Source organism: Candidatus Accumulibacter phosphatis (assembly GCF_012939955.1).
GTDB classification, from domain to species: domain Bacteria; phylum Pseudomonadota; class Gammaproteobacteria; order Burkholderiales; family Rhodocyclaceae; genus Accumulibacter; species Accumulibacter delftensis.
This window is the reverse complement of record NZ_SPMY01000020.1, coordinates 1-52,652: the sequence shown is the minus strand read 5'-3', so window position 1 is coordinate 52,652 and position 52,652 is coordinate 1. Positions and strand designations below refer to the sequence as shown.

Below are 52,652 nucleotides of genomic sequence, written 5' to 3'. Positions count from 1 at the left end.
ATTGAAGTGACGACGGCCGATTGGGGCGACAGCGAAGTGTTCCCCGGGTTGCTTGACCAGGTCGAAGGCGAAGTCTCTCAAGTGTCCGCCGATGGCGCCTACGACACCAAAGGCTGCCATGCCGCCATTGCCGACCGCGACGCCCGTGCCACCATTCCCCCGCGGGACGGTGCTGTTCCCTGGGGCGACGATCATCCCCGTGACGGTATTCTCAAAGAGATCGCCGCCAAGGGCAGCGCCGGCTGGAAGAACGATAGCGACTACCACCGCCGCAGCATCGCCGAGAACATGATGTACCGGCTGAAGCAGTTGGGTGACAGCCTGTACTCCCGAACCTTCGAGCGGCAAGTGACCGAAGCCCACGTCAGGGCCGCCATCATCAACACCTTTACCTATCTGGGCATGCCGCAATCCGTCGGGGTGGGGCAAATTGCGCCTGCCGCATGAAGTAGGACGGGGATAGGGGGAGTTCGCGCCCAAAATGGCGGGATTAGTCATATAGTATATTAGCAGTTACTAATAGTGCACCAACGCCCTTCGATATTACGCATCAGCGTTGAAACGCGTGCGCTGGACTGAGCGTAGCCAACCAGATGGATGCTCTGCCCGACCTGCTTCAGCGAGCGGATATACACTCCCTCAGGCATCTGCTTGGCGAGCTCGCTCAGCAAGCGCACCGCTTCGGCGCGATCGCGCTGCAAGGATTCGATGATTCGCTTGCGCGCCATCAAGGCATCACTTTGCGCTTTGAGCCGATTGATTTGATCGATTTGCTTGTTAAGGACGGCGATTTCCTTCTGCAGGAAGTCGTTCTTGGCATCCTGGGCGGCAATATAGCCGCCAATCACGGAGTAGACAAGAAAGACGATCAGGCCGGAAAGAACGGTGATCAAAGCGAGCACAGCATAGAACTGCTGTCGCCGCGCTCGTCGCTTCTCTTCCCGATGCGGCAGGAGATTGATGCGTATCATTCGTCGAACCTCCGCAGCGCAAGACCGCAGGCAACCATCAACGACGAGGCATCGGTGAGCAGGTTCTTGGCGCGCACGCGATCGGCAAGCAACATATTGGCAAAGGGATTGGCAATGACAGTGTTGATCTGCGTGCGCGAGGCGACGACTTCGTCGGCCCCGGCAATGACGGCGCAGCCGCCGGCCAGGACGATGTGGTTGATCTGATTGAACTGAGTCGAAGTAAAGAAGAACTGCAGGGCACGCGACAATTCCAGCGCCAAGGACTCAAGAAACGGCCGCAAGAGTTCGGCCTCGTACTCCACCGGCAAATTGTGGCGGCGCTTTTCTGCTTCTGCCTCCTCGAAACTCATTCCGAAAAGGCGGGCAATATCCTGCGTCAGCTGATTGCCGCCAAACGCCTGCTCGCGAACGTAGAGTTGCTGACCATCGCGCAGCACGGTCAGGTTCATCACGTTGGCACCGACGTCGACCAAGGCGATGATCCTGCCCGGGCCACCCTCGGGAAGCTGTTTTTCGATCAGCTGGAACGCTGAAAGCACCGCATAGGACTCGACATCGAGGACCACCGGTTTGAGTCCTGCCGCTTCCGCCACAGCGACACGGTCCTCCACCTTTTCCTTACGAGACGCAGCGATAAGAACTTCGATCTCGTCAGGAGACGATGACACCGGGCCGAGCACCTGAAAATCCAGATTGACCTCGTCGAGAGCAAAGGGGATGTACTGGTTGGCCTCGGATTCCACCAGCACTTCCAACTCGTCTTCCCTCTGCCCGGCGGCAACGATGATCTTCTTGGTGATCACATGCGACGCCGGCAGGGCAATGGCCACCTGCCGCGTAACGGTCGCCAGTTTCTTCCAGGCGCGCCGGACCGACTCCGCCGCAGCTTCCAGGTTGACAATGTTGCCATCCGAGACAGCGTCCCTGGGCAAGATCTCAATCGCGTAGCGCTCGACGCGGTAACCGCTTTTCGCATCGCTTGCCAGTTCCACCATCTTGACCGACGATGAACTGATATCAAGACCGATCAGGGAGCGCGCCTTGGGATTAAAGATCGAAAGATCAAGCTGCAAATCGCCACCCCCGGCCAAAAAACCCTTCAATAATTTGTAGTTAGCGTACTTATAGATATTCTACTTTAGATGCTAGCAACAAGCTCCCGACCTGTAAAGCAATTTCTCCGCTAGGGCCTTGGATATCTTGTTTTAGTCTAAGAGTGTAGCGTAAACCACTAAAATCATTGATTTTGCGTAGCCTGTTCTTAGCCAGGGAATTGACATGACCAAGAACGGCAGCGACGCCGTCCGGTTGTGCACAGGGCGCCATCCTCGGTACCTGCGGCAAGCCAAGCGATGCGAGAAGGAGGACAGGAGCGGCAAGCGCCACGCTGATCTTCGCGCCTTTTCATGGCCGCGCCAATATAATAGCGGGATCTGCCTTTCTTTCCGGACGCCGTGTTGCCTACTGCCCTCCGCTGGATCCTATACCCCATCGTAGTTGTTGTCGGCCTTGCCGCGATAGCCCTTGCCATGGTGGCCGTGGTCCTTAGCCTGGCCTACCCGAACCTGCCGTCGCTCGATATTCTTACGGACTACCGCCCCAAGGTACCGTTGCGGGTGTACACGGCGGACGGCTATCTGCTCGGCGAGTTCGGCGAGGAGCGTCGTGCCGTAGTCAGCATAGACGAGGTCCCGCCAATCATGAAACAGGCCATCCTGGCAGCTGAGGACGAGCGCTTCTATCAGCACAGCGGCGTGGACACGCTGGGCATCCTGCGCGCACTACAAGCCAACCTGGTTGGCGGTGGCAAGCGCCAGGGGGCATCGACAATCACCCAGCAAGTGGCCAAGAACTTCTTTCTGTCCTCTGAGAAAACCTACACCCGCAAGCTCTACGAAGCACTGCTGTCTTTCAAGATCGAACACAACCTCAGCAAGGACCAGATCCTCGAGCTCTACATCAACCAGATATTTCTCGGCCAACGCGCCTACGGCTTCGCCGCCGCAGCGCAGATCTATTTCGGCAAGTCGCTGGCCGACCTTACGGTCGCCGAAGTGGCCATGCTTGCCGGCTTGCCGAAAGCGCCCTCCTCCGACAACCCGGTGGCCAGGCCGAAGCGCGCCCGCATTCGCCAGCAGTACGTTCTCAGGCGCATGCTGCAACTCGAGTTCATCAGCGACGAGCAGTATGAGGAAGCTCTGGCGCAAGCCCTGGTGATCAAGCGCGACGTCAGCGAACGACCGATTCACGCCCAGTACGTCACGGAAATGGCCCGCCAGATCGCCGCCGAACGCTTTCCCGAGGATGTCTATACGCGCGGCCTGCGCGTCCACACAACGATTCTCAAGGCCGATCAGGAAGCGGCCTATGACAGCGTTCGCCGCGGGGTCCTGGACTACGACCGCCGCCACGGCTATCGAGGCGCCGAGGGCTACGTCGACATCAGCCGGATTAAATCGGAACAGGACGAGGCCCTCGAGGAACTGTTGCAGGACTTCACTGACGCCGAAGACATGCACCCGGCGATCGTCCTGGAAGTGAGCAAAAAGACCATTCGAGCCTACCGGCGGGGCGGCGAGATTGTCACTCTCAGCGGCGACGGCCTGAAGTTCGCAGCGAGCATGATCGACAACAAGGCGCCGGCCAACAAGCGCCTCAGCAGGGGCGCGATCATTCGCGTCCAGAGCGACGAAAAAGATAATTGGCGAATCGTTCAGATGCCCGAGGTGGAAGCTGCTTTCCTGGCCGCAGATCCGCGTGACGGCGCCATACGCGCCCTGATTGGTGGCTTTGATTTCAACCGCAGCAAATTCAATCACACCACCCAGGCCTGGCGGCAGCCGGGTTCGAGCTTCAAGCCCTTCATTTATTCGGCCGCCCTTGAAAGAGGCTTCACAGCGGCGTCGGTGGTCAACGACGAACGGATCAGCTTCCCGGCAACGGTCACCGGCAGTCAGGCCTGGGAACCGAAAAACTACGACGGCAAGTATGAAGGGCCGATGCGTATCCGGCGAGCGCTGGCCCGCTCGAAAAACATGGTCTCGATCCGTCTCCTGCAGGCGAGCGGCGTGCGTTTTGTGCAGGACTACGTGACGCGCTTTGGCTTTGACGCCAGCAAACACCCACCTTACCTGACCATGGCCCTGGGCGCCGGCTCGGCAACCCCCTGGCAAATGGTCGCCGGCTACGCGGTCTTCGCCAACGGCGGCTACCATATTCGGCCCTACATCGTCAGCCAGATCCTGGATGACAAGAATCAGCTGCTGGCGCAGGCAGCGCCAACGACTGCCGGCGACGAACGCCTACGCGCCATCGACCCGCGCAATGCTTTCCTGATGGACAGCATGTTACGCGACGTGACCATCTACGGAACCGGTGCGCGCGCTTCGGCGACGCTCAAGCGGCGCGATCTCGCCGGCAAGACGGGAACTACCAATGACCAGGTAGACGCCTGGTTCTGTGGCTACCAACAAACCGTCGTCGCCTGCTCCTGGATCGGCTTTGACCAACCGCAAAACCTTGGCCGGCGAGAAACGGGCGGCTCGGCAGCGCTGCCGATCTGGATTGGCTTCATGAGCAAGGCGCTGAAGGATGTCCCGGAGTCCTTTTTGCCAGCTCCCGATGGAATTGTCTCGGTGGCCATTCCGGATAACGGCAAAGGGCCAGGCCGGGAGCTGTTCTACAAGGAAAACGCACCGGCCGAAATAGCACCCATCTGGCCCGCCGACGATGGCAGCGAAGCCGAGGACTGAGCACTTTTGACAACCGCCGGCAAGACCGCCAAACCAGCCACTTCGTCGCTACGAATCTATTTTCGCCTGCTCGGCTATTTGCGGCCCTTTCTCGGCATGTTCGCGGTCAGCTTGCTGGGCTACATGATCTTCGCCTCGTCGCAACCGATGATGGCCGGAATTCTGAAGTACTTTGTCGATGAACTGAGTGAGCCCAGCAGCATAAGCCGGCAGACGACGGCGCTGACCGGTGATCTGGACCTGATCTACGGCATACCTCTGCTGCTGGTCCTCGTCGTCACCTGGCAGGGGATCGGCTCCTTTCTCGGCAACTATTATCTGGCGAGAGTTTCGCTGGGGCTGATCCACGATCTCAGGCGCGCCCTTTTCGACAGCCTGCTACGTCTGCCGAACGGCTATTTCGACCAGCACAACACCGGCCATCTGATCTCGCGAATCACCTACAACGTGACCATGGTCACCGGTGCCGCGACCGATGCCATCAAGGTCGTCATCCGTGAGGGGATGACGGTCATCTTCCTGTTCGGCTACCTGCTGTGGATGAACTGGCGACTGACGCTGGTAATGGTCGCCATCCTGCCGATCATTGGCGTCATGGTCAGCCGTGCCAGCCGGAAGTTCCGCCGCCAGAGCCTCAAGATACAGGCGACCATGGGCGACCTGACGCACGTCGCCTCGGAAACCATCCAGGGCTACCGCGTGGTCCGCAGTTTCGGTGGCGAGAACTACGAATCGAACCGCTTCCGGACAGCGAGCGAGGACAACACGGCCAAGCAGCTGCGCATGGTCAGAACGAGCGCAACCTACACCCCGGCGCTGCAGTTCGTCACCTTTTCCGCGATGGCGGTGCTGCTGGCTCTGGTCCTGGCGCTGCGCGGCGACGCCTCGGCAGGCGATCTGGTCGCTTATCTCACCGCCGCCGGAATGTTACCGAAGCCGATTCGCCAGCTGTCCGAAGTCAGCTCGACGATTCAGAAAGGACTGGCCGGTGCCGAAAGCATTTTTTCCCAGATCGACGAAGAGCCAGAGCCCGATCACGGGAGCATCGAGAAGGAGCGAGTCAGCGGCCGCCTGGAGGTGAAAGACCTGTCCTTCGCCTATCCGGGCAGCAACACGCGCGTTCTCGATCAGATCAGCTTCGCGGTTGAACCGGGCCAGATGATCGCCCTCGTCGGGCGCTCGGGCAGCGGCAAGTCAACACTGGCCAATCTCATCCCCCGCTTCTACCATCACGACTCTGGCCAGATTCTCATTGACGGGGTCGATGTCGAGGATTTCACCCTGCGCAACCTGCGCCAGCACCTCGCGCTGGTCACCCAGCAGGTAGTGCTGTTCAACGACAGCATCGCCAGCAACATCGCCTACGGCGACCTTTCCGAGGCCCCGCGCGAGGCCATCGAAAAGGCCGCCGAAGCCGCTTTTGCTCGCGAGTTCATCGACCGTCTGCCAGACGGCTTCGAAACCCTGGTCGGAGAAAACGGCGTCATGCTCTCGGGTGGCCAGCGGCAGCGACTGGCGATTGCCCGGGCGCTGCTCAAGGATGCACCGATCCTGATTCTTGACGAGGCGACCTCAGCGCTCGACACGGAGTCGGAACGTCATATTCAGAGCGCTCTCGACCAGGTGATGGCCGGCCGAACGACACTGGTCATCGCGCACCGCCTGTCGACTATCGAAAAAGCCGACCTCATTCTGGTCATGGACCAGGGACGCATTGTCGAACGCGGCAGCCACGCCGAGTTGCTGGCCAACGACGGCCACTACGCGCGCTTGTACGCAATGCAGTTCAGCGAGCCCGCCGACAGCTGATCGGCAGCCGCCAGCGAGCGCCCGAGCGGATCGCTGGGGCAACGCGAGGCTTCAAGCGGCGGGTAGCTGCTCGTCGAGCCAGCGCTGCAGTGCACAGCCTGACGGCCAGTTGCGTAACAGGCGGGCGCGGTCGCGCCGCCAGGCACGCGCATGCGCGATCGCCGAGCGATGTTGCACGACGCCATCGAGGTCGATGAGCAGCACGCGCTCGCCGTCCCAGAGCAGATTGGTGGCCTTGAGATCGCCATGGCTGATGCGATGTCGGCACAAAGCTGCAAATAACTCGCAGATGGCCTTGCCCTCGTCAGCCGGCGGCGCGCTATCGGCCGACAGATGGCTCAGCAGATTCGGGCCCGGGCAGTACTCGCAAATCAGCCAGGCGCGTCGGCGTAGCGGTCCGCAGCGCTCCTCGATCAGCGCCAGCGGCCTTGGCGTCGGGATGTCGAAGAACAGCAGCCGGTGCGCCTCGCGCCACGAATGCCAGGCGCGGCTCGGACGCCACAGACGACCGAGCGCGTGCCGCAGGTTCTTGAGGTTGTAGCGTTTGATCAGCAGCGCGCGGCCTATCACCACGATGCGCGCCACCGTCGTCGTGCCACCATCCTTGAACACCTCGCCGCTGCTGATGGCGCGGTCCGGCGCCGCCAGCAAGGGCGCCAGCACTTCCGCTTCCTCGCGGCGCACGGCGCAAAAGCGTACGCCTGTCTGCTCGACCGCGAACAGCGTGCACTCACGCACTGTCTTGGCCAGCAGGTCCCCCAGGCGCCAGGCTCTGACGCGCTCGATATTGCGTTGCAAGACCGCCTGCTCAGGCAAGCAGGCCTGCTCGGCAGTGTAAGCGGGCAGCAAAGCGCTGAGCTGGCGGTCCCACGCCGGCGGCAACTGCGCCAGGAGAACCGCCAGGTTGGCGCCAGCGTCGGCTGGCGCCAAGGCCTGTCCGCGGCAGATCACGCGCACCGCATCGCCGTCGACGACCAGCACCCTGCCGTCATGACGTAGAAAATTGCCGAGATGCAGGTCGTCCTGGACCAGGCCAGCGGCGTGCAGCCGTCCGAGCATGCCCAGCGCCGGCGCCAGTACGGCCAGCGCCTCGCCGTCCCCGGCGGCCCGTCGGGAAACCCGCGCCCAGGCTTCGGCAAGGCTCTCGGCTGTTTCGAGAAAAACAGTCAGCAGGGCGTAACCACCACCGGCCATGGCCATTGCGGCGAGCACTTCAGGGGTCGGCACGCCGGCATCACGCAGCGCTTCGAGCCCCCCGCGCTCGTACCGCCAATGTTTTTCGCAGCGCCGCCCGACGAAGAGCTTGGCCAGCACGCGCCGACCGTCGAGTTCTGCCTCACCAACCAGCCGCTTGCCGGGCAGGACACGCAGCAGGCGTCGCATGCTCAACTGGCGCCCATCGGCAAGGGCCACGCAAAACGGCAGTCGTGGCTGGCGACCGGCGGCGCGCAGCGTTCTCGCATCGCTCAACACGTGCACGCTCATGGCCAGCGCGATGGCGCTCGGCAGCGCCCGCCGCGCCTACTCTCGGCCATCGAAAAAGTGAACGATCTTGGCGATTCGCTGCCGATCACCATCGCCAACGCGCGCCTCGCCTGCGTAATCAAGGTAGAAGCTCAAGCGCTGACTGCGCGACAGTTTTTTTCTTGGCCAGCTTGTCGAGGCAGGCCAGATCCTTGACGATCCGATACTCGAGAACGGCACCACGATAATAGTTGCCAGTCGGGCAATCGATCAGATAGACCGTCGGCGACGCACCGCCATCGACCAGCAGGTTGCGCCACTTCAGATCGTTGTGCACGAAACGAGCGTCGTGCAGCGTCCTGGTCAGGCTGGCGACCTGCTGCGACACCTGCGTCAGCCAGGCATGATCGCCGAGTCGCGGATCGTCGCTGTGAGCGAGGTAGGCGAGATCCATCGTATCCGGAATTTCCTCGGTCACCAGCGCGCCGCGAACGAAGCCGCCAAAACGCCGCTCGATGCCATAGGCGACCAGGGTTGCGGTCGGAATACCCCAGGCTCGAAAAGCGAGCAGGTTCCGCCATTCGGCACGCACCCGCGGTGGACCCAGCCAGCGCCGCAGACCGAACCAGCGCCGGCGCATGGTCTTGCCGTTACCACTATAGCGCTTGACGTAGTAGCGCTTGTCGCCGACGCCGACGCGCAGCACGCAACTCAGTTGATCGTTGGCTATGCCCTCACCGGCAAGTAAAAAAACGCGCTCGATACTGCCAAACACGGCGCCCGCTTCGCTTGCTGCATACTGTGGATTCACCCACCAGTTTCTCATGTCATTTCCCCTGCCGCCACCTTACGAGCGAAACGTGCCTGCAAGCGAAGTGTTTCGCTCGCCAGATGCGAAAGCAGCGGCGCTTCATCGCGCAGAATACGCCGCAAGGGACAGGCAAAATAAGCCGCCAAAAAAACGCAACAGGTCACGCTTGCTCAAGCCGATGTCGACAGCCGAGAAGTATAAAGCCGCCAGATCCTTGTCGCGCCAGCGTCCCGGCAGTTGCCCTCTGAGTTGCGCGCGGTGCAGATCGATCAGAGACAGCCTGAACCGGTCGGCGGTCGGTGCCGGGTCAAGGTGCAGGAGAAAATGACAGAGGTAGAAATCGCGATGATTGATGCCCGCCCGATGCATTCTCCTCGCCATGCCAGCGACACGGGCGATCAGCGCGCGCTTCAAGCGTAGCTCCGGGGGATGCTCTTTCCAGTCCAGGCAGAAGTCCTCGAGACTGAGCGTCGGGGCCAGCTCCTCGGTGATGATGAACGAGTGTTGCCGCCCGGGGTCACGGCCACGCCGCCCGTAGGCGACGGCGTGCATGCTATCGACGCCGAGTTCGCTCAGGCACTGGATGGCCCGCCACTCATTCGCTGCCCCGAGCACCGGCAGGCGTAGCGAAAGAAGATTCTTGACGATCTCGGTCCAGCCGACACCACGATGAATCTTGACGAAGTAGCCACGCCCGCCGACTTCGGTTCGCAAGGTGCGGCGCGCCTCGAGTTCGCGAAAAATCTCGCCTTCGAGGGTCTCGACGGCGACGAAGGGATCCTGCCCCGCCCACAGCGAGCGAAAGGGCTCGTCAAGGAACAACACGTCGCCGCTCATGACCTTTCCTTGAGAATCAGCTCGGCGGCACGTTCAGCGTTGCTGTAGATGTCGGCCTGCTCGGCAAAGGCCAGGGCGCGAGACTGCCATTGCCGACGTGCTGGCTCGTCACTCAAGACCTGCGCCAGCAGGCGATTGAGACAGGCTTGTTCAAAAGGCTCGGGCACGACCCGCCCGGCATCGGCATCACTGACGAAATGCGCGTAGCCGCAAACAGCGGTGGTGAGCACCGGCAGGCCGGCGACCATTGCCTCGAGCAGCACCGTGCCGGTGTTTTCGTTGTAGGCCGGATGGATCAACAGGTCAGCGCCGAGCAAAAAGCGCGGAATGTCGCTGCGTCCGCGCAGAATGCGCACCCGATCAGCAACGCCGAGCGCTCGCGCCTGGGCATGGAACAGCTGCGCCTCGTCGTCGCCGATGGCGAACAGTCGGCAACGCTTGGCGAGCGCTGCCGGCAGCGTCGCCAACGCCTTCAGGCTGCGGTCCAGGCCCTTGGTCTTGAAGCCCGAACCAAGCTGCAGCAGAAGCAAATCGTCGGCGGCCAGCGCGAACTCGTGCCGAAAAGCGGCACGGATCGCCGCGGCATTTGCCGGCGCGCGGCGGTCGCGCGCAATTCCCGGCGGCAGCAGATGAAAACGCTCGTCCGGTGTGGCGTAGTACTTCTGGAACAACGGCTTTTGTAGTGGCGAGATCAGCAGGATCTCGGTGCGTGCCCCGGCCCCGAAAACAGCGCGCTCGTATGCGGAGAAATGGCGGTAGCGCCCCGACAGCCGATAGAGCGCACTGCGTAGCGTGCGCGCCTTGTCTTCGAAACAGGGGTCGGCGGCAAAATAGACATCAAGTCCAGGCATCTTGTTGAAGCCGACGACCCGGTCGGCGGATCGGGCCGCCAGATCCTGGCCGACCCAGTGACTGAACTTCGCGTAGCGGCGCGGATTGCTGAGCGCCCTGACCGGCACCAGGACCACCTCAAAGCCCGCCGGAACATCGCCACGCCATTCCAGTGTGTACGCCCTGATACTGTGGCCGCGCGCCTGGCAGGCCAGGGCAATGCGCAGAAAATCGCGCTGCAGGCCGCCGAACGGGAAGTATTTGTAAAGGCAGAAGGCGATCTGCATCAAGAAATCCCGGCGCTGGCGGCAAGGGTGCAGCGACAGTGCGCAGAGTCACTCACTGCTCGGCACCCTGCTGTACGTCCCGCTGAGCGCCGGCTTCCGCCAGCGGCGCTGCTGCACTGCTGCGCCGCCGCTTGTAGCGGTTGTAGCCCCAGAGATACTGCTGCGGACACTGGCGAACCAGCACTTCGATCTGCTGATTGATCTGTAGCGCCCGCTCTTCGATGCTGCCCCTGATTGGCTGTGTCGGCGCCTGCAGGTGAAAATGGTAACCGGCGCCGGCGGGCAGCCGTTCAGCCCAGACCATGATCACGCTCGCCCCGGTCTCGACCAGGCGCGCAGCCAGGGTCATGGTGTAGGCCGGTCTGCCGAAGAAGTCCAGCCAGCGGCCTTCGCCAGCCCGCGGCGCCTGGTCCGGCAGCATACCGACGGCTTCACCGCGTTTCAGCGCCTTCAGCAAGCCGCGCACCCCTGACAGATCAGCCGCCGCCAGGTGCAACTGCGCGCGCGCCCGCCCGGCTTCGATCATCGTCTGCAGCCAGGCCTGCTTGGGCGGCCGATAGAGAACCGTGATCGGGGCATGTGTGGACAGGTACTGCGCGGTGACCTCAAAACATCCCAGATGCGGCGTCAAATAGAGGATTCCCTTGCCTCGACGTGAAGCCGCTTCGACCAATTCCCACCCCGACACCTCGACAACCCGACTGGAGGTCTCGGCGAGCGGACGTAACCAGACCCGTGGCAGTTCGAGCATGCCCTTGCCGGCTTCAGCGATGGCTGCCGAACGTAGGCGTCCGGCCTCTGCTGCGCCAAGTGCGAGCACCATGTTCTCGTGCATGTGGCGGCGGTAGGTCGGCGACAGCAGCCAGGTCAGCCAGCCGACAACGAAGCCCAGGGAATGCAGCCAGGCAAGCGGCAAGCGGCTGAGGAAACGAAAAAGTGTGATCACGGTGCGATCCGGTAGCTGCTGAGGTTTGACCCGCCAGCCAGAGAAAAACTATAATTATCCCTCCGCCGAGTTAATCAGGACAACTTGCAGGGCGGGGACGCCGTAAGTGCGGCCAAAAAAATACTGCTAAAGCGTCGTCTGCTCGAACCCCGGAGCCGGCAACGCCGCCGTTTCGGGGTTTTTCCATTGGAGCAGATCAAAGCATGAGCACAGAGCACCTCTTTACTTCGGAATCGGTTTCCGAAGGCCATCCGGACAAGGTCGCCGACCAGATCTCCGACGCCATTCTCGACGCCATTCTTGCCGACGACCCGCCTGCGCGGGTCGCCTGTGAAACCCTGGTGTCGACCGGGCTGGTCGTCATCTCCGGCGAGATCACCACCAAGGCGCACATCAACTATCGCGAAATCGCGCAGGAAACCGTTCGCCGCATCGGCTACAACAACTCCGACATCGGCTTCGACTACAAAAGTTGCGCCATTTTAACGGCCATCAACCGCCAGTCTCCCGATATCGCGCAGGGCGTTGACGAGGGTCAGGGCATCGACCTCGACCAGGGAGCTGGCGACCAGGGACTGATGTTCGGCTACGCCTGCAACGAAACGCCGTCGCTGATGCCGCTGCCAATCCATTACGCGCACCGTCTCATGCAACGCCAGGGTGAAGTTCGCCACGACGGCCGCCTGCCGTGGCTTCGCCCGGATGCCAAGAGCCAACTCACGGTCCGCTATGTGGACGGCAAACCGGTCTCGATCGACACCATCGTCGTGTCCACGCAGCACGACCCGGACGTCTCGCACGCACAGATTTCGGAAGCCGTGATCGAAGAAATCATCAAACCGGTCCTGCCGCCGGAACTGCTCACCAGCGCAACCCGCTATCTGGTCAACCCGACCGGCCGCTTCGTCGTTGGCGGCCCGCACGGGGATTGCGGCCTGACCGGCCGCAAGATCATCGTCGACACCTACGGTGGCGCGGCCAGACATGGCGGTGGTGCGTTCTCGGGCAAGGATCCGTCAAAAGTCGATCGCTCGGCGGCCTACGCCGCGCGCCATGTTGCCAAGAATATCGTCGCCGCAGGCCTTGCCGACCGTTGTGAAGTGCAGGTGGCGTACGCCATCGGCGTCGCCCGGCCGGTGTCACTGATGGTCAACACCTTCGGCACCGGCAAGGTCAGCGACGAAGTCATCGCCGCACTGATCGGCGAGCACTTCGACCTGCGCCCCAAAGGCATCATCCAGGCGCTCCAGCTCTTGCGACCGATCTACCGCAAAACCGCGGCCTACGGCCACTTTGGCCGCGACGAGCCCGAGTTCACCTGGGAAGCCACCGACAAGGCAGCGGCACTTCGCGCAGCTGCCGGGCTCTAGAAATACGGCTCGCGAAGCAGGGAAAGGGGCAGCGAGGCCCCTTTCTTGCTGCGGCATACGGTGTAGACTAGCGCTGGCTCCAGCGTGGAGCAGCCACCGAGAACCCGCCATGCTCAAGCGAATCGGCGTTCAGCAGCTGACTGTCGGCATGTACCTCAAGGAGTTCTGCGGCCCCTGGCTGGAACACCCTTTCTGGCGCTCATCGTTTGTTCTCAGCGATGCCAAGGACATTGCCACTATCCGCGCCAGCAGCGTCAGGGAAGTGTGGATCGATTGTGCCAAAGGCCTCGACCTGCCGCCGGGCGAAGCTGTCGTTTCGGTCGCCGAGTCCGAGGCCCAGGTCGACGCCGAACTGGCAGTTGCGGCAAACAGCGTGCGCGACACGGCACGCGCTCCCAGCGCCGCAGAGTTCACGCGCGCAGCCAAAATTGTCGCCAACTCGCGGCAGGCGGTCACCTCAATGTTCGCGGAAGCGCGAATGGGCAGGACCGTCGACACCGGCGGCGCGCGGCGACTGGTCGACGAGATATCGGACTCGGTGAGCCGCAGCGCGGGCGCACTGATCAGCCTGGCACGCCTGAAGACTGCCGACGATTACACCTACATGCACTCGGTGGCCGTCTGCGCGCTGATGATCGCCCTCGCCCGGCAACTCGGTCTCGCCGAAGAAGAGGTGCGATCGGCCGGCATCGCCGGCCTGCTGCACGACCTTGGCAAAGCGGCCATACCGCTCGACATCCTCAACAAGCCTGGCAAGCTCACCGATGCCGAGTTTGCGATCGTCAAGACGCATCCGGAGAAAGGACACGAAATGCTTCTCCAGAGCAGCGACATCGACCCCGTCGCCCTGGATGTTGTCCTCCACCACCACGAAAAAGATGATGGCTCGGGCTATCCAAAGCGCCTGCGAGGTGCTGCGACAAGCGTCTACGCCAAAATGGCGGCCGTCTGCGACGTCTATGACGCGATCACCTCGAACCGCCCCTACAAGACCGGCTGGGACCCCGCTGAATCCTTGCGCAAGATGGCCGAGTGGAGCACTGGCCATTTCGATCCGTTGGTCTTCCAGGCCTTTGTCAAGAGCATCGGCATCTATCCGATCGGCTCCTTGGTGCTACTCAATTGCGGCCGCATCGGCGTGGTCATCGAGCAGAACGAGAAGTCGCTACTTCACCCACAGGTCAAGGTTTTTTTCTCGACGCGCCACGCGGCCCGCATGCTCCCGGAAGTCGTCAATCTCGCCCGTCCCGGCTGCCGGCAGACGATCATCAGCCGTGAAGACCCCGCCAAATGGAACTTTCCTGACCTCAACGAAATCTGGAGCGGACTGCCCGCAAGCTCGCGCTGACCGCTACGGCAGTCATTCTTCGGCAATCGCCCGGGCCCGCCAGCGCCGACTCCCGGCTCAAACGAACTTAGCGAGCAATTCCGCCTTCTTGGCGTCGAATTCGGCCTGCGAAAGGATCCCCTTGCCGACCAGCGCGTGCAGCTTCTCCAGCGTCGCCACCACCTCGTCGGCACTGAGCGCTGACGCTGCCGTCGGCGCCGCAACGCCCTGCGGCGAAGCACCGACCACTGCCACCTGCCCCGCCGGCACCCCCGCCGCCGGCATGGCCGACCCCATCGCAGTGGTCATTAACTGGCCAATGCCGAGCCCGGCCCCGAGACCGGCGCCTATGCCGGCGAGGCCGCCTTCGTTCTGTGCTGCCAGAGGAATACTGCTCGCCACCTGGTATTGCGTGTAGCGTCCGAGGTCGCCAATCATGTTCATGCCGATACGCGTGTCGAGAACCTTCTGCAGCTCTTCGGGCAGCGACACGCTCTGCACGACCAGGCGGTCCAGAAGCAGGCCATAGCGCTCGAAGACCGCCTCCAGCTTGCCTTTCAGCGCCCGACTCAACTCGTCCTGGTTGGCCGCCATATCGATGAAAGGCACGCCCGACTCGCCGAAGAGGTCGGTCATCGAGCTGATCACCAGGTTGCGCAACTGGCCGTCGAGATCTTCAACCGTGTATTCCGCGCGCGTCCCGGAAATCTCGCTGTAGAACTTCTTCGCGTCACTCAACTGGTACGAATAAATGCCGAAAGCACGCATCCGCACCATGCCGAAGTCCTGGTCACGGATGGTGATCGGGTTCGACGTTCCCCACTTGCGGTCGAGTTGCAAGCGGGTCGACAAGAAATAGACTTCCGACTTGAAAGGCGACTCGAAGAGCTTGTCCCAGTTCTTGAGGTAGGTCAGCACCGGCAGCGTCCGGGTCGTCAGCTGGTAGCGCCCGGGGCGGAAAACATCGGCCACCTGACCTTCATTGACGAAAACCGCGATCTGCGACTCGCGCACTGTCAGCTGCGCGCCATACTGAATCTCCATGTCCTGCAACGGATAGCGCATGGCGAGGATACCGTCGCCCTCTTCAGTCCAGTGAATGACATCGACGAACTGCTTCTTGATGAAGTCCATGAGGGCCATGGTGATCTCCTGAAATCAAGCGTTGGTGATCCGCCGCGGTCACGGGATGAGCGCTCCCGGCAGAGGGTCGGTCAGTAGGGCATGCAGGAAACGGCAATGCGAGCAACAACAGGCAGCGAGAGCGTTGCGCGCAACGCTGTTCAGCTCCCCTGCGAAGCAGCAAAGCGCAACAGCCCGTCGAGAATCAGATTGTCCATCAACTGGCAGGGAATCTTCAAGTGCGCGGCCAAACGCCGGGCGCCGCCGCCAGTCAGCAAACAGCGGGCGTCAGGCTCGTCGGCAATCTCGTCGAACATGCGCTCGACCGCGCCCAACTGCGCTTGCAGGCAACCGCTGACGATGGCATCCATGGTGTTGCGCGGTTGCGCGCAAAAAACGCCCTCGGCCAGTGGCAGTTGCGCCGTATTACTTGCCAGTGCCGCACGCATCAGGTCGAAACCAGGCAGAATCAGCCCACCCGCAAAAACCCCGGCAGCGTCAAGGCGGTCTACGGTGGTCGCCGTTCCGGCGCAGACCACCAGACAGGCACTGCCTCGAACGGCACGTGCGCCGATCAGCGCCGCCCAGCGGTCGGCACCGAGTTGCCGCGGATTCTCGTAGCGGCTACTTACGCCACAGGCCGCAGCACTGGCATGCAGGAAAGCGAGCTCGGCGTGGCGCCGGGCAAACAAGCGCGAAATGGTATCAGCGACCGTCGCCCCGGCGACGTTGCAGACCACCCCGCGGGCATCGGCCGGCCACTGCGCAGCGACTCCGGCCAGACTGGCAACGTCAGCAGTGGCCAGCGCGCCGCTGCTCAGCCAGCCGTCGCCATCATGAACGCCCCACTTGATGCGGCTGTTGCCGGCATCAATGGCGACGATCATACGGCCCGCAGCGACACGTCGCCGGACAGACAACGTTCGAGGCCAGCGTCCGTCTGCAGCAGCAAGGCGCCGTCGCTATCAGCCCCCATGCATAATCCCTGCCGGTCAACCAGCACGCCGTCGAGCAAGCGCACTGGCCGCCCCTGCCAGACGTGATACGCCTGCCAATCGCGGCGCAAAGCGGCGAAGCCGCCGTCCGCAAAGCGGTCCATGATCTCTGCCAGGTCGGTCAGCAGTTGTGCCAACAGCTGCTGACGATCTGGCAGCCGCGCCATCACCTGCGCCAGCGCTGCCGGCCGATGCAGAAATTCCTCGTCGCCGTCGGGCGGCAACTGCAGGTTCAGGCCGATGCCAATTACCGCCAGCGAGTGGTCTGCTGCCGCCTCGAGGTCCACCAGAATGCCGCCGACCTTGCCGCCCGCGAGCAGAATGTCGTTCGGCCACTTCAAGCCCACGCCGCCGACACCACTGTTCGCCAGGCCACGCGCCACCGCCAGACCTACCGCCAGTGACAGGCCGGCGAGTCGCGCAACACTGCCCTCGAAGCGCCAGAGCAAGGAGAACGTCAGGCTGGCCTCGGGCGTCGACAACCAGCTGCGCCCGCGTCGACCGCGCCCGGCGGTCTGTCGGTCCGCCACCAGCACGGAACCCGACGCGGCGCCCTGGCCGGCGCGTTCGAGCAGCACGCTGTTGGTCGACACGCACTCGGCCAGCGCCACAAGCGTGAAACGCGAGCTTAGCGTGCCGAGCAGGGAATGCACGCGGCGCGGATCAATTCGGCAACTGCTCGCCGCGACAGCGGCAAAATGCGTGTCAGACGTGGCAACGGGCTTGGTGGCGGATTCGTTCATGGCTTCGTCATCAGGAGCAAGGGCTCATTATCGCCGATTATCGCGGCAGGCAGTCCTCGCGATCTTCCCCGCTGCTGGCGTTAACGCCATCGAGTCCGAGCTCCTGAATCTTGCGGGTAATGGTGTTGCGGCCGATTCCGAGGGTCTGTGCCGCTTCGATTCGGCGCCCGCCGGTATGCGCCAGCGCGCGCTTGATCAACACCCGCTCGAAAGCCTGCGTCAGCTTCTCGTGAACCTGACCGGCATCGCTGACCAGCATTCGCTCGACTTCCTTGCCCAGCGCGCTCTGCCAGTCGCTGCTCGCCAGCGCTGGCGTCGCTTCGCGAAGTTCCGGCGGCAGATCGGTGATTTCCAGCAGTTGCCCCGGCGCCATGACCGTCAGCCAGTGACAGAGGTTCTCGAGTTGCCGAACGTTGCCCGAGAAATCCAGCCCACAAAGGTGCTTCAAGGCGGCGTCGGAAAAGCGCTTGCCCTCGACGCCAAGCTCACTGGCACTTTTCTGCAGAAAGTGGCGGGCCAGAATCGGAATATCCTCGCTGCGTTCGCGCAGGCAGGGCAAACGCAGGCGGATCACGTTCAAGCGGTGAAAAAGATCCTCGCGAAAGAGCCCCTGGCGAACCCTTTCCTCGAGATCCTGATGCGTCGCGGCAATGATCCGGACCTTGGTCTTCAGCGGAGAGTGTCCGCCAACGCGGTAGTAATGACCGTCGGAAAGCACCCGCAGCAAGCGCGTTTGCAACTCTGCCGGCATGTCGCCGATTTCGTCGAGGAACAGCGTCCCACCCTCGGCCTGTTCGAAACGACCTTGGCGCTGCGCCGCCGCACCGGTGAAGGCGCCGCGTTCATGGCCGAACAGTTCGGACTCGAGAAGATCGCGGGGAATGGCGGCGGTATTGATGGCGATGAAAGCTTGCTCGGCGCGCGGACTATGACGATGCACGGCGCGCGCCACCAGTTCCTTGCCGGAACCCGACTCGCCGGTAATCAGAACGGTGGCACTCGATTGACTGAGCCGGCCAATCGCCCGAAAGACTTCCTGCATCGCCGGAGCCTGGCCGAGGATCTCGGGCACCAGGCCGACCTCATCAGGCGCACCAGATTGGTGCATGCTTTCGCCGATCGCTCGCCGAATCAGTTCCAGCGCCTGGTCGACGTCGAAGGGTTTGGGCAGATACTCGAAAGCGCCGCCCTGAAACGCCGACACCGCACTCTCCAGGTCGGAGTAGGCGGTCATGATGATCACCGGCAAAGCCGGGAAGCGCTCCTTGAACAATTGCAGCAACTCGAGCCCGGACTGTCCCGGCATGCGGATATCCGAGACCAGCACCTGTGGTGGCTCGCTGCCCGCGTCGAGCTCGGACAAGGCTTCAGTGGCCGACGAAAAGCTCCGCATGGGGATCTTCTCGCGGGACAGGGTCTTTTCGAGGACCCAGCGAATTGATTTGTCGTCATCAACGATCCAGACTGCTTTCATCGCTTCCTCAGCTTGCTTGGCTAGTGTTACTGACGACCAAGCAAGAAACCTGCCAGACATCAGCCAAGCGGTAAGCGAATGGTGAAACAAGTGCGCCCCGGCCGACTTTCACAATCAATCGTTCCGTGGTGTTGCTGGACAAAACTCTGCGCCAAGGTCAACCCCAGGCCGCTGCCTCCTTCTCGCCCGGAAACCAGTGGATAGAACATGCGCTCGCGAATATCTTCGCCAATCCCCGGGCCGTCATCGATCACCTGCACTTCGAGAGCCAGACGATAGCGGCGCTTGAACAAAGTCGTCTGGCGAGCGACACGGGTGCGCAGAGTGATCTGGCCGAAGCCGCGCAGCTTGTCGTCGGGCTGACGCTGGATCGCCTGTGCGGCGTTTCTGGCAAGGTTCAGGAAAGTCTGAATCAACTGCTCGCGGTCGCCGATCAGCTCCGGCAAACTGGTATCGTAATCGCGTTGCACGGTGAGCAAGGTCGGAAACTCGGCAGTCAGCAAACTGCGCACCCTTTCCAGGATCTCGTGAATGTTCACCGGTCCCGGCTGCATCGGCCGGTGCGGTGACAACAGGCGCCGCATCAGGTCCTGCAGGCGATCGGCCTCCTTGATGATGACCTGCGTGTACTCGCGCAAACCGGCGTTGTTGAGTTCGTGCTCGAGCAACTGCGCAGCACCGCGGATGCCGCCCAAGGGGTTCTTGATTTCGTGCACCAGGTTTCTGATCAGTTCGCGATTCGCGTGCTGCTGCTCGACCAGTCGCTCTTCCCGGGTGGCCCTGAGCTGCTGATCGATCGGCCACAATTCGACCAGCAGGCGGGCTTGCGGAGTATCGACCGGGTTTACCGTGCAGTTCAGCCGCAGCAGCTCGCCAGCGGTAAGGCGCAGGTCGATATTCTGCCCAGTGTAGTCCCAGCCATGGTTCAGGGCGCTGTCGAGTGCTGCCAGGAAGCGCTCTGGGCACTCGATGACGCCCGCCATCGGGCAACCGACGAAGACCTTGCTGCTGATCGCCAGCAGATTCTCGGCGGCCGGATTCATGTACCGGATGGCCAGATTCTCGTCGAGCAGAATGACGGCCGACGATAGCAGGTCGAGCCCACCGAAAGGATTTGCGGAAGTTTCAGACATGGTTCATGGGGAAGACGGCAGGCCTAGCACCCGATGATCAGCGCAGATTGCCAATCTCTTTGCTGATGGCCTCGATATTGCGCTCGTGCAGCGCCACCTTATCCTTGTACGGCAGCAGCCGCTCCTCAAGCTTGCCGCCACTGATCGCGCCGCCTTGCATGCGCTCATTGGGCAGCACCACGGCCTCCTGCTCGGCAAGTGCTTTCTTCGCCTGTTCGGCGTTTTTCCGCTCGGCAGCAAGTTCGGTCTCGAGAATCCGGCGGCGGTCGCTATCGCGAGACTTCTGCGTGTCGTCGTCAACCTTCGGGAAGCTGCTGGGTGTTGGTGTCCGCGCCGCCTTGGTCGCCGGCGCCAGGTTGATTGGGTCGAGAACCAGCTTTCTGCATTTGGTGGTGGGAACATTCGAGTAGGTCGTTCGCCCATCGACATCGCACTTGTAGATATCCTGCGCGAGGGCAGGCCATGCCAGCAGCGAAAGCAGTGCGCTCGAAAAAAAACAGGTCTTGCGCTTTCATCGTCGTCCTATTCCTTGGTCGCCACCCGCCACCCGACGGTCTTGGGCTCGCCTCATGCCAAATCGCGAGTCAAACCCGAGTGTATTGGATGACCCGAACTAATACAAACGCAGCAGCCCGGCAATCGGCAGACGAAAAAAAAGGACGGGCAAGCCCGTCCTCTTCGCGACAGCGCCTGATCAGCAGCTGTAGTACAGATCAAACTCGACCGGGTGGGTGGTCATGCGCACCTTGTTGACTTCGTCCATCTTCAGTTCGATGAAGGCGTCGATCCACTCCTCCGAAAAAACACCGCCACGGGTCAGGAACTCGTGATCCGCGGCAAGCGCGGCGAGCGCTTCTTCCAGGCTGGCGCAAACGGTCGGAATCTTGGCATCTTCTTCCGGCGGCAGATCGTAGAGGTTCTTGTCAGCCGGCTCACCCGGGTGAATCTTGTTCTGGATACCATCGAGGCCGGCCATCAGCAGCGCCGCGAAGCACAGATAGGGGTTGGCGATCGGATCGGGGAAGCGCGTTTCGATACGCCGTGCCTTGTCGGAGGTGACGTGCGGCACGCGAATCGAAGCCGACCGGTTCTTGGCCGAGTAAGCGAGCTTGGTCGGTGCCTCGTAGTGCGGCACCAGGCGCTTGTACGAATTGGTGCCCGGGTTGGTAATCGCGTTCAGCGCCTTGGCGTGCTTGATGATGCCGCCGATATAGAACAGGGCCGTTTCCGACAGACCGGCGTAGCCGTTGCCGGCAAAGGTGTTCTTGCCATCTTTCCAGATCGACTGGTGAACGTGCATTCCGGAGCCGTTGTCGCCAACGATCGGCTTGGGCATGAAAGTTGCCGTCTTGCCGTACTGATGGGCGACGTTATGCACCACGTACTTCAACTGCTGCGTCCAGTCGGCGCGCTTGACCAGCGTGCTGAACACGGTTCCGATCTCGCACTGGCCGGCAGTGGCGACTTCATGGTGATGCACTTCGACCGGCACGCCGATCGACTCCAGGGTCAGCACCATTGCCGAGCGGATGTCGTGCAGGCTATCGACCGGCGGCACCGGGAAATAGCCGCCCTTGACGCCCGGACGGTGGCCAGAGCCGCCGCCACCCTCGGATTTCTCGCCGCTCGACCAAGCGGCTTCATCCGAGTAGATCTTCAGGGAGCAGCCCGACATGTCGACATTCCAGGCCACCGAGTCGAAGATGAAGAACTCGGGCTCCGGACCGAAATACGCCGTGTCACCAACACCGCTGGCTTTCAGATAGGCTTCGGCACGCTTGGCAATCGAGCGCGGATCGCGGTCGTAACCGCGGCCATCGGAGGGGTCGACGACGTCGCAGGTGATGACCACGGTCGTTTCGTCGAAGAAGGGGTCGATGTAGGCGGTACTCGGATCGGGCATCAACTGCATGTCCGAGGCCTGAATCCCCTTCCAGCCGGCGATCGACGAGCCATCGAAAGCGTGGCCATTTTCAAACTTGTCTTCGTCGAAAGCACTGACCGGCACGGTTACGTGCTGCTCCTTGCCGCGGGTGTCGGTGAAGCGGAAGTCGACGAACTTCGCCTCATTTTCCTTGACCATGTTGATCACATCTTGCGGGCTTGACATTGCAGAGTCTCCTGAACAGGTGCCGGCTCAACCGGCGGCAGTAGAAAATAGGTACGAGGGAGATGAGAGCAGAAAACGTGCCAGCCCATGCCCTACGGGGGTTTTATTGTGCCACAAGCCAATTCAGCGTTCTTGAGCTTTTTTTTTGCACCACACTGGTGCATTAACTAGAAGGAACGCCCTCCGCAGGTGCGCGCCAGCCGCGCGCGCAAGGGAACAGTCAAGGACCGCTTCTCGGTTTATACTGCGCCCCTCATGCAACGACACTCGGTGGGCACCATGGGAAGATTGACCGATCTGCTGCAACTGGCTCAGGAACGCGGACGCGAGCTGGGCCTCCCCTACGCGGGCGCCCTGACGCCGCAGGAAGCTAACGAGGTGTGGCAACTGGCACCGGGAGCCAAATTGGTCGACGTGCGCACGCGCGCCGAGTGGGATTGGGTCGGGCGGATTCCCGGCGCCGTCGAGATCGAATGGCAGAGCTATCCCGACAACAAGCCGAACCTCCATTTCCTGGCGCAACTCAAGCAACAGGTCGATCGCGAAGCCCTGTTGATGTTCATCTGCCGCAGCGGGGCACGTTCCCACAATGCGGCAGCACTGGCCAGCAAGGAAGCGCAGGCCGATTGCTACAACGTGCTCGAGGGCTTCGAGGGCGACAAGGACGCGCACGCCCAGCGCGGCAAGGTCGGAGGCTGGCGTCACGCCGGCCTGCCCTGGCGTAGCTGAACTTTTTCCCGCGAGCCCGGTCTGGGCTCTGTGCGATTGCCCCGCGTATCCGAGTGTCAGAACATGCCAACAGCCACCATCAGCTTCGACAAATTCAACCAGTTGCAGGACGACGCCTGTCATCAGCGCATTCGCGCTGCCCGCGAACGGCTCGGCAACAAGGCCGTACTGCTTTGCCACCACTACCAGCGCGCCGACGTCTATCAGTACGCCGACCTCACCGGTGACTCGCTGAAACTCGCACGCCTGGCCTCGCAAACCGACGCGCAATACATCATTTTCTGCGGCGTGCATTTCATGGCCGAAGTCGCCGACATCATGTCGAAACCAGAGCAGACGGCCATTCTCCCCGACCTCGCCGCTGGCTGCTCGATGGCCGATATGGCCAATCTCGCCAAGGTCGAACGTTGCTGGCGCGAACTCGGCGAAGTGCTCGACGTCGAGCAGCAGGTGACGCCGGTGACCTATATCAACTCGGCCGCCGATCTCAAGGCTTTCTGCGGCGCCCGCGGCGGCATCGTGTGCACCTCGTCGAACGCCGGGACGATTGCCACCTGGGCCTTTGGGCGTCGCGAAAAAATCCTCTTCTTCCCCGACCAGCACCTCGGGCGCTGGACCGGCCACAAGATGGGCATCGCGCTCGACGAGATGGAAGTCTGGGACCCCGACCTCGAAATGGGCGGTCTCAGCGCCGAGCAGATCCAGCGCGCCAAACTACTGCTCTGGAAAGGGCATTGCTCGGTGCACCAGATGTTCCAGCCGGCACACATCCTGCGTTTTCGCAACCAGTATCCCGACGGACTGGTGATTTCGCACCCCGAATGCAGCTTCGAGGTCTGCCGGCAGTCCGACTTCGTCGGCTCGACCGAGCACATCGTCCGCACCATCAAGGAAGCCAGCCCGAACACCCGCTGGCTGGTCGGCACCGAACTGAACCTGGTCAACCGACTGGCCGAAGAAGTTCGGCACGAGGGCAAGATCGTCCAGTTCATGGCACCGACGGTGTGCATGTGCTCGACCATGCAGCGCATCGACCCGCAACATCTGGGGTGGACGCTGGAGAATCTGGCCGACGGCAAGTTGGTCAACCCAATCCAGGTTCCCAAGCACGAGGCCGAATTGGCGCGCGTGGCCCTGGAGCGGATGCTCGCCGTATCCTGAGACTTTGGGCTCGCCAGCCCCGAAACAAATGACCGCCGACCAGCATTCGCCGCGCCGCCTACGCATCTTCGGCATCAGGAATTGCGACACCATGAAGAAAGCCTTTACCTGGCTGAACGATCATGGCCTCGCTTTCGAGTTCGTGGACTACCGCCAACAAGAGATCAGCGCAGACCAGCTCGCCGCGTGGAGCCAGCGTTGTGGCTGGAAGCTGCTGCTCAACACCCGCGGCACGACGTGGCGAAAGCTCGCCGAAGAACAACGCCGCAACATCGACGAAAGCCGGGCACTGCGGCTGATGGCGGCGCATCCGAGCCTGATCAAACGACCGGTGATCGATTGCGGCGACCAGTTGCTGGTCGGCTTCGATAGCCAACGCTATGCCAGCGAGTTGATGGACTTGATGGCGCTCCCGGAAACCACGCAAACAGAATGATTAACGACACCCTCAGCCGCTTTCTGCTCGAAGAGCTCGACATCGCCGGGGCCGTCGTCCGCCTGGGTCCGGCCTGGCGGCAGATGCTCGACCAGCGCGACTATCCGGCGCCGGTCGCCTGCCTGCTTGGCGAAATGACCGCCACCACCCTATTGCTCGGCGACAAGCTCAAACAACCGGGCCGGCTGACCATTCAAGTGCGCGGCAACGGCGCGCTCTCGCTGTTGGTCATCGACTGCAACGAACAGCTGCAGATCCGCGGCATGGCCAAATGCACAGCCGCCATCGACCACGGCTCGGCGGCCGAGCTGCTCGGCGACGGGCAGCTGCAACTGGTACTGGACATGCCGTCGATGCGCGAGCCCTACCAAAGCATCGTGCCGCTCGCCGGCGACAGCATTGCCGAAATCTTCGAGCACTACCTGGCGCAGTCCGAGCAGTTGCCTGCACGCCTGTTTCTCGCCGCTTCCGCGGACGGCGCAGCCGGGCTCGTCCTGCAGCGACTTCCGACCGCCGAGCAGCGCGACGCCGACGGCTGGACGCGCATCGAAGCGCTGGCCGCAACGGTCAAGTCGAGCGAGCTGCTCTCGCTGCCCGCCGAAGAACTGCTGCGGCGTCTCTTTGGCGAAGAAACGGTGCGCCTGTTCCCGGCCCGACCGGTTGTCCACAACTGTCCGGAGGACTGGGAAAAAGTACGTTCGCTGCTGCTTTCGCTCGGCCGCGAAGAGATCTATGCGGCGCTCCAGGAGCAGGGCGAAGTGCTCATCAAGGACGATATCTGCAATCGCGAATACCGCTTCGACGCGCAGGCCATCGACGAACTTTTCGCTGCCCACCCGTCCTCTGCCGATACGCCACCGACCGTCCACTGATTGCTGCAAGGCAAGGCTCAGAGCACCTTGCCGGGATTCATCAAGCCCTGTGGATCGAGCGTCCGCTTGATTGCGCGCATCATCTCCATCTCGACGGCGCTCTTGTAGCGCAGCAACTCTTCGCGCTTCAGTTGCCCGATGCCGTGTTCGGCGCTGATGCTGCCGCCGAGCTCGTGCACCAACTCATAAACGATGCGGTTGACGGCCGCCTGCGCGGCGATGAAGACGGCGTTCTCGCCGACTGCCGCTTGCGACTGGTTGTAGTGCAGGTTGCCGTCACCGAGGTGCCCGAAAGCGACGATGCGGATATCGGGAAACGCTTGTGCCAGCTCTCGTCCTGCGCGCTCAACGAACTCCGGAATGCGCGAAATCGGTACCGAGACGTCGTGCTTGATACTCAGTCCCTCGATCTTCTGCGCTTCGCCGATATGCTCGCGCAAGGCCCACAGACGCTGCGCCTGCTCGCCACTCTGCGCGACGACCGCGTCGCTGATCGTGCCACTTTCCAGGGCCTCGGCAAGAAAAGCCTCGAACGCTTGCCGTCGCGACGAATCGTCATCGCCACCGGAGAGTTCGACAAGCAGATACCAGGGACTTGCCGAGAAGCCGGCCTGGGCCGTTGGAAAATGCTTGCACACCAAACCGAGAGCGACGTCCGAGACCAGCTCGCAGGCAGTCAGCAGGGCGCCGAAGCGGGCCTGGAGGTCGCCGAGCAGACGCACCGCCAGCGCCGGCGAAGCAATCGCCAACCAGGCCGTCGCCCTGGCCCGTGGCAAGGGAAAGAGCTTCAGAACCGCGGCGGTGATGATTCCCAGCGTACCTTCGGCGCCGATGAACAAGTGCTTCAGATCGTAGCCGGTGTTGTCCTTGCGCAGAGCACGCAAGCCATCCCAGATCTCGCCGCTGGGCAGCACCACTTCCAGACCCAGGGTCAAGTCACGGGTATTGCCGTAGCGCAGGACCTGCACCCCGCCCGCGTTGGTCGACAGATTGCCGCCAATCTGACAGCTTCCTTCGGCGGCCAGCGACAGGGGAAACAGGCGTCCGGCCTGCGCCGCCGCCTCCTGCAAGGTCTGCAGCACACAGCCGGCCTCGACGGTCATGGTGTTATTTTCCGGATCGATCGCCCGCAGACGCCTGAGCCGACTCAGGCTGATCAGCACCGTGTCGCCTTCCGGTCCCGGCGTCGCCGCGCCACAGAGGCTGGTATTGCCGCCCTGCGGCAGCATCGCCACGCCGGCCTGCGCACAGGCGCGGACCACCGCCGACACCTCCGCAGTGGTAGCCGGACGCACAACACAAATGGCGGCGCCGCGATAGCGTCCACGCCAGTCGCCGAGATGGGCAGACATCGCCTCGTCGCTGCTCAAAACATGCTCGGCGCCGATGACTTCGGCAAACTGGCTGATCAGGGACGCATGACGGGCAGATTTCACTGCGGTTCCTCGGGCAGGTAAACAACACACAGGTAAACACTTTGCCGACGCCAGCGCAGCGGCGAATGCTTGGGCGATGGCTGCGCCGATCACCGGACAGCCTTGCTGATTGTACGGCTCCGCGAGCCGCTTGGCTGCAAACGGGGCCGGACTGCAGCGTGGCCGCTGCGCTTCGCGCTTGACAGAATGCGCGTCGAACCGACAGACTCCGGAAAGGCTTGCACTCGTTCGACGAGGATCGTCCGGCCTGGCAACATGGCTCTTTGATCGGCGCAGCAGCGGGGGCGAGAATTCACGCCCCGGCCCGCGCTTACCGCCCTCCGGGCATTTTCCTCGCGAAGCTGTAGCCGCCTTGCCAGCAAAGGGGCGAGCGTCAGCCGCAGCTCTCTCCGACGCCGCTCCATGGACTCCCTCTCCCCTTTCCCCTCCCTTTCCGCTTCCACCGCTTCCACCGCGCTGCTGGTCGCCGACATCGGTGGCACCCGCGCGCGCTTCGCCCTGCTCGACGAGAGTGGCACGCCGCAGCAGGTGCGCATTCTCGCCGTCGCCGACTTTGCCGGCCCGATCGAGGCCATCGAGGCCTATCTCGCCGAGGTCGCCTGCCCTGGCTTGCGTGCCGCGGCAATCGCCCTGGCGGCGCCGGTCCATGAACCCGTGATCCGCCTGACCAACGCCGCGTGGACCTTCTCGCGCGACGAGATACAGGCGCGCCTTGGGCTGCATCGCCTGCTCCTGCTCAACGACTTCACCGCCCTGGCCCTATCCCTGCCGCGGATTGCGGCGAGCGACCTGCGGCAGGTCGGCGGCGGGCGCAGCGTCGCGCTGGCAGCCAAGGCCGTACTCGGTCCCGGTACCGGCCTCGGCGTCTCCGGCCTGCTCTTCGATCGCGGCCACTGGCAGGCGTTGAGCGGCGAAGGCGGGCACTGCTCGCTGGCACCCGCCGACGGGCGCGAGGCGGCGATTCTCGGCCTCGCCTGGCGGGAACTGCAGCACGTGTCGGCCGAGCGCCTGCTTTCCGGAAGCGGCCTGCCGCTGCTCAATCACCTGGTCGCCGAAGTCGACGGCCGGGCCAGCGAAGCCCTGAGCACCGTCGAGATCGTCACCCGCGCGCTGGCCAACGAAGATGTCCAGTGCAGCGCGGTGCTCGACACCTTCTGCGCAATGCTCGGCTCGCTGGCCGGGAATCTGGCCCTGACGCTGGGCGCCCAGGGTGGCGTCTATATTGGCGGTGGTATTATTCCTCGCCTCGGCGAGCGCTTCGAGCGATCACCCTTTCGCGCCCGCTTCGAGACCAAGGGGCGCTTCGCTGCCTACTTGGCCGCAATCCCGACCTATGTAATGCTCTCGCCTACGCCAGCCTTGCTGGGCGCCGCCCATGCCCTGGCCGACAGTGAGCATGGCCTTTGAAACCTACTACTGGAGTACTTCCCTGATGTCCAAAGCCGTTGAATCGAATCCTGAAGCAGAGCCGCTGCGCGCGCAGATCGACCACAAGCTGCTCTGTCAGGTGGCTACCGACCGAGATGTCGCGGGCAAGGCGGAGTACTACCATGCGCTGGCGCACGTGGCCCGCGAGCAACTGGCAAAACGTTGGGTCAACACCCAGCACGCCGACCGTGAAAACAAGGCACGGCGGGTCTATTACCTGTCGATGGAATTCCTGATCGGCCGGGCGATGAACAACGCCTTGTCGGCACTCGACCTCCGCGAGCAGGCAGCGACCGTGTTCACCGCGCCGGGTCCGTCACTGAACGAGGTCATGGAATGCGAGCCCGACGCGGCCCTCGGCAACGGTGGCCTGGGACGCCTGGCGGCCTGCTTCCTGGATTCGATGGCCACCCTCGGGCTGCCCTCCTGGGGCTACGGCGTACGCTACGAGTACGGGATGTTCGCCCAGTCGATCGTCAATGGCCAGCAGGTCGAGAAGCCGGAAGCCTGGGTGCACGATCGTTCGCCCTGGGAATTCCCGCGCGCCGGCAAGCACTATACGGTGCATTTCGGCGGCAGCGCCGAGCACAGTGGTGAATGGGCGGAATGGCACCCGGCCGACGCCGTCGAAGCCAAGGCTTTCGACCACGTCATCCCCGGTCATGGGACCGAACGGGTCAGTACCTTGCGCCTGTGGAAGGCGGCGGCACCCTCGCAGATCGACCTCGGCGCCTTCAATACCGGCGACTACCAGCGTGCCGCCGAATTCAAGAACCGCTTCGAGAACATTTCCTGGGTCCTCTACCCCAACGACAGCACCGCCGCCGGCCGCGAACTGCGCCTGCGCCAGGAGTATTTCTTCGTCTCGGCCTCGATGCAGGACATCCTCACTCGCCATCACGACGAGCACGGCCGCTTTGACAACCTCGCCGACAGGGTCGCCATCCACCTCAACGACACGCACCCGGCGATCGGCGTGGCCGAGTTGATGCGCCTGCTGGTCGACGACCACGCGATGGGCTGGAATGCCGCCTGGGCGCAATGCCGGCGCATCTTCTCGTATACCAACCACACCCTGATGCCGGAAGCGCTGGAAACCTGGAAAGTAACGCTGATGCAGCGCGTGCTGCCGCGCCACATGCTGATCATCTACCGTATCAATCAGGAGTTTCTCGACGAAGTGGCTCGCCTCTACCCGGGCGATATCGATCTCATGCGGCGGGTGTCGCTGATCGACGACGGCAGTGGCCACGAGAAAGACAAACGCGTTCGCATGGCGCACCTGAGCATTGTCGGCAGCCACCGCATCAACGGTGTCTCGCAACTGCATTCGGACCTCATGGTGCAAACCATTTTCTCCGACTTTGCCCGCCTTTACCCGGAACGCTTTCACAACAAAACCAACGGCGTCACGCCGCGGCGCTGGCTGGCGCAGTCCAATCCTGGCCTGTCGGCGCTACTCGACCAGCGCCTCGGCAAGGAGTGGCGCCTCGATCTCGACCGCCTGGAAGGTCTGCGCAGCGTCGCCGACGATGCCGATTTCGGGAAGGCCTTTGCGGTCGCGAAGCACGACAACAAGCTGCGCCTGGCCGACTACGTGGCCCGCGAAACGGGCATCACGCTCGACCCGAACAGCCTCTTCGATGTCCAGGTCAAACGCATCCACGAGTACAAGCGGCAGTTGCTCAATGTCTTGCACGTCATCACCCGCTACAACGCGCTGCTGCGTGGCGAGACGGCCGGCGTCGCACCACGCAGCATCATCTTCGCCGGCAAGGCCGCTTCCTCGTATCACATGGCCAAACTGGTGATCCGGCTGATCAATGATGTCGCCGCGGTGGTGAACAAGGATCCGCGCACTCGCGAGCTGCTGCAGGTCGCATTCATTCCCAACTACGGCGTTTCCGTCGCCGAGTTGATCATGCCGGCGGCCAACCTTTCGGAACAGATCTCAACCGCCGGCACCGAAGCCTCGGGCACCGGCAACATGAAGCTCTCGCTCAACGGTGCGCTGACCATCGGCACCGAGGACGGCGCCAATATCGAGATTCGCGACCAGGTCGGTGCCGACAACATCTTCATTTTCGGCAACAACACGGCACAGGTTGCCGCCATCAGGCAGGCCGGCTATCAACCAAACGATCTCTACCAGAACGACCCGGCGCTCAAGGAAGCCCTCGACAGGATCGACGGCGGCTTCTTCTCGCCCGGGGAACGCGGACGCTATCACGATGTGTTCAACTGCCTGGTCCATTACGGCGACCACTACCTGCTGCTCGCCGACTACGCCGACTATGTCGCCACGCAGGCGCGCGTCGACGCCCTCTACCTGACTCCCGCCGAATGGCAGCGCAAGGCAATTCTCAACGTCGCTGGCATGGGCACCTTCTCGGCCGATCGGACGATCCGCGACTACGCCGACGACACCTGGAAGCTTTGAACACTCACTAACGGTCATGACAATCGAGACAGCCCAGATCATGAAAGTCATGACCGTTTCCCTCTTCCCCTGCCCCTTCTCCCGCAAGGGAGAAGGGAGTTTCGTGAGTCGCTTGCGCGACTTTCACATTAACTGAGGAAACGCGTCAATGATTGACAATGCAGAGATCATTTCTCTTTGTCGGGCCGAACACGGCAACCCCTATGCAATCCTCGGGATGCACACTGACGCCGATAAGCGGCTTTGGGTGCGCAGCATGCAACCGGGGGCGCTGGCGGTAGCGGTGCTCGACGCCAAGAGCGGGAAAGAGGTCGCTGAACTCAAGGAACGTGACATCGACGGCGTCGAGGGGTTTTTTGAAGGCGTCATCCCGCGTCGTCGCAACGATTTCGCCTACCGCCTGCGCATCACCTGGGAAAACGGCGTCCAGGAAACCGAGGATCCCTATCGTTTCTGGGCGGTGCTCGGCGAGATGGACGTCTGGCTGCTCGCCGAAGGCTCGCACCTGCGTCCCTTCGAGCGCCTCGGCGCGCACCTCTGCGAAATCGACGGCGTCGCCGGAACGGCATTCGCCGTCTGGGCGCCTGACGCCCAGCGGGTCAGCGTCGTCGGTGACTTCAACAACTGGGACGGCCGTCGCCACCCGATGCGCCTGCGCCGCGAATGCGGAGCCTGGGAAATCTTCCTGCCTGGCGTCGGCGCCGGCGCCCGCTACAAGTATGAAATCCGCTCTCGCCACGGCCATCTGCTGCCCCTCAAGTCCGACCCCTACGGCTTCGAAGCCGAGATGCGGCCGTCGACCGCCTCGGTGGTCTGCGCCCTGCCACCACCGGTCGAAGCCGCCCCCCGTTCCGGCCGGCGACCAGCTCGGCGCGCCAGTGTCGATCTACGAAGTGCACCTGGCTTCCTGGCGGCGTGCCGACGATGGCGGCTTTCCCGACTGGCAACGCCTGACCGAAACGCTGATTCCCTACGTCGTCGACCTGGGCTTCACCCATCTTGAGCTGCTACCGATTTCCGAACATCCCTTCGATGGCTCCTGGGGCTATCAGCCGCTCGGGCTCTACGCACCGACCGCCCGTCACGGCAGCCCGGCCGGCTTCCGCCAGTTCGTCAGCGCCTGCCACGACGCCGGCCTGCGGGTCATCGTCGACTGGGTACCGGCACATTTCCCGACCGACGAGCACGGTCTCAGTCGCTTCGACGGCGATGCCCTCTACGAACACGCCGATCCCCGAGAAGGCATGCACCAGGACTGGGGCACGCTGATCTACAACTTCGGCCGTCGTGAAGTGAGCAACTACCTGATCGGCAACGCGCTGTTCTGGATCGAGCGTTACGGCGTCGACGGCCTGCGCGTCGATGCCGTGGCCTCGATGCTCTACCGCGACTACAGCCGCTCCGAAGGGCAGTGGCTGCCAAACGTGCATGGTGGTCGCGAGAATCTCGAGGCGGTCGCTTTCCTGCGCCGCATGAACGAGGCCCTCGGCCAGGAACACCCGGCAGCCGACACCTACGCCGAGGAATCGACCGCCTGGCCGATGGTCAGTCGACCGCCGTCAATGGGTGGCCTCGGTTTCCACTACAAGTGGAACATGGGCTGGATGCACGACGTGCTGTCCTACATGGCGCAGGACCCGATTTATCGCCGCTACCATCACAACAAGCTCAGCTTCGGAATGATGTACGCCTTCACCGAGAATTACGTCCTGCCGCTGTCCCACGACGAAGTGGTGCACGGCAAGGGCTCGCTGATCAACAAGATGCCCGGCGACACCTGGCAAAAATTCGCCAACCTGCGTTCGCTCTACGGCTTCATGTGGGCGCACCCGGGCAAGAAGCTGCTCTTCATGGGCGGCGAATTCGGCCAGTGGAGCGAGTGGAATGAAGCCGTTTCCCTCGACTGGGCCTTGCTCGATTTTCCCAACCACGCCGGCGTCCGCAATCTGGTTCGCGACCTCAACAGTCTCTACCGCAGCCGTCCTGCCCTGCACGAAGTCGATTTCGAACCGGCGGGTTTCGAGTGGATCGCGGCCGACGACGCCGATAATTCGGTGGTCGCCTTCGTGCGCTGGACGCGTGATCGTTCGCGCGCCATGCTCTACGTCGGCAACTTCACCCCGGTCATTCGCGAAGGCTATCGCATCGGCGTGCCGCATGCCGGCAAGTTCTACGAGCGCATCAACACCGACTCGCAGTACTACGGCGGCAGCAACGTCGGCAACGGGCATGACGGACTGGTCGCCGAAGCAGTCGCCGCGCACGGGCGCGAGTTTTCGCTGCGCCTCACCCTGCCCCCCCTCGCGGCGCTGTTCCTCGAATGGGTAGCATGAGCGCCAAGGCCAGGCTCGCCCTCGTCGCCGGACGACCGTCACCGCTCGGCGCGACCTGGGACGGCCAGGGGGTCAACTTCGCGCTATTTTCGGCGCACGCCGAAGCGGTCGAGCTGTGCGTCTTCGACGGCCAGGAGATGCGCGCCCTGCCCTTGCCACGGCGCAGCGACCAGGTCTGGCACGGCTACCTCGCCGGGGCCGCACCGGGCTTGCGCTACGCCTACCGCGTGCAGGGCCCGGCGGCACCCGAGAACGGCCAGCGCTTCGCCGCCGAACGCCTGCTGCTCGACCCCTACGCCCGCGAAGTCGTTGGTGATTTTTCCTGGCCAACAGCGGACAAGCCGGCACACGGGCTCCAGTGCAGCGTCGTCGACGAAGGTTTCGACTGGGCCGGCGACACCCCACCGGCGACACCTTGGGCCAACACCGTGCTCCACGAAGTGCACGTCAAGGGCATCAGCCAGCAACACCCGGACCTCCCCGAGAAGCTGCGCGGCACCTACGCCGGGCTCGCCTCGCCGACGATGATCGCGCATTTCCGGCGCCTGGGCGTCACCGCCGTCAGCCTGCTGCCGGTGCACCATTTCCTCGACGAGCAACGACTGGTTGACGAAGGCCGGGTCAATTACTGGGGCTACAACTCGCTCGCCTTCTTCGCTCCCGAACCGCGTTACGCGGCGCGCATCGATGGACAATCGGTAATCGCCGAGTTCAAGAGCATGGTCCGTACGCTGCACGCTGCGGGCCTCGAAGTGATCCTCGACGTGGTCTTCAACCACACCGCAGAAACCGACAAATTCGGACCGACGCTGTCCTTTCGCGGCATCGACAACCAGAGCTACTACCTGCTGCCGCCAGGTGATCTCGCCGCTTACGAAAACTACAGTGGCTGCGGCAATACATTCAACCTCACCCAGCCACGCGTCCTGCAGCTGGTGATGGATGCGCTGCGCTACTGGGTTGGAGTAATGCACATCGACGGCTTCCGCTTCGACCTTGCCGCCGCACTGGCCCGCGACAGCGCCTTTCTCGCCGCCGTTCGCCAGGACCCGCTGCTGCAGAACGTCAAACTGATTGCCGAGCCCTGGGACATGGGCCCCGACGGCTACCGGCTAGGCCGCTTCCTGCCCGGCTGGAGCGAATGGAACGACCGCTTCCGCGACGACGTACGTGCCTTCTGGCTGACCGGCGAAGTCGCCGCCGGCGCCCTGGCACAGCGCTTGTCCGGATCGAGCGAGCTGTTCAAGAATAGCGGCCGCGCACCGCAAGCCAGCGTCAACTTCCTCACCGCGCACGACGGCTTCACCCTGCGCGATCTGGTCAGTTACCAGGAAAAACACAACGAGCTCAACGGCGAGGAAAACCGCGACGGGCACGGCCACAATCTGTCGTGGAACTGCGGCGAGGAAGGTGAAAGCGACGATCCGTCGGTGCTCGAAAAACGCCGCCGCCTGCAGCGTGCGCTACTCGCCACGCTCCTCATCGCGCAAGGTGTGCCGATGCTGCAGGGTGGCGACGAACTCGGCCGCACGCAGGGCGGCAACAACAACGCCTACTGCCAGGACAACGAGATGACCTGGCTCGACTGGGAGAAGGCCGACCAGGCGCTGATCGACTACGTCGCCGGGCTGATTGCCTTGCGCCAGCGCTTTCCGCAACTGCGGCTGACCGGCTGGCTGAGCGGTGCAGCGAGCGGCGACGAACAGCCTGACGTGCTGTGGTGGCATCCCGCGGGCCGGCCGATGGGCATCAGCGACTGGCAGTCGAACAAGCTCGGCGCCTTCGGCCTGCAACTGGCTCCCGAGGCGAGCGCCGACACGCCGGCAGAGAGCGGCGCGACCCTGCTCTGCCTGATCAATCGCGACGAGATCCCGGTTCCCTTCCTGCTCCCGCCCGGGGTCTGGAAACAGCTCTGCGACAGCAGCGCGCAAGCGCCCTTTGCCAGCTGCCGACGCGAGAAAACCAGCCCGGTCGCAGCGCGCAGCGTGCAGCTTCTCAGCCTGGAGTGAAGCCTGGCGGCGCAGCGGCAACGCTCGGCAAGCCGGCCGCTGCGCAGCAACCGCTACGCGGGCTGTTCGCCTGCGCTCTGCTCGCGCTGATTGCTTCGCCAGCCGACGCCGAAACGATTACTGGCGGCCAGTACGCGGCGCCAGTCGAGCACTATGGCCATTTCGCACTCGGCCGGCCCCACGAATACGCCCGCCTGACGGCGAGCACCAGCAGCGGCCAGCGCCATTCCCTCGAACTTCCCAAGGACGCAGTGTTCGAGGATCTGGCACCGCGGCTGGTCACACTGGCGGCCGGCGAGCCGCCGGAACTCCTCGCTATCGTCAGTCAACGCAACAGCGGATCGCGCCTGGCGCTGATCGGCTTGCGCCACGGCCGCCTCGAAATCAGCGCCCAGTCGCCGCCCATCGGCACGCCCATGCGCTGGCTGAACCCGGTTGGCGTTGCCGACCTCGACGGCGACGGAAAAGCCGAGATCGCCGCGGTCACCACCCCGCATCGCAGTGGCACGCTGCGCATCTACCGGCGCAAAGGAAAGCAGTTGCTCGAGGTCGCCGCACTGGCCGGCGTTTCGAATCACGTCTACGGCTCGTCCGAGTTGGCCATGTCCTTAGCGCTGCCCATCGCCGGCCGAATGCAGTTGCTGGTCCCGGAGCCAAGCCGCCGCCACCTGCGCATCATCGCGCTGCAAGACCAGCGCCTGGTCGAAACAGCGCAGTGCCCACTCAGCGCGCCGCTGAGCGGCGCAATCAGGCGGCTGTCAGCGACGGAGATTTCGGTCGAGCTGCTCTCGGGCCCGACGCGGATTGAGCTGCAGGATTGCCCGGCCAGTCAGGAGTCACCTCAGGAACTGGAAGCACCAGTACGCTAGTGATCATCATCATTTATTCTCGCAAGATTCAGAGCATGGGTATGAGTCACAGGAGAGCAACATGGCCATCGTGATCGAAGATGTTGAGATCGAGCGTCTGGCGCATGGTATCGCCCTCGCCAAGGGAGTACCCGTCGCCGAAGTCGTGCGCGAAAGCCTGCTGCTATTCCTCGCCGGCCAGCGCGACGTGCCGGCCGGGAGGCGGCCACTGCGCGAACGCCTCGCGGAGCTGGCAGGCGAAGTGGACGCACTGCCCGCGCGCATGCCGGTCGCCATTCGCGGCGACGACGAGATCCTGGGCTACGGCGAACACGGCTCCTGGTGATCGACACCTCGGCCGTCCTCGCGTGGCTCAAGCGCGAACCGGAACGCGAGCGTATTGTCGCCGCACTGGAAGCACATTCGATCTGCCGGATCTCGGCGGTCAGCCTGCTTGAAGCGCACATCGTGGTCCATGCCCGCGAGCATCCGAATATGCCGGTAAAGCTGCAGCGCTTCCTGGACGAGATCGGTGCCGTGGTAATGCCCTTCGACGAGCCGCAGGCGCGCCTTGCCAATGCCGCCTTCCTGCGTTTCTGGAAGGGCCAGGGCCATCCGGCCCAGCTCAATCTGGGTGATTGCGCAGTCTATGCGCTGGCCAAGGCCATGGGCGAACCACTGCTCTTCGTGGGGCAAGATTTCAGCCAGACGGACATCACACAATGCTGATTGGCTACGTGCGGGGGTTCATCCGCGACGAGAGGCCGCAGCTGCAACTCGCGACATTCATCATGAGGCCGGCGGCACACGCGCCTGCAAGGCCGGCAGGCCGGCCAACAGCCCTCCCATCGCCACATCTTGACGCGCTTCGAAGCGCGTCGTCGCACCGGTCGCCAATCCCAGCGCCGTTTGGATCCGCTCGTCGGCGCGCGTGCAGGCGGTGCCCATCCCCGCGGCGGCTTCCGCGTCCGCCCGGCTGCGCTCACTCTTGGTGCTCGCCGCTTCCAACTCCCCTGTGTCTTGCGGCAATGGGCCAACTGCGGCACGCCCTGGCGCCGGATCGCCTTGCGCAGCGTCGACTCCTGGACGCCTACCTACCGCGCCACTTCGGCAGGACGCTTGCCCTCGCTCAACAGCCGCGCGCATTCGGCACTCTTGTCCGGCGCCATGATCCGCGGCCGGTTCGCCGCTGCCGGCCGCCGCCTCCCCCTTGGCGCATGATGCACAAATCACCGCTGCTTGCATTTGACAGCTTGGGCCATCGCAAACCCTGAAGCGATGGCCGTTGATGCGGCCTCCTGTTACGATGCGCTCACCGCCTGCGAACTAACCAATACAGTAGAGCTAGCCCCGGTCGAAGCAATGCTGCTGCGCAAGCTGGACTTTGTTGGCGGCACCACACTCAAGCGCATCGAGCCGCACCGGCTACTGGCTCTGATTGTGGAAGATGTTGGACGCTACCCGCAGTCCAGGATTGGTGACATTCACCAGCGCATCGGTCTGGAGATTTAGCGTTCGCGTATCCGGCGCGGCATCGAACAGCTGCTCAAAGACGGCAAGCGGCACTCAGCGGGGATACGAAATGGCACACGCTACCGTCTTCCGTAACTTGGCTCAGAACTCGGCTTATCGGCCAGGCCTGAGCCAAGCCAATGGGCAAAAAAGATGATTCTGATCAGCAGCAAGACAGGGGGTAGACGGGACCACATGCCGTATCCCCCACGCGGCAACTAATTGCAGGATTCGTTTATGAGCACCGGTTTCCAACAACTCGCCAACTTCATCTGGTCCGTGGCTGACCTCTTGCGCGGCCCCTATCGCCCGCCGCAGTACGAGCGCGTGATGCTGCCGCTCACCGTGTTGCGCCGTTTCGACGCGGTGCTGGCGCTCAGCAAGGACGCGGTGCTGAAACGCTACGCCGAGCTCCGTGCCAAGCGCATACCCAACATCGACGCCGTTCTCAACAACCTGGCGAAGGATGAAGACGGCAAGCCGCTCGGCTTCCACAACCACAGCCAGCTCGACTTCCACAAACTCAAGGGCGACCCGGACAACATCGGCCGCCACCTGGCTGACTACATCAACAGCTTCTCCGAGAATGTCCGCAGGATCTTCGAACGCTTCGAATTCGAGAAGGAAATCGAGAAACTCGAAGAATCCAACCGCCTCTATCAGGTCGTCGCCCAGTTCGCCGAGATCGACTTGCACCCGCGCACAGTCGACAACATCACCATGGGACTGGTGTTCGAGGACCTGATCCGCCGCTTCAACGAAGCTGCCAACGAAACCGCAGGTGACCACTTCACGCCGCGTGAAGTCATACAGCTCATGGTCAATCTGCTGTTGGAGCCCGATACCCAGGTGCTCACGCAGGCCGGCATCATCGTCACAATCTGCGATCCTGCCTGCGGCACCGGCGGCATGCTGGCCGAAGCACAGAACTGGATTCGTGCCCATAACGAACAGGCCACGGTCAAGGTCTTCGGCCAGGACTACAACCCGCGCTCCTATGCCGTGGCGGCCTCCGACCTGCTGATCAAGGGGCACAAGGATGGCCAGGTAGTGCTGGGCAACACCCTCACCGACGACCCTTTCCCCGACCAGCACTTCGACTACCTGCTGGCCAACCCGCCTTTCGGCGTGGACTGGAAGGCGGAGAAGAAGATCATCGACCGCTGGCCCAGCTTCCGCGGCTACAGCGGCAAGCTGCCGCGCATCAACGACGGCGCGTTGCTGTTCCTGCTCTACATGATGAGCAAGTTCGAGGACTACGCTCCCGGCAACCGCAACAAGCCCGGTTCGCGCACCGCCATCGTTTTCAATGGCTCGCCGCTGTTTACCGGCGGTGCCGGCAGCGGCGAGAGCGAGATTCGCCGCTGGATCATCGAGCGCGACCAGCTCGAAGCCATCGTCGCCCTGCCCGAGCAGATGTTCTACAACACCGGCATCGGCACCTTTATCTGGGTGGTCACTAACCGCAAGGGGCCGCACCGCAAGGACAAGATCCAGCTGATCGACGCCCGCGAGCGCTACACGCCGATGAAGCGCAGCCTGGGCGACAAGCGCCGCTATCTCGACCAGGCCGCCCTCGACGTCGTCACCCGCGAACATGGAGCTTGTGAAGAAAGCCAGACCAGCCGCGTGTTCGACAACGCGGATTTCGGTTACCGCCGCATCACCGTGCTGCGCCCGCTGCGCCTGCGCTTTCAGATCACCGATGAAGCGCGCGAGCGCTTCCTTAACACCTGCCCCGAGCTGTTCGATGCACTGCAGGCGACACGGGACGAAGTTGGCAGCGAAGCGCTGCTGGACTGGAACCAGGCCTGGAACGCTGTTCAGCAGGTGTTCAAGACCCTACCTGACAACGAGGAAGGTTGGGCCAAGGGCGCCAAGGGCACGGCGCAGAGAAAGATCTTCCGCGAGTGCTTTACCATCGTGGACCCCGAGGCCGCGCCCGTCATCGCCAAACATCACAAGGCCGAGCCGCTGGACCGCGCCGCCTTGTTCCCCGGTCAGGCTCTGCCCGCCGACCTCGGCAAGGAAGCGCTCTACGCCCTGCTGGGCCTGCACGCCGATGGCAAGGGCAGGCACATCGAGTACGAATCCGACCCGGCGCTGAAGGACGCCGAAAACATCCCGGTGAATGAAGACATCATCAGCTACGTGCTGCGCGAGGTGCGGCCCTACGTGGCCGATGCCTGGATTGATCGCACAACCCTGGACGAGCAGGACGGCGGCATCGGCAAGATCGGCTACGAGATCAACTTCAACCGCGTGTTCTTCCAGTACCAGCCGCCGCGGCCGCTAAAGGTGATTGATGCTGAGCTTGCGGCCGTGGAGCAACGGATTTTGGAGTTGCTGCGGGAGGTGACGCAGTGACGATTTCTACTGCGAACACCCATCCTGACGCATGGAGACCCGCGCGCTTGAAGTTCGCTGCGCCCCTACGTAATGAACGCATGTCCGCCAGTTCCGACCATGCCGATTACCTTGGCCTTGAGAACGTCGAGTCGTGGACGGGCAGGATCATTGAGGCTGCGTCGAAGTCGAATGAGGCGATCGACGGGGACTCAGGCCTTGCCAACGTGTTCAGAGAAGGTGACGTGCTGTTCGGCAAGCTCCGCCCGTACTTGGCGAAGGCTTGCCACGTGCCGTGCGAAGGCGTCTGCTCTACTGAGCTGCTCGTGATGCGGCCCGCTGAATCCCTCCATCCCAGGTTCCTGCTCTATTCGTTACTGACTCCCGACTTTGTGGGGACCGTTGATGCGTCAACCTTCGGCGCCAAGATGCCTCGCGCCAGCTGGGACTACATCGGGTCGCTCGAGATTCGCCTTCCGCCGATCGACGCTCAGTCGAGCATCGCCAACTACCTCGACCGCGAGACCACCCGCATCGACGGGCTGATCGCCGAGAAGGAACGCATGCTGGCGCTGCTGGAAGAAAAGCGCGCAGCCCTCATCAGCCGCGTCGTCACCCGCGGCCTCGACCCCAACGCCCCGCTGAAACCCTCCGATCAGGATTGGCTGGGCGAGGTTCCTGCGCATTGGGAAGTTCAGCCCATCAAATACTTGGCCGTCGTTGGCAACGGCTCGACACCTTCGGTTGAAAATGCCAGCTATTGGAGCGACGATGGCTACCCATGGCTGAACAGCTCCGTCGTTAATGAGCCGCTCGTCATAAAGGCAAGTCGGTTCGTGACTGAAACCGCACTGAAAGAATGCCACTTGCCAAAGATCCAGCCGCCAGCTGTACTGGTCGGCATCACCGGACAAGGAAGGACGCGCGCCTTGTCGTCACTGCTGGGCATCGAGGCCACGATAAATCAGCATCTCGCGTTCATCAAGCCACACTGCGACGCGCTCCATCCGGGTTATCTATGCCACTGGTTGGGTCATGCCTATGCGTTTCTTCGCAGCGACAGCGATGGTGCAGGCAGTACCAAAGGGGCAATCACTTGCGAACAACTGGCCAACATGAGAATTCCTGTTCCGCCAACCGGTGAGCAGTTGGAAATATGCGCCCATATAAGGAAGTCGCTTGATGTTGCTGAACCGCTTCAGTCGGAGATTCAAAACTCACTCAACCTACTGATGGAACGTCGCGCCGCCCTGATCACCGCCGCCGTGACCGGCCAGATTCCGCTTGAGGAGCTGCAGCCATGAACCTTACCGTACCCGCCTCGATCCCGGTGCTGCGCTGGGCCGCCGAGCGGGCGCGGTTGGACGATTTTGCGCTGGTGAAGCGTTTTCGCAAGTGGCCGCTGTGGCTCAGCGGTGAGGCGCAACCGACGCTGAGGCAAATCGAAGATTTCGCCCGCATGACCCATACGCCGTTCGGCTACTTTTTCCTGCCCGAACCACCGCGCATGGAACTGCCGGTGCCGGACTTCCGGAGCTTGCGCGACGCGCCCGTGCGCGAACCGAGCAATGACCTGCTGGATACCGTTTACCTGTGCCAGCGGCGCCAGGACTGGTTTCGCGAGTACGCCCAGCTCAATGGTCTCCCGCCTGTACCCTTCGTCGGTGAGGTCCGCGTTGGTGATGTCCCTGAAGCCGTGGCTGAGAAGCTGCGCGATACGCTGGACTTGTCTGTTACCGAGCGACAGACCTTGCCGACGTGGACCGATGCCCTGCGGCAATTGATCGCGCGCACCGAGGATGCCGGCGTGCTGGTGATGGCCAGCTCCATTGTTGGTGCCAACAGTCACCGCAAGCTCGATGTCGACGAGTTTCGCGGCTTCGCCCTGGCCGATCACCTAGCTCCCCTAGTGTTCTTGAACGCAGGCGATAGCAAAGCAGCGCAAATGTTCAGCCTGGCGCATGAACTGGCCCATCTGGCCCTGGGACAAAGCGGCATATCGGATGCTGAAGCCGGCCGTGTGCCTGAGCGAACTACCGAACGCTGGTGTAACAAGGTCGCCGCTGAGTTGCTGATGCCGCTGGCGGTCATGCGAGAAGCGGTGCAGCGCGAGGCAGCCATTGAACAGGAAATTCAACGCCTGGCTCGGCTGTTCAAGGTCAGTACGCTGGTGGCGCTGCGGCGCTTGTTCGACGCAGGCCTGATCAACGCAGCCACACTATGGCAGCACTACCGCAAGGAAGTCGAACGCCTGCGCACGCTGGAGCGCACTGGCGGCGGCGGTGACTTCTACCGGACCCTGGGTGCGCGCACCGGCAAGCGCTTTGCGCGGGCCCTGGTAGGCAGCGCCTTGGAAGGGCAGACCTTGTTTCAGGATGCCTTCCGCCTGCTGGGCGTGCGCAAATCCGCTACGTTCTACCAGGCTGCGCGCGAGTTGGGGGTGATGCTGTGATCTACCTGCTCGATGCGAATGTGTTCATTCAGGCCAAGAATCTGCACTACGGGCTGGACTTCTGCCCCGCCTTCTGGGAATGGCTGCTCGAAAACCATGCCGCGGGAAAAGTGGCCAGTATCGACAAGGTAGGCGACGAAATCGCCGCCGGCGGTGATGAACTCACCGATTGGGTACGCGATCACGGCGACGGCATGTTCCTCAAGACCGATGCGGCGGTCGCAGCGCAATTCGGCGCCGTCAGCACCTGGATCACCGGCCAGCAGTACGAGCCGGCGGCGATCAATACCTTCTTGCAGGTGGCGGACTTCTACCTCATCGCGCATGCGCTGGCGCGCGGGCAAACGGTTGTCACCCACGAGGTGCCGGCGAACTCGGCAAAACGAATCAAGATACCGAACGTCTGCAGCGGCTTGAATCTGCGTTTTACGACGCCTTACGAGATGTTGCGGCGCGAACAGGCCAAGTTTGTCTTGGGGAAGAAGCCATGACGCGTTCCAGCGAAGCCGCTATCGCAACCGCCATCGAATCGGTCGTGCCCGACGCCGGTCACAAGTGGGTCGACGGCAAAGGCTTCGACCGTCATCGGGGGATTCTGCCGGTTGAAGCGCCGGGGTTCATGCGCACTGCCCAAGCCAGGCTTCGGGAGAAGCTTGAGGCGCTGCACGGCGAGCAGCGCTATGCTTTTCAACGTTACCTTGAGTTGCTTTTAAGTTAAAGAAATCTTGGCATCTTTAACTTAAGCGTTGAGGGAGTAAGGGATGATCTTGTGAACCGAACCAGCGAGGCCGCCTTTGAAACCGCCATTGAGTCGGTTTTGCTGGGCAATGGCTTTACACCCGTCGATGGCCAGGGCTTCGATCGCGAGCGGAGCATCTTCGCAGCGGAGGTACTGGCGTTCATCCAAGCCACCCAGGAGAGCGTGTGGAAGAAGCTCGATGCCCTGCACGGTGCGCAAACCGGGGACCGCGTTCTGGAATCACTGTGCAAATGGCTGGACACGCATGGTGCCCTAGCCACGCTTCGGCACGGCTTCAAGTGTTTCGGCAAGACCCTGCGTGTCGCGTTCTTTCGCCCGGCGCACGGACTTAACCCGGAGCTGGAGGCGCGCTACCAGGCCAATCGGCTCGGCCTGACCCGACAACTGCACTTCAGTCCGAAGAGCGAGAAATCGTTGGACGTGGTGTTGTCGGTCAATGGCATCCCCGTGGTGACCCTGGAACTCAAGAACCCGCTGAGCGGGCAGACGGTGGCCAATGCCATCCACCAGTACCGCAACGACCGCGATCCGCGTGAACCCATCTTCGAGTTCACCAAGCGAACCTTGGTGCACTTCGCAGTGGACACGGAAGAGGCGCACATGGCGACGCGGCTGGCGGGCCCGGCAACGCACTTTCTGCCCTTCAACCGGGGTGCGGACGGCGGCGCCGGCAATCCGCCCGACAAGGCCGGTCGCAACTACAAGACGGCCTACCTGTGGGAGGAAGTGCTGCAGCGTGACAGCCTGCTGGACCTGCTTGCCCGCTTTCTGCATGTAGATGTTGAGGAGAAAGTGGCGGACGACGGCAAGAAGCTGCGCAAGGAAAACCTGATCTTTCCGCGCTACCACCAGTTGCAAGCCGTGCGCCAGATCGTGGACGCCGCCGCAGTGGAGGGCGTAGGCCACAACTACCTGGTCGAGCACTCGGCCGGCAGCGGCAAGAGCAACACCCTTGCCTGGCTGGCGCATCGCCTTTCCAGCCTGCACGATGCGCAGGACCAACGGCTTTTCGACAGCGTGGTGGTGATCACCGATCGCGTGGTGCTGGACAGGCAGTTGCAGAATACGATCTACCAGTTCGACCACCGCCAGGGCGTGGTGCAGAAGATCGACGAGGACTCGCGGCAGCTCGCAGAGGCGCTGGAAGCGGGTGTGCCGATCATCATCACGACACTGCAGAAGTTCCCCTTCGTCTCCGGGCAGCTGGCCAAGCTGAGTGAGGAGCGCGGCGAGGGCGGCAGGAGCCACCTGCCGACGCGCAAGTACGCGGTGATCATCGACGAAGCACACAGCTCGCAGTCGGGGGGAGACGGCCACCGAACTCAAGGGCGTGCTGGGCGGCGCCGAATTGCGCAAGAAGGCCCAGGAGATGGCCGAAGAGGAGGGCAAGGTCGAACTGGAGCGCTTGTTCCGTTCCATGGCCAAGCGTGGTCGGCAGCCCAACATGAGCTTCTTCGCCTTCACGGCGACGCCCAAGCACAAGACGCTGGCGATTTTCGGGCGCAACGGCGAGCCGTTTCACCGCTACACGATGCGCCAGGCTATTGACGAAGGCTTCATCGAGGACGTGCTCATGAGCTACGTCACTTACAAGACCTACTACAAGCTGGTCAAGAAGGCCGAGGACGACCCCAACGTCGAGCGCAAGAAGGCGGCCAAGGCGCTGGCCCGCTTCATGCGACTGCACCCGCACAACATCGGCCAGAAGACCGAGGTGATGGTGGAGCACTTCCAGCATTTCACGCGGCACAAGATCGGCGGCCACGCCAAGGCCATGGTCGTCACGGGCTCGCGCCTGGAGGCTGTGCGCTACAAACAGGAGTTCGACCGCTATATCCAGACGAAGGGCTACCCGATCAAGAGCCTGGTGGCATTCTCGGGTACGGTGGAAGACGACAAGACCCCCGAAAAGTCGTACACCGAGGTCGAGATGAACGCCGGCGTGAAGGAGAAGGAGCTTCCCGACACCTTCGCCAAGCCTGACTATCGGGTGCTGTTGGTGGCCGAGAAGTACCAGACGGGCTTCGACCAACCCATGCTGCACACGATGTACGTGGACAAGCGCCTGGCCGGCATCCAGGCCGTGCAGACCCTGTCGCGCCTTAACCGAACACATCCGCTGAAGGACGACACCTTCGTGCTGGACTTCGTCAACGACCCGGCAGAGATCCAGGAAGCCTTCCGGCAGTACTACGAAGGCTCGGTGATGGGTGAGCAAGTCGATGCGGACAAGCTCTATGAGGTAAAAGCCGACCTTGATGCGACTGGCATCTACCGGCAATTAGAGGTGACCGACTTCTCGCGAATTTTCTTTGCGCCCAAGCGGCGGCAGAGCCCCGGTGACCACAAAGCCATGAACGCGGTCCTCGACGAGGCAGTCGCTCGCTTCAAGCAACTGCAAGACACGGAAGAGGAGGAAGCTGAACTCTGGCGAGGCAAGCTCCAGGCTTTCCGGAACCTGTACGGCTTCCTCAGCCAGGTGATTCCCTACCAGGACAGCGATCTGGAAAAGCTATTCACCTACTTGCGCCACCTCGGGTTGAAACTTCCAAAGCGAAAGAGCGGGCCGGGATACCAGTTCGACGAGGAAGTCGAACTCGATTACTACCGGCTGCAAAAGATCAGCGAAGGCTCAATCAGCCTGAACGAGGGTTACGCCAAAGCTCTCGACGGGCCACGCGAGGTGGGTTCCGGGATGGTGCGCGAGGAACGCCTTTCGTTGTCACGCTTGATAGACTTCATCAACCAGCGTTTCGGTGGTGAACTCAACGAAGCAGACCAACTGTTCTTCGACCAGATTGCCGAGGCAGCCAGCCGGAACGAGTCCTTGCAGCAAGCAGCCGAAGTCAACTCGCTGGACAAGTTCCAACTGGTATTCCGGCAGGTCCTGGAGTCACTGTTCATCGAACGTATGGATCTGAATGAAGAGCTGTTCACCGACTACATGGGTAAGCCGGATATGCAGGAACTCGTTGCCAAGTGGCTCGGGTGCCAGGTTTATGCGCGACTGTCCGCAGGGAACGCGCGCAATGAACAGGTGCCTGGGTAAGCCGGCATATTGCGAGAAGGTGCAGCCGACGTGGCAATCCAGCGATTTGACGCTGCGCGTTGGCGATGAGGCGGAAAAGAGCAAGTTGTCGCCAAAATCGTAGCGGAATTCGACGACCTGCCCGGGAAACAACCCGGCCTCTGCCAGCGTCACTTCGTCTGCGTAATCGTCATAGACATCGCTACAGCGCGGGTCGTCGAGCATGCGCAGGCTTGCGTACTCGTCCTGGTAGCGAAACTGGTACAGGTGCTCATCGTCGAATTCGAAGGTATCAAGAATGAACTCGGCAAGATCCTCGAAACTGCCTGCCGCAGGCATGACGATGCGACGCCATACACTCTGCCCAAGTAAAACCTTGAAGGTCATGCTGCCGCGGAATGGCTCGACCGCATCGACTCCACCGAGAATATTCTTCCAGGCGGGAAATGACGAAAGCGCGACCTTCGCCCAAGCATAAAACGGCGGCAACTCGGCATCCGCTTCGCTGAGTTCCTCCTTCGCCGCCGAGTTCTCGACGGAAGTAAAGAAAAGGCGCTCCAGCATATCGTTGGTGCTATCACCGAAAGCCTTAAAGTAGGTGGCACTGGCGGACAAGCCCCAGCGCGTCGCGGCGATTCGCCTGATCTTCCATCCTCGCCCGACAGCGGCCGTTTCCGACTCGATGTCAAGCAGACCGAACAGTTGCATGAGCGCGATCTGCCTGATACCCAGGATGTATGACAAGGGGTCGGGCGATTCCTGCTTGCTCGCCCGACTGTGCGGCGCTTGCGCTTCAAGAGCTCGTAACGGTATTCCGCGAACCTGCCGGCCGCCGCCCCCCTCCAGTCGTTCTCGCAATCTGCAAGATGCCACCAGCGTTCGAGCAAGGTGAAGTACTGCTCCGTGGGATTCAGCAACTGCCACCTGGCCAGCATCCCTGTATCGAGGACCATCCGAGGCGTGCTGCGTGAACGATCGATGTTCCCCAGCCGACTGAAGCGCAACAGCAGGTGTAAGCCATCCACATGCGGATAGGAGATCTGCCGGCCGCGGCTTAAGCCGATCGATGCCGAATTAGTCAAGAGCTTATTGAGTTCGGGCAAGCGGGCGATGGCAAACTCACATTCCTTTGGCGAAACCGGGATGCCGTCCGCGCCGAGGTAATCAAGTAGCGCATTGAAATCACGCTCGATGGTGCCGGGTGGCGCCGCTGCGGCGGCAACGGCAGAGAACACCGCACGGTCTGCGTCAGTCAGTTGAAGATTCGCCATGAGGGAGTCGAGTCGTTGAACTATTGCCTTGGTGGAGGGCGTGAGGGAGGGACTGGCAGCCGGCAGCGTCACCCATGTTAGCGAAAAAGTGCAGCCAGGGTGCGCGATGCATCTTCGCGGCCTGCGCGGCGATACCAGAAACAAGGTCTTCGCATTTTCTCTATTGGCGCCCAGGCAGCAGTGTCTCGATAGCCGCTGCTGGCCCGCGACCGGCGACCGGCGACGCTGCAGCGCCTATTTTTCCGACGTACTGCTGATCACGCCGGATCGGACTTGAGCCTGGGGCCATCGCTTTCCAACAAGGCTGAACGCAGTTCTGGCCGATCAACCCGGCCCTCGCTGCGCGCATGGCAAAGAGCTTCCGGGAAGTGAAGGCGGCGCGCTGGGCGCCGTGCCGGAAAAGCTCCCGCGATACTGGTGCCGACACCCCATCATGCTTCTGCGATGACGCTTGTTGGTCTATGATCATTACCGGAAACGCGACCAGCGCCGATTCATTCTCGATTTATTGTTCAACCCGAAGGCTTGTCGGAGGATTGCAAAATGGCAAATGAAGGCTACCACGAACCAGTTTTGGAACTGACGGACGAAACACGCGACATGCATCGGGCCATTGTCTCGCTGATGGAGGAGCTCGAAGCGGTCGATTGGTACAACCAGCGCATGGATGCCTGCAAGGATGAGGAACTGCGCGCCATCCTCAAGCACAACCGCGACGAGGAGAAGGAGCACGCGGCGATGGTTCTCGAATGGATCCGCCGCCACGACGCCACATTCGACAAGGAATTGCGCGACACGCTATTCACTGACAGGAAGCTCGATCACGACTGATCGCTGGCGCCATCGCCAGCCCGCCAGCGACTCCGCACAAGCTTCCCAGCGAGGAACCCGCGCATGGAAAAGACCCTTGACGTCATCATCATCGGCGCCGGATCTGCCGGCCTCGCCGCCTTGCAGGAAGTGCGCAAGCGCACCGAGAACTTCCTGCTGATCAACGACGGCCCCTACGGCACGACCTGCGCGCGAGTGGGCTGCATGCCCTCCAAGGCGCTGATCGAGGCCGCCAACGCCTTCCATCGCCGGCACAGCTTCGACGCCTTCGGCATTCGCGGCGGCGCCGCGCTGAGCATCGACGTGCCGGCGGTACTGCAGCGTGTGCGCGCTCTGCGCGACGATTTCGTCGCCGGCACTGTGAAGGCCAGCGACGACCTGGGCGAACGCAGCCTCGCCGGCCGCGCCACGCTGCTCGATGCGCAGACAGTTGCCGTCGGCAAGCGCCGCTACCACGCCAGACGGATCATCATCGCCTGCGGCAGCCAACCTCTGATCCCGGACGCCTGGCGCGCCTTTGGCGAGCGCATCGTGACCACCGACACCCTGTTCGAAATGGAGACGCTGCCGCGCCGGATGGCGGTCGTCGGACTGGGCGCCATTGGCGTCGAGATCGCGCAGGCGCTATCGCGGCTGGGCGTCGAAGTCACCGGCTTCGGGGCCAACCCGCGACTCGCAGGGCTGAGCGATGAAGCGGTCGATCTAGCCTTGCGCGAGTTGCTGCAGAAAGAGTTCCCCTTGCACACCGCGGCCAGCGCCGAATTGTCGCCCGCCGGCGACGGGATCGAAGTGCGCAGCGGCAGTGTGCGCGTCATCGTCGACCGGGTGATCGCCGCCATCGGCCGGCGCCCGAACATCGCCGGGATCGGCCTGGAAGCACTCGGCGTCGAACTCGACGCGCGCGGCATGCCGCCGGTAAACCCCAACACCTTGCAGATCGCCGACCTGCCGATCTTTCTGGCCGGTGACGCCAACGGGCGTGCGGCCTTGCTGCACGAGGCCGCCGACGAAGGTCACATCGCCGGCATCAACGCCACGTCGACCGAGCTGCGCTGCTTCCGGCGCCGCACGCCGCTGGCGATTGTCTTCGCCGACCCCAATGTTGCCGTCGTCGGCCAGCGCTTCGCCGAACTCGATGCAGCGCAGGTGCTCATCGGGCAAGCCAGCTTCAAGCGACAGGGCCGGGCGCGCACCGCCGAGAAAAACAAGGGCTTGCTGCGCCTCTATGCCGAGCGGAGCAGTGGCCGCCTGCTCGGTGGCGAGATGTGCGTACCTGCCGGCGAACACATGGCGCACGTCCTGGCACTGGCCATCGAACGCCAACTCGGCGTGCAGGAGCTGCTGCGCCTGCCCTTCTATCATCCGGTGCTCGAAGAAGGCATGCGCAGCGCGCTGCGCGAATTGTCTTCCCAACTCCCGGCGGGCAGCAACTCCGACCTTGCTTCCTGCGGCGCCTACCAGGCCGAGGCGCTGGACTGACACCCGTGAGCGCGCCCAGATTGACCCCGCGCCCCCGGCAACGATATCGTGCTAACCGGCCCATCGACAGGAGAACCCGCCATGCTCTTCCATGACTGCAACTTTGCCCCCAGCCCCCGCCTGGTACGCGTGTTCATCGCCGAAAAGGGACTCGCGATCCCGACCCGCGAGGTAGACCTCCGTAACGGCGAACAGCTCTCGCCCGAATACCGCGCGATCAATCCCTACTGCAGCGTACCGGTGCTCGAACTCGACGACGGCACACGGCTGACCTCAACGCAGGGCTGCTGGCGCTATCTCGAAGAGAGCGTCCCCAATCCGCCGCTGCTCGGCTCGACGCCCACCGAGAAAGCACTGATCGCCGACCTGCTGTGGCATATCGAGAACGATGGCTGGCAGGCGATTACCGAGGCCGTCCGCAACACCCTGCCGGGAATGAAAGACCGGGCATTGACCGGCGCCGAAAACTACGCGCAAATCCCGGCGCTCGGCGAACGCGGCAAACTGCGCGGCGAACGCTTCCTCGCCAAGTTCGACAAGATGCTGGCCGGACGCGACTACCTTGCCGGCGATCGCTACAGCGCGGCCGACATCATGGCCCTGGTGCTCGTCGATTTCGCCGGCTGGCTGAAGATCGTGCTGCCTGCCGAGGCCAGTAACGCCCGGCGCTGGTACGCCGCCGTCAGCGCCCGGCCGAGCGCCAGGCTGTAGAGCTTCCGAGCTTCACGTGCAGGCGACCAGCCGGGCCTTGAGCCGGTACAATTCGTCCTTTTCGCTCATCACGCGTCGTCACCGATCGCCGCTCCCCGGCACTCGCCGGCGGCAACTTGCTGCCGGTGCTCTGACGACGCGGCTTGGGTCGACGCGCGGATTGCTTCGGAGCCAGAATGAAGGTCCTCATCTCACCCCTTGCTGCCGCTGATGTCGAAGCGGTCAGCGCACTCGCACGCCGGGTCTGGCAACACACCTACCTGGGAATCATCAGCCAGGAACAGATCGACTACATGCTCGAGCAACGCTACCGAGCGCAACTGGTGAAGGAGGAGTTGGGCCTGCCCACGATATGGTGGGACCAGGTGACCGTCGATGGTCAGCTGGCAGGCTTCGTCTCCTGCCTGCTGACCGCCACAGCCGGCGAAATGAAGCTTGACAAGCTCTACGTCGACCCGCAGCGACAGCGCCTCGGGATTGGCCGTCGCCTGATCGATCAGGTGGTCGCACGGGCACATGCGGCCGCTTGCGAAACGCTGATCCTGGCCGTCAACAAGGGCAACGAAAAAGCCATTGCCGCTTACCGCAAACAGGGCTTCGTCGTCCGTGACGCGGTCTGCGTCGATATTGGCGGCGGCTATGTGATGGACGACTTTATAATGGCCAAACCATTGCCAACGGTCATCAAAGGTCGCGATACCCCGGATCATGACCATCATCACCGTCCCCCGCCACTTGCCGAGCGCATGCCGGCGTGCACACCGCCGGATCCTGAACAGGCATGAAACTGACATTTGTCAAAATGCACGGACTGGGCAACGACTTTGTCGTGCTCGACGGCATTCGTCAGGCGATCGAACTGACGCCAGCACAACTGCGCTTGCTCGCTGACCGCCATTTTGGCGTCGGCTGCGATCAGATTCTGCTCGTCGAAGCAGCCCGCCAGCCGGGTGTCGATTTCCGCTATCGCATTTTCAACGCCGACGGCGGCGAAGTCGAGCAGTGCGGCAACGGCGCGCGCTGCTTCGTGCGTTTCGTTCATGAGCAGGGGCTGAGCGCCCAGCGCGAGATCCGCGTCGAAACCATGAGCGGGGTCATCGTCCCGCGCCTCGAGGACGACGGCATGGTGAGCGTCGACATGGGGGAACCGGTTTTGGCGCCGGCGAAAATACCATTCATCAGCGCCAGCAGCGATGTCCTGCAGACGCTGCGCATCGCCGACCATGCAATCGCCATCACCGCCGTCGGTATGGGTAACCCGCACGCCGTACAGCTGGTCGACGACGTCGATACGGCAGCCGTCGAAGAACAGGGACCACTGATCGAAAGACACCCCTGCTTTCCGCAGCGTGTCAATGCCGGCTTCATGCAGGTGGTCGACCGTAAGGCGATTCGCCTGCGTGTTTTCGAACGTGGTGCCGGCGAAACATTGGCCTGCGGCACCGGCGCTTGCGCCGCCGTCGTCGCCGGCATCAGCCGTGGCCTGCTTGATTCGCCGGTACGCGTCGAAATGCGTGGCGGCCTGCTCAGTATCGCCTGGAATGGCCCCGGCACCCCGGTGCTGATGACCGGCCCTGCAGTCACCGTATTCAAGGGAGAAATCGAAGTATGAAATCCAGCGAAGTCGCAGAGTACCTGCACAGCAATCCCCAGTTCTTCGACGAGCACTCGGAGCTGATGACCAATATGGTCGTTCCGCACCCGCATGGGGGGCGGACGATCTCGATCACCGAGCGCCAGATGCTCGCGCTGCGCGACAAGAACAAGCAGCTCGAAAGCAAGATGGGCGAGCTGCTGCAGTTCGGCGAGGAAAACGACGCCATTAGCGAAAAGATGCACCGCCTGGCGGTGGGCATGATCGCCGCCAAAAGCTTCCAGTCGGTACTGCACACGCTGAATTTTCACCTGCGCGACGATCTTGCCGTTCCGCACGTCGCCGTGCGCCTCTGGGATCGCCCCGCCGAAAGCGAAGAGCTCCCGGAATTCACCGAGGTCAGCAAGGAACTGCAGGCTTTTGCCGAAACCCTGGGGCACCCTTACTGCGGCTCGACCACCGGCTTCGAGACCTCGTCATGGTTCGGCGAAGCCTCCCTGCATATTCGCTCACAAGCCTTGATCGCGATGCGCAACGGCGGCGGTACGATCGGCATGATCGCCATGGGCAGCGAAGACGGCGAACGCTTCTACAGCGGCATGGGAACGATTTACCTCGAACGCCTCGGTGAAATGGCGTCGGCGGCGCTGGCGCGCGTCCTGCGCTAACGGTCATGACAGTCGAGATACCCCGGATGATGAAAGTCATGAGCGTTCCCCTCTCACTTGCAGTGCGCATTCCGGCTTGCACGCCGGAATCGTTCGCCGGGCGGGGAGCAAGCTCCCTGAATTCCCCGCCTCACCCCCGGCCCTTCTCCCGCAGGGGGAGAAGGAAGTTCGTGAGTCGCTTGCGCGACTTTCACATTAACGGTCATGACACGTGGAGACACCCCAAATCATGAAAGTCATGACCGTTTCCCTCTTCCCCTGCCCCTTCTCGCGCAAGGGGAGAAGGGAGTTTCGTGAGTCGCTTGCGCGACTTTCACATTAAC

Annotated in this window: 41 protein-coding genes and 6 pseudogenes; 29 read left to right on the top strand and 18 right to left on the bottom strand. The window is 62.7% G+C overall.

The genetic code is table 11. The features are described from left to right. Positions 1–447: IS5 family transposase (locus tag E4Q23_RS08095; RefSeq protein WP_169066163.1), on the top strand; the 447-nt coding region annotated here is incomplete at its 5' end. A gap of 89 nt (positions 448–536) precedes the next feature. Here E4Q23_RS08095 and E4Q23_RS08090 read toward each other — a convergent pair. Both E4Q23_RS08090 and E4Q23_RS08085 read right to left on the bottom strand, forming a co-directional pair. Further along, positions 537–971: pseudogene (locus E4Q23_RS08090) on the bottom strand (PilN domain-containing protein); the annotation flags it as partial. Beyond that, positions 968–2,047, bottom strand: a complete 1,080-nt coding sequence (locus E4Q23_RS08085) for a pilus assembly protein PilM (RefSeq protein ID WP_211203679.1) — start codon at positions 2,045–2,047, stop codon at positions 968–970. The pseudogene E4Q23_RS08090 and the gene E4Q23_RS08085, both read right to left, overlap by 4 nt. A 384-nt stretch (positions 2,048–2,431) precedes the next feature. Here E4Q23_RS08085 and E4Q23_RS08080 point away from each other — a divergent pair, with 384 nt between their 5' ends. Together E4Q23_RS08080 and msbA are read left to right on the top strand one after the other, a co-directional pair. Next, positions 2,432–4,726, top strand: coding sequence for a penicillin-binding protein 1A (locus E4Q23_RS08080; protein WP_169066161.1), 2,295 nt, complete (start codon positions 2,432–2,434; stop codon positions 4,724–4,726). A gap of 6 nt (positions 4,727–4,732) precedes the next feature. After that, positions 4,733–6,535: a lipid A export permease/ATP-binding protein MsbA gene (gene msbA / locus E4Q23_RS08075; RefSeq protein WP_169066160.1), complete on the top strand. Its 1,803-nt coding sequence runs from the start codon at positions 4,733–4,735 to the stop codon at positions 6,533–6,535. A 51-nt stretch (positions 6,536–6,586) separates the two neighbouring features. On the opposite strand, the gene E4Q23_RS08070 is transcribed toward msbA, so the two are convergent. The 5 genes and pseudogenes from E4Q23_RS08070 to E4Q23_RS08050 all read right to left on the bottom strand — a co-directional run bounded on the left by E4Q23_RS08070 (position 6,587) and on the right by E4Q23_RS08050 (position 11,711). Further along, positions 6,587–8,020, bottom strand: a complete 1,434-nt coding sequence (locus tag E4Q23_RS08070) for a lipopolysaccharide kinase InaA family protein (RefSeq protein WP_169066159.1) — start codon at positions 8,018–8,020, stop codon at positions 6,587–6,589. A gap of 36 nt (positions 8,021–8,056) precedes the next feature. Next, a pseudogene (locus E4Q23_RS08065) lies at positions 8,057–8,825 on the bottom strand (lipopolysaccharide kinase InaA family protein). Then, positions 8,822–9,647: pseudogene (gene rfaP / locus E4Q23_RS08060) on the bottom strand (lipopolysaccharide core heptose(I) kinase RfaP). Before rfaP ends, E4Q23_RS08065 begins: the two co-directional pseudogenes overlap by 4 nt. Further along, complete coding sequence (locus tag E4Q23_RS08055; RefSeq protein WP_169066158.1) at positions 9,644–10,765, bottom strand: glycosyltransferase family 4 protein; 1,122 nt, start codon at positions 10,763–10,765, stop codon at positions 9,644–9,646. The pseudogene rfaP and the gene E4Q23_RS08055 overlap by 4 nt, the downstream one beginning before the upstream one ends. Before the next feature lie 52 nt (positions 10,766–10,817). Next, a complete protein-coding gene (locus E4Q23_RS08050) occupies positions 10,818–11,711 on the bottom strand; it encodes a lysophospholipid acyltransferase family protein (RefSeq protein ID WP_169066157.1) in 894 nt (297 codons plus the stop codon). 203 nt (positions 11,712–11,914) lie between these two features. Between E4Q23_RS08050 and metK the strand changes: the two genes are divergently transcribed. Both metK and E4Q23_RS08040 read left to right on the top strand, forming a co-directional pair. Continuing rightward, entirely contained in the window at positions 11,915–13,081 is a 1,167-nt protein-coding gene (gene metK, locus E4Q23_RS08045; protein ID WP_169066156.1) for a methionine adenosyltransferase, read from the top strand. A gap of 109 nt (positions 13,082–13,190) precedes the next feature. Then, positions 13,191–14,429: an HD-GYP domain-containing protein gene (locus tag E4Q23_RS08040; protein ID WP_169066155.1), complete on the top strand. Its 1,239-nt coding sequence runs from the start codon at positions 13,191–13,193 to the stop codon at positions 14,427–14,429. A gap of 57 nt (positions 14,430–14,486) precedes the next feature. On the opposite strand, the gene E4Q23_RS08035 is transcribed toward E4Q23_RS08040, so the two are convergent. The 8 genes and pseudogenes from E4Q23_RS08035 to glnA all read right to left on the bottom strand — a co-directional run bounded on the left by E4Q23_RS08035 (position 14,487) and on the right by glnA (position 21,985). Beyond that, on the bottom strand, positions 14,487–15,551 hold the full coding sequence (locus tag E4Q23_RS08035) for an SPFH domain-containing protein (RefSeq protein ID WP_169066154.1): 1,065 nt from the start codon (positions 15,549–15,551) through the stop codon (positions 14,487–14,489). 140 nt (positions 15,552–15,691) lie between these two features. After that, positions 15,692–16,417: a type III pantothenate kinase gene (locus tag E4Q23_RS08030; protein ID WP_169066153.1), complete on the bottom strand. Its 726-nt coding sequence runs from the start codon at positions 16,415–16,417 to the stop codon at positions 15,692–15,694. After that, positions 16,414–17,268 carry a biotin--[acetyl-CoA-carboxylase] ligase gene (locus E4Q23_RS08025; RefSeq protein WP_169066152.1) on the bottom strand — a complete coding sequence of 285 codons (855 nt, stop codon included), beginning with the start codon at positions 17,266–17,268 and terminating at the stop codon, positions 16,414–16,416. The genes E4Q23_RS08030 and E4Q23_RS08025 overlap by 4 nt, the downstream gene beginning before the upstream one ends. Before the next feature lie 37 nt (positions 17,269–17,305). After that, the gene (gene ntrC / locus E4Q23_RS08020; RefSeq protein WP_169066151.1) at positions 17,306–18,742 is read right to left on the bottom strand and encodes a nitrogen regulation protein NR(I); all 1,437 of its coding nucleotides are present in this window, start codon (positions 18,740–18,742) and stop codon (positions 17,306–17,308) included. Between the two features lie 59 nt (positions 18,743–18,801). Then, positions 18,802–19,875 (bottom strand): nitrogen regulation protein NR(II), encoded by a 1,074-nt coding sequence (gene glnL / locus E4Q23_RS08015; protein WP_169066150.1) that lies wholly within the window; start codon positions 19,873–19,875, stop codon positions 18,802–18,804. A 37-nt stretch (positions 19,876–19,912) separates the two neighbouring features. Then, positions 19,913–20,053 carry a hypothetical protein gene (locus tag E4Q23_RS23720; RefSeq protein ID WP_248595319.1) on the bottom strand — a complete coding sequence of 47 codons (141 nt, stop codon included), beginning with the start codon at positions 20,051–20,053 and terminating at the stop codon, positions 19,913–19,915. Positions 20,054–20,218: 165 nt separating this feature from the next. Next, positions 20,219–20,344: pseudogene (locus E4Q23_RS24545) on the bottom strand (DUF4124 domain-containing protein); the annotation flags it as partial. Between the two features lie 225 nt (positions 20,345–20,569). Next, the gene (gene glnA, locus E4Q23_RS08005) at positions 20,570–21,985 is read right to left on the bottom strand and encodes a type I glutamate--ammonia ligase (protein WP_169066149.1); all 1,416 of its coding nucleotides are present in this window, start codon (positions 21,983–21,985) and stop codon (positions 20,570–20,572) included. A 279-nt stretch (positions 21,986–22,264) separates the two neighbouring features. Here glnA and E4Q23_RS08000 point away from each other — a divergent pair, with 279 nt between their 5' ends. From E4Q23_RS08000 to E4Q23_RS07985, 4 genes are all read left to right on the top strand, one after another. After that, on the top strand, positions 22,265–22,714 hold the full coding sequence (locus E4Q23_RS08000; RefSeq protein ID WP_169066148.1) for a rhodanese-like domain-containing protein: 450 nt from the start codon (positions 22,265–22,267) through the stop codon (positions 22,712–22,714). A 63-nt stretch (positions 22,715–22,777) separates the two neighbouring features. Then, on the top strand, positions 22,778–23,875 hold the full coding sequence (gene nadA, locus E4Q23_RS07995; protein WP_169066147.1) for a quinolinate synthase NadA: 1,098 nt from the start codon (positions 22,778–22,780) through the stop codon (positions 23,873–23,875). Positions 23,876–23,903: 28 nt separating this feature from the next. Beyond that, positions 23,904–24,311 (top strand): arsenate reductase, encoded by a 408-nt coding sequence (locus E4Q23_RS07990; protein ID WP_169066146.1) that lies wholly within the window; start codon positions 23,904–23,906, stop codon positions 24,309–24,311. Further along, positions 24,308–25,183, top strand: coding sequence for an Hsp33 family molecular chaperone HslO (locus tag E4Q23_RS07985; RefSeq protein WP_169066145.1), 876 nt, complete (start codon positions 24,308–24,310; stop codon positions 25,181–25,183). Before E4Q23_RS07990 ends, E4Q23_RS07985 begins: the two co-directional genes overlap by 4 nt. Before the next feature lie 17 nt (positions 25,184–25,200). Here the strand turns inward: E4Q23_RS07985 and E4Q23_RS07980 are convergent, their stop codons facing one another. Continuing rightward, on the bottom strand, positions 25,201–26,535 hold the full coding sequence (locus E4Q23_RS07980) for an FAD-binding oxidoreductase (RefSeq protein ID WP_169066166.1): 1,335 nt from the start codon (positions 26,533–26,535) through the stop codon (positions 25,201–25,203). Between the two features lie 486 nt (positions 26,536–27,021). Between E4Q23_RS07980 and glk the strand changes: the two genes are divergently transcribed. The 7 genes and pseudogenes from glk (at position 27,022) to E4Q23_RS07945 (ending at position 36,406) form a co-directional block, all read left to right on the top strand. After that, the gene (gene glk, locus E4Q23_RS07975) at positions 27,022–28,026 is read left to right on the top strand and encodes a glucokinase (RefSeq protein ID WP_169066144.1); all 1,005 of its coding nucleotides are present in this window, start codon (positions 27,022–27,024) and stop codon (positions 28,024–28,026) included. A gap of 25 nt (positions 28,027–28,051) precedes the next feature. Continuing rightward, on the top strand, positions 28,052–30,487 hold the full coding sequence (locus E4Q23_RS07970) for a glycogen/starch/alpha-glucan phosphorylase (RefSeq protein WP_169066165.1): 2,436 nt from the start codon (positions 28,052–28,054) through the stop codon (positions 30,485–30,487). Between the two features lie 148 nt (positions 30,488–30,635). Next, positions 30,636–32,820, top strand: a pseudogene (gene glgB, locus E4Q23_RS07965) (1,4-alpha-glucan branching protein GlgB). Then, positions 32,817–34,829: a glycogen debranching protein GlgX gene (glgX, locus tag E4Q23_RS07960; RefSeq protein WP_169066143.1), complete on the top strand. Its 2,013-nt coding sequence runs from the start codon at positions 32,817–32,819 to the stop codon at positions 34,827–34,829. The pseudogene glgB and the gene glgX overlap by 4 nt, the downstream one beginning before the upstream one ends. Then, positions 34,826–35,698, top strand: a complete 873-nt coding sequence (locus E4Q23_RS07955; RefSeq protein WP_169066142.1) for a VCBS repeat-containing protein — start codon at positions 34,826–34,828, stop codon at positions 35,696–35,698. The genes glgX and E4Q23_RS07955 overlap by 4 nt, the downstream gene beginning before the upstream one ends. A gap of 61 nt (positions 35,699–35,759) precedes the next feature. Beyond that, positions 35,760–36,023, top strand: a complete 264-nt coding sequence (locus tag E4Q23_RS07950; RefSeq protein WP_169066141.1) for a type II toxin-antitoxin system VapB family antitoxin — start codon at positions 35,760–35,762, stop codon at positions 36,021–36,023. Next, complete coding sequence (locus tag E4Q23_RS07945; protein ID WP_336511634.1) at positions 36,020–36,406, top strand: type II toxin-antitoxin system VapC family toxin; 387 nt, start codon at positions 36,020–36,022, stop codon at positions 36,404–36,406. Before E4Q23_RS07950 ends, E4Q23_RS07945 begins: the two co-directional genes overlap by 4 nt. A gap of 60 nt (positions 36,407–36,466) precedes the next feature. Here E4Q23_RS07945 and E4Q23_RS07940 read toward each other — a convergent pair whose 3' ends face one another. Beyond that, the gene (locus E4Q23_RS07940) at positions 36,467–36,706 is read right to left on the bottom strand and encodes a hypothetical protein (protein WP_169066140.1); all 240 of its coding nucleotides are present in this window, start codon (positions 36,704–36,706) and stop codon (positions 36,467–36,469) included. Between the two features lie 249 nt (positions 36,707–36,955). Between E4Q23_RS07940 and E4Q23_RS07935 the strand changes: the two genes are divergently transcribed. The 7 genes and pseudogenes from E4Q23_RS07935 to E4Q23_RS07905 form a co-directional block, all read left to right on the top strand. Beyond that, positions 36,956–37,189: a hypothetical protein gene (locus E4Q23_RS07935; protein WP_169066139.1), complete on the top strand. Its 234-nt coding sequence runs from the start codon at positions 36,956–36,958 to the stop codon at positions 37,187–37,189. A 237-nt stretch (positions 37,190–37,426) separates the two neighbouring features. After that, positions 37,427–39,556, top strand: a complete 2,130-nt coding sequence (locus tag E4Q23_RS07930) for a type I restriction-modification system subunit M (RefSeq protein ID WP_169066138.1) — start codon at positions 37,427–37,429, stop codon at positions 39,554–39,556. Positions 39,557–39,603: 47 nt separating this feature from the next. Then, on the top strand, positions 39,604–40,839 hold the full coding sequence (locus E4Q23_RS07925) for a restriction endonuclease subunit S (RefSeq protein ID WP_169066137.1): 1,236 nt from the start codon (positions 39,604–39,606) through the stop codon (positions 40,837–40,839). Then, positions 40,836–41,987, top strand: a complete 1,152-nt coding sequence (locus E4Q23_RS07920) for an ImmA/IrrE family metallo-endopeptidase (protein WP_169066136.1) — start codon at positions 40,836–40,838, stop codon at positions 41,985–41,987. Before E4Q23_RS07925 ends, E4Q23_RS07920 begins: the two co-directional genes overlap by 4 nt. Beyond that, complete coding sequence (locus E4Q23_RS07915) at positions 41,984–42,478, top strand: DUF4411 family protein (RefSeq protein WP_169066135.1); 495 nt, start codon at positions 41,984–41,986, stop codon at positions 42,476–42,478. The genes E4Q23_RS07920 and E4Q23_RS07915 overlap by 4 nt, the downstream gene beginning before the upstream one ends. Next, entirely contained in the window at positions 42,475–42,705 is a 231-nt protein-coding gene (locus tag E4Q23_RS07910; protein WP_169066134.1) for a hypothetical protein, read from the top strand. Before E4Q23_RS07915 ends, E4Q23_RS07910 begins: the two co-directional genes overlap by 4 nt. 51 nt (positions 42,706–42,756) lie before the next feature. After that, a pseudogene (locus E4Q23_RS07905) lies at positions 42,757–45,760 on the top strand (type I restriction endonuclease subunit R); the annotation flags it as partial. Here E4Q23_RS07905 and E4Q23_RS23710 read toward each other — a convergent pair. Further along, entirely contained in the window at positions 45,641–46,162 is a 522-nt protein-coding gene (locus tag E4Q23_RS23710) for an IS1096 element passenger TnpR family protein (protein WP_272873656.1), read from the bottom strand. The pseudogene E4Q23_RS07905 and the gene E4Q23_RS23710 overlap by 120 nt on opposite strands. A 1,427-nt stretch (positions 46,163–47,589) precedes the next feature. Here E4Q23_RS23710 and E4Q23_RS07900 point away from each other — a divergent pair. The 6 genes from E4Q23_RS07900 (at position 47,590) to E4Q23_RS07875 (ending at position 52,329) form a co-directional block, all read left to right on the top strand. Beyond that, positions 47,590–47,877, top strand: coding sequence for an encapsulin-associated ferritin-like protein (locus tag E4Q23_RS07900; protein ID WP_169066133.1), 288 nt, complete (start codon positions 47,590–47,592; stop codon positions 47,875–47,877). A gap of 63 nt (positions 47,878–47,940) precedes the next feature. Next, on the top strand, positions 47,941–49,356 hold the full coding sequence (locus tag E4Q23_RS07895; protein ID WP_169066132.1) for a dihydrolipoyl dehydrogenase: 1,416 nt from the start codon (positions 47,941–47,943) through the stop codon (positions 49,354–49,356). Positions 49,357–49,437: 81 nt separating this feature from the next. Then, positions 49,438–50,067, top strand: coding sequence for a glutathione S-transferase family protein (locus E4Q23_RS07890; RefSeq protein ID WP_169066131.1), 630 nt, complete (start codon positions 49,438–49,440; stop codon positions 50,065–50,067). Between the two features lie 176 nt (positions 50,068–50,243). After that, positions 50,244–50,852 (top strand): GNAT family N-acetyltransferase, encoded by a 609-nt coding sequence (locus tag E4Q23_RS07885; protein ID WP_169066130.1) that lies wholly within the window; start codon positions 50,244–50,246, stop codon positions 50,850–50,852. Beyond that, on the top strand, positions 50,849–51,679 hold the full coding sequence (dapF, locus tag E4Q23_RS07880; protein ID WP_169066129.1) for a diaminopimelate epimerase: 831 nt from the start codon (positions 50,849–50,851) through the stop codon (positions 51,677–51,679). The genes E4Q23_RS07885 and dapF overlap by 4 nt, the downstream gene beginning before the upstream one ends. Next, positions 51,676–52,329, top strand: a complete 654-nt coding sequence (locus E4Q23_RS07875) for a DUF484 family protein (protein WP_169066128.1) — start codon at positions 51,676–51,678, stop codon at positions 52,327–52,329. Before dapF ends, E4Q23_RS07875 begins: the two co-directional genes overlap by 4 nt. Positions 52,330–52,652 lie beyond the last annotated feature (323 nt).

Bases quoted from the DNA above. Each gene is read 5' to 3' on its own strand.
- E4Q23_RS08070 (WP_169066159.1), bottom strand. From the start codon at position 8,020: ATGAGCGTGCACGTGTTGAGCGATGCGAGAACGCTGCGCGCCGCCGGT.
- E4Q23_RS08055 (WP_169066158.1), bottom strand. From the start codon at position 10,765: ATGCAGATCGCCTTCTGCCTTTACAAATACTTCCCGTTCGGCGGCCTG.
- metK (WP_169066156.1), top strand. From the start codon at position 11,915: ATGAGCACAGAGCACCTCTTTACTTCGGAATCGGTTTCCGAAGGCCAT.
- E4Q23_RS08040 (WP_169066155.1), top strand. From the start codon at position 13,191: ATGCTCAAGCGAATCGGCGTTCAGCAGCTGACTGTCGGCATGTACCTC.
- E4Q23_RS08035 (WP_169066154.1), bottom strand. From the start codon at position 15,551: ATGGCCCTCATGGACTTCATCAAGAAGCAGTTCGTCGATGTCATTCAC.
- E4Q23_RS08030 (WP_169066153.1), bottom strand. From the start codon at position 16,417: ATGATCGTCGCCATTGATGCCGGCAACAGCCGCATCAAGTGGGGCGTT.
- E4Q23_RS08025 (WP_169066152.1), bottom strand. From the start codon at position 17,268: ATGAACGAATCCGCCACCAAGCCCGTTGCCACGTCTGACACGCATTTT.
- ntrC (WP_169066151.1), bottom strand. From the start codon at position 18,742: ATGAAAGCAGTCTGGATCGTTGATGACGACAAATCAATTCGCTGGGTC.
- glnL (WP_169066150.1), bottom strand. From the start codon at position 19,875: ATGTCTGAAACTTCCGCAAATCCTTTCGGTGGGCTCGACCTGCTATCG.
- glnA (WP_169066149.1), bottom strand. From the start codon at position 21,985: ATGTCAAGCCCGCAAGATGTGATCAACATGGTCAAGGAAAATGAGGCG.
- E4Q23_RS08000 (WP_169066148.1), top strand. From the start codon at position 22,265: ATGGGAAGATTGACCGATCTGCTGCAACTGGCTCAGGAACGCGGACGC.
- nadA (WP_169066147.1), top strand. From the start codon at position 22,778: ATGCCAACAGCCACCATCAGCTTCGACAAATTCAACCAGTTGCAGGAC.
- E4Q23_RS07990 (WP_169066146.1), top strand. From the start codon at position 23,904: ATGACCGCCGACCAGCATTCGCCGCGCCGCCTACGCATCTTCGGCATC.
- E4Q23_RS07985 (WP_169066145.1), top strand. From the start codon at position 24,308: ATGATTAACGACACCCTCAGCCGCTTTCTGCTCGAAGAGCTCGACATC.
- E4Q23_RS07980 (WP_169066166.1), bottom strand. From the start codon at position 26,535: ATGTCTGCCCATCTCGGCGACTGGCGTGGACGCTATCGCGGCGCCGCC.
- glk (WP_169066144.1), top strand. From the start codon at position 27,022: ATGGACTCCCTCTCCCCTTTCCCCTCCCTTTCCGCTTCCACCGCTTCC.
- E4Q23_RS07970 (WP_169066165.1), top strand. From the start codon at position 28,052: ATGTCCAAAGCCGTTGAATCGAATCCTGAAGCAGAGCCGCTGCGCGCG.
- glgX (WP_169066143.1), top strand. From the start codon at position 32,817: ATGAGCGCCAAGGCCAGGCTCGCCCTCGTCGCCGGACGACCGTCACCG.
- E4Q23_RS07950 (WP_169066141.1), top strand. From the start codon at position 35,760: ATGGCCATCGTGATCGAAGATGTTGAGATCGAGCGTCTGGCGCATGGT.
- E4Q23_RS07935 (WP_169066139.1), top strand. From the start codon at position 36,956: ATGGCCGTTGATGCGGCCTCCTGTTACGATGCGCTCACCGCCTGCGAA.
- E4Q23_RS07930 (WP_169066138.1), top strand. From the start codon at position 37,427: ATGAGCACCGGTTTCCAACAACTCGCCAACTTCATCTGGTCCGTGGCT.
- E4Q23_RS07920 (WP_169066136.1), top strand. From the start codon at position 40,836: ATGAACCTTACCGTACCCGCCTCGATCCCGGTGCTGCGCTGGGCCGCC.
- E4Q23_RS07910 (WP_169066134.1), top strand. From the start codon at position 42,475: ATGACGCGTTCCAGCGAAGCCGCTATCGCAACCGCCATCGAATCGGTC.
- E4Q23_RS23710 (WP_272873656.1), bottom strand. From the start codon at position 46,162: ATGACCTTCAAGGTTTTACTTGGGCAGAGTGTATGGCGTCGCATCGTC.
- E4Q23_RS07900 (WP_169066133.1), top strand. From the start codon at position 47,590: ATGGCAAATGAAGGCTACCACGAACCAGTTTTGGAACTGACGGACGAA.
- E4Q23_RS07895 (WP_169066132.1), top strand. From the start codon at position 47,941: ATGGAAAAGACCCTTGACGTCATCATCATCGGCGCCGGATCTGCCGGC.
- E4Q23_RS07890 (WP_169066131.1), top strand. From the start codon at position 49,438: ATGCTCTTCCATGACTGCAACTTTGCCCCCAGCCCCCGCCTGGTACGC.
- E4Q23_RS07885 (WP_169066130.1), top strand. From the start codon at position 50,244: ATGAAGGTCCTCATCTCACCCCTTGCTGCCGCTGATGTCGAAGCGGTC.
- dapF (WP_169066129.1), top strand. From the start codon at position 50,849: ATGAAACTGACATTTGTCAAAATGCACGGACTGGGCAACGACTTTGTC.
- E4Q23_RS07875 (WP_169066128.1), top strand. From the start codon at position 51,676: ATGAAATCCAGCGAAGTCGCAGAGTACCTGCACAGCAATCCCCAGTTC.